Genomic DNA, 57,671 nt, shown 5'->3' on the forward strand with positions numbered 1-57,671 from the left:
GTCGCCGGTGAACCGGTAGTGCTCCCAGATCAGCGTGGCCAGCCACGCGCCGCCGGTCTGCCACATGCCCCACAGCGCGCCGTCGACCACCGAGGAGCCGCGCCACGCGTCGGTGTTGTGGTGGGTGACCCAGCCGCCGGCGTTGTACTGCGCCCGGGCGGTGCGGGCGCCGGTCACCGTCAGGTCTTCGATCATGGCGAAGACCGGCAGCATGCACTCGGCGAGGTTGGTGGTGCCGGCCGGCCAGTAGTTCATCGGCAGGTTCGCGTTCAGCGTGTACTTGGAGTCCCACGACGGCGCCAGCTGATCGTTCCAGATGCCCTGGAGGTTGGCCGGCTGGGTGCCCGGCCGCGACGAGCTGATCAGCAGGTACCGGCCGTACTGGAACAGCAGCGCGGCGAACTGCGGGTCGTCCTGGGTGGCGTGCCGGGCGATGCGCACGTCGGTGGTCTGGTCGGCCGCCGCGGTGCGGCCGAGGTCGATCGTGACGCGGCCGAACAGCGCCTGGTAGTCGGCCAGGTGCCGGGCGCGCAGCGCGTCGTGCCCGACGGTGCGGGCGGCGGCCAGGCGGTTGCGGGCGATGCCCTGGTAGTCACCGGTGACGGTGCGGTAGTCGACGTAGCTGGAGCCGATCGAGATCAGCAGCGTCACGGCCGTGGCGCCGGCGACGCGCAGCGTGCCGCCGGAGCTGGTGACGGTGCCGCCGTCGGCGATCGCGTGTGCCAGGGCGAGGAACCGGACGCTGCCGGCGATGCCCTCCATGCTGCCGGAGACACCGTCCAGCGCGATCGTCGCACCGTCCGGGCTGGCGACCGTGGTGCGCTGCGGGCTGTCGAAGCCGGCCGTGACGGTGAGTGCGTTCGCCCGGTCCGCGGTCAGGCGGACCACGATCACCTGGTCGGGCGCGCTGGCGAAGACCTCGCGCCGGTACCGCACGCCGCCCGCGGCGTAGGTCAGGGCGGCGGTGGCCGTGGTGAGGTCGAGGGTGCGGGAGTACTGCGTCACCGTCCCGGGCGACGGGAAGGTCAGCCGCAGGTTGCCCACCGGCTGGTAGGCCAGTTGCCCGCCCGGGCTGCCCATCATCGTCTGGTTGATCAGGTTCTGCGCCTGGCTCCACTGGTCGGCGAAGACCAGCCGCCGGATGTCGGCCAGCGCCGCCGCGCCGCGGGGGTTGCTGGAGTCGTACGGCCCGCCGGCCCAGACCGTGTCCTCGTTGAGCTGGAGCAGGTCGGCGTCGACGTTGCCGAACACCATGGCGCCGAGGCGGCCGTTGCCGATCGGCAGCGCGCGCAGCCAGTCGGTGCCGGCCGGGCCGTCGTAGCGCAGCACCAGGTCGTCGGCGGCCGCGGGCGCATCGGTGCCGTGGGCGGCGCTCCACCCGGCGGGCGTCAACGCGGCTCCGGCCCCGAGCCCGCCGGCGGCGAGCAGGTGCCGTCGTGTCACTGCGCTCATCACACTCTCCCCACCTATCGGTTTGTATCGATGTTAGCCCTCACATTTCCGCGTCGATGCGGCCCTGGAGGGCCGCGCGGACGTCGGCGAGGAACGCGACGACGGTGGCGCGGTCGTCGGGAGACAGCGCCCGCGCGACGTCGTCCACGGCCAGGATGGTGGGCAACCACGCCGCGGTGCTGCGGTCGCGGGCCGCGTCGAGGATGCGGACCAGCACCCGGCGGCGATCGGTGGGGTGGGTCTCACGGGCGATGTGCCCGGCGCCGGCGAGCCGGTCGATCAGTGCCGTGGTCGCGTTCGCACTGATGCCGAGCAGCCGCGACAGCTCCGCCGCGCCGAGCGGGCCACGGGTCTGCAGCAGGTAGAGGGCCTGCACGTCGGTGACGGTCAGGCCCAGGCGGCGGGCCTGCCGGGCGGCCAGGTCGTTCGAGGCGTTCACCAGCGCCTGGACGGCCGACGTCGCGGGATCGACGGATTCAAGAGTGCTGCCATGCTCAGTCATCGTTGTCCTTGTATAATCAAAGTGCTTGGAACGTCTTACACGGAACTATCGGCAGTGCAGTATGCCGCTTCAGCATCTCGTCCCCGCCGCCGCGCGCGGCGGCCCACCACACCGGCCACGCCCGGAGTTACCGGAGGACTCACCATGACCCGACACGCTCTCATCTCGGGCGCCAGCATCGCCGGCCCGGCCCTGGCCCATCAGCTCGCCGCGCGCGGATGGCGGACCACGGTGGTGGAGCGCGCCCCCGGACTGCGCGAGGAGGGCCAGAACATCGACGTCAAGGGCGCCGGGCGCGAGGTCGCCCGCCGGATGGGCATCGAGGAGGACATCCGCGCCGCCGGGACCACGGAGCTGGGCCTGCGCTTCGTCGACGAGCACGGCGCCGCGCTGGCCGAGTTCCCGGTCGGGGACGACCGCGTGGGTACGGCGAACCGGGAGATCCTGCGCGGCGAGCTGTCCCGCATCCTGCACGAGCACACCCGCTCCGGCACCGACTACCGCTTCGGCACGCAGATCACGGCGATCGACGACCACGGCGACGGCGTACGGGTCCGGCTCTCCAACGGTGAGATCGTCGACGCCGACGTGGTCGTCCTCGCCGAGGGACTGCGGTCGCGCACCCGCGCGATGGCGTTCCCCGAAGCCCGCGTCCATGAGCTCGGCATGTACTGCGCCTACCTCACCGTCCCCCGGCTCGCCGACGACGATCGGTGGTGGAACTGGCACCACGCGCTGGACACCCGCGCCGTCCACCTGCGCCCGGACAACCTCGGCACCACCCGGGCCGTGTTGTCGTTCCTGACTCCGCTGCGCGGCCTGGAGGAACTCGACCGCGCCCAGCAGGTGCTGGTGCTGCGCCGCACCTTCGCGGACGTGGGCTGGGCGGCACCGCGCATCCTCGACGTGATCCAGGAGGCGCCGTTCTACTTCGACGCCATCGGCCAGGCCCGCATGCCCCGCTGGAGCAACGGCCGGGTCGCGCTGCTCGGCGACGCCGCCTTCTGCGCGTCACCGATCGCCGGGATGAGCACCAGCCTGGCCCTGGTCGGCGCGTACGTCCTGGCCGGCGAGCTGGCGGCCGCGGACGACCCGCGTGCCGCGATGAGCCGCTACGAAACCATCGTGCGGCCGTACGTGGAACGGGCCCAGCGGCTCATGCCGGGCCTCCCCCGCTTCGGCAACCCCGGGACCCGGCGGGAGCGGGACATGCTGATCCGCTTCTTCCGGGTGGTGAACAGCCCGGTCGCCCGCCGGATGGGCGACCTGATCGGCAAGCGGTACGGCCCGCCCGCGGACGCCATCGACCTGCCGGCCTACCCGGAGGCCGCGACGGCGTGAGCCCGCTGCGTCGCGGAACGGCGCCGCGCCACCATCGACGTGGCCGCCAGCGTCAGCACCCCGGCCAACGCCAGCCAGGACGACACCTCGCCGGTGAACCGGTACGGCGTGCCGGGCGAGCGCACCGGCACCGTCGCGTACCAGATCCCGGAGTCCGTCGTGGTGTCCTGCGTGGACAGCACCCGGCCGGCCGCGTCGTACGCGGTGGACTGGCCGTTGAAGTCCTGCCGGACCAGCGAGTAGCCGTTCTCGATGCCGCGCAGGCTGGCCATGTCGGTGTGGGTCCGCCCCATCTCGGGCCAATCGCCGCCGGGCACGAGCATGATGTCGGCGTCGACGTGTGTGATCGCGGGGAAGTCGACGTCGTAGCAGATCATCGACGAGATCCGCCCGTACTCCGTGTCGATCACCGGTGCGCCGTGCCCGCCGGGCCGGTAGATCTCCAGGCCGGGGATCGGCCGGGCCTTGTCATAGTCCCAGCGCAGACGGCCGTCCGGGTCGAACAGGTGGGTCTGGTCGGTGCCGAACGGCGCGGCGGGAAGGTAGGTGAGCTCCGCGACGAGCAGGTAGACATCCTCCTCGTCGGCGACGCGGGCCGCGCGGTCGAGGTAGCTCTGCTTGTCGGCCGCCACGACCCGGGCCGCGTTCTCCGACCACATCACGATCTTCGCGCCACCCCGGGCCGCGGTACGGGTCTGGCCGAACAGGTCGTCCAGCAGGGCGGGGGCGGCGGCGCGCACGTCCTCGGGCCGCACGGTGCGCGGGTCGGTGACCGCGAGCCGCGAGGCGCCGTGCACGGCGGTCTCCGCGTCGATGGCGGCCTGGCTGGGGTTGATACCCGCCACCCGTACGGTGGGTTCGCCGGTGGCCACCCCGATCAGTCGTGCCTGGCCGCCGGCGATGACCAGGGCCAGCAGGGCCGCGTACCCGATCGCGACCCTGTCGAGCCGGCCGGTCTCCCACACCAGGTTGACGACCGTCGCGGCGGCACCGACGAGGAACGCGATCGCGTACGGGCCGGTGACCGCGGACAGCTGCACCAGCGGCGCCCAATCCTGCAGGATCGCGGCGTGCAGCCCGTACGCGGTGCCGAACGGACCGAACGTGCCGAGCAGGAACTGCGCCGACATCAGCGCCAGGGGGAACATCAGCAGCCGCGCGACCGGCGGGCCGTGGTGCACGATCAGCCGGTCGGCGGCGTACGGCAACCACAGCACGACGCCGAACCCGGCGATGCCGGCCAGCGTGAGCGCGGTGACCGGAACGGCGAGCTGCACCATCCACAGCAGCGCCGCCGCGATGGTCACCGCGGCGACCGCCGGCAACGCGGTCAGCGGGCCGGTACGCACGAACCTCAACAGCAACACGGGCGCGACCCATGCGGCGATCGACACGTCCCACCGGCCACCGGTGGACAGCAGCGCGGCGATCGCACCCAGCGCGAGACAGGCATATCGGGCCCTGGTCATCGCACCTCCCCGACGACCGAGGACTTGCCGGCGCGGCGGTTGATCCGGCCGGTGAGCCGGGCCACGGTCGCGCGGGTGCGCACCTCGTTCAGCGATGCGCCCATGTCGTCGGCGGATGTCAGATCCGCGGCGATCGTGGCCATCTCGACCCGGTGCTCACGGCGGATGTCGGCGGCCAGATCCTCCAGTGCCGGCGCGGGCCGGGCGATGAGTGTCAGGTGCGAACCGCGGCGAGCGAGTTCGTGTGCATACGCCGTCCCGAGCCCTTTGGAGGCGCCGGTGACAAGCGTCGTGGTGTCAGTGAGGTCCACAGCTCGTTCCACTCTGCGAGTAAACTTCGAGTCTCGAAGTAAATGAGACCATAACACCTTCGAGTCTCGAAATATAGTGTGGGAAGGTGCTTACAGTAGGGTGGCGAGATGCGCGAGACCGACCTGGAGACGGTGATCCGGGCCAACCACGAGCTGTTCATGATCACCAGCGTGCGCATGGAGGCGCTGCTGGCCGGCTTCGGGCTCACCTATGCGACCGCGCAGGCCCTCTGGTCCATCGATCCGGACGAGGCGCCGCCATCGATGAAGGTGATGAGTGAGCGACTGTTCTGCAACGCGCCCAATCTCAGCTTCATCGCGAATCAACTGGCGCAACGCGGATACGTCGAGCGGGCGACGGACCCGGCCGACCGGCGATCCCGGGTGCTGGTGCTCACCCCGGAGGGCCGCCGGGTGCGCGCGGAGGTCGTCGCCGGCGCGCTGACGTTGAGCCCCTTCACCGCGTACGACGACACGAAACTCCATGCGCTCGCCGCGCTGCTCACCGAGGTGCTCGCCCTCAACCCGCGCTGAAGCCGGGCCCTGATGCCGGCCTCCGCTCGCCGGCACGCACCGAGGCTCCGGCCCGGTCACCAGTTCGCAACCCTCAACTTGGCACCGGCGGGCGAGCAAACGCCCCCGGCAGCTCCGACGTTCTTGGCCCTTTTCCATCGGCACCGCCACCGCGACAGTGAGCACCCGGTCCGGATGCCGAAGCATTCAGGTGATGGTCACGGTGATGGTGTGCCAGCCGGTGGCGCCGTCGGGGAACGGGGTGGCGCGCTGTTCGGTCTGCCGGGCGCCGGTGGTGTCGGTGGCGCGGACGGCGATGGAGTGCGGTCCCGCGGTGGCGGTCCAGGGATAGCGCCACTGCACCCACGTATCGGTGGACGGCACCGGCAGCAGCTCGGCCTGGCTCCATTCGCCACCGTCCACGCTGATCTCGACGACGCCGATGCCGCGGCCCTGTGCCCACGCCACCCCGGCGATGGTCTGCGTGCCCGCGGTGAGCCGGGCGAACGGTTTCGGCCTGTCGATGCGCGACGCCGTTTTCACGGGTGCACGGGCGGCCCAGCCGCGTTCGACCCAGTAGGCGTCGACGTCCGCGAACGTGGTGACCCGCAGCTCGGTGAGCCACTTACAGGCGCCGGCGTAGCCGTACAGGCCGGGGGTCAGCATCCGCACCGGGAAGCCGTTGACCAGCGGCAGCGGTTCGCCGTTCATGCCGACCACCAGCATCGCGTCGCGTCCGTCGAGCAGCACGTCGATGGGGGTGCCGATGGTCATCCCCTCCGCCGACCGGGCGATCAGCTGGTCGGCGCCGGCACGCGGCCCGGCTTCGCGCAGCAGCGGCGCCAGGGGTACGCCGAGCCAGCGGGCGGTGCCGATGTAAGGGCCGCCGACCTCGTTGGAGACGCAGTTCAGGGTGATGTCACGTTCGATCAGCGGCCGGTCGAGCAGGGCGTCGAAGGACAGTTCGAATTCGTTGTCGACCATGCCGTGCAGGCGTAGCCGCCAGGTGCCGAGGTCGATGCGGGGAATGGTGAGGGCGGTGTCGACCCGGTAGAACTCGGTGTTCGCGGTGACGAACCCGGGTGCGGTCCCGGCGGGCAGCGGCCGGGCCGGGCTGGCCGGCGCCGGAAGCCGCAGCGCCTCCCGGGTGCTGGCGGCCGTACCGGCCCGGGCTCGGTTCAGCCACTGCGCGCTCCCGCCGGCTGTCACCGCGCCGCCGGCGACCAGAGCGGCGGAGCGCAGGAACACCCGGCGGTCGAATTCCCGCTGCGGTACATCCGTGGTCGCCGGACCCACCGCCGGAGCGCGGGCTGAGCCGGGATGCACGAGGGCGGGCTCCGACGCGGGCCGGCGCAGCAGCCACCAGAGGACGGCACCGGCGGTGGCGGCGCCGAACAGCGACGGAACCGGGTCGAAGACCTCGGTGGCGGGCCGTGACAGGGCCGCTGCCGCGCCGGCGGCGCCGAAGACGACGGCGCCGGCGACGACCGCGACACGGCGGCGTAGTCCCAGGATGCCGGTGACGGCGGTGAACAGCAGCAGCACCGCGACGATCGCGGCGAGCAGCACGGGTTTGTCGTACGTGCCGAGCGTGCGTACCGCGAATTCCTTGACGGCGGTGGGGGTGGCGTCGATGACCGCGCCGCCGACGGCTACCAGCGGCCCGGCCTGGGGCCGGGTCGCGGCCGCGAGTAGTTCCGCGGCCGCGACGCCGAAGCCCGCGGCGAGGACTCCGGAGGCCGCGCCCACCATGATGCGTCGCATCGACGACCTCCGAGTGTGGTGCGAGCTGGATCGGTACGGTGCGGGGCCGTGCGGGTCAGCTCTTCGGCATCAGGACGGTGTCGATGATGTAGACGTTGGCGTTGGCGGTCTGCACGTTGCCGCAGATCACCCCGGCCTTGCCGTCGACGGTGAACTGCTCGCCGCCACCGCTGACGGTCACCTCGCCGCCCTGCAACGTCTTGTGGGTCCCCGCCAGCTCGCCGGGCGTCAGCTTTCCGGAGACCACGTGATAGGTCAGGATGCTCGACAGCGTCGTCTTGTCGGCGAGCACCTTGTTCAGATCGGCCTCGGGGATCTTGCCGAAGGCGTCGTTGGTCGGTGCGAACACGGTGATTCCGTCGGCGGTGTTCAGCGAGTCGACCAGGTCGGCCTGCTTCACCGCGGACACCAGGGTCGACAGTAGGGGGTTGCCGGACGCGGCGGTGGCAACCGGCACCTGGGCCATGGCCTCGAAGCTGCCCTTGTTCGCCGGATCGGTCGGGACAGCGGCACAGCCCGGACCGAAGTTGACCATGTCCATCGCGGCCGGTGCGCTCGCCGCCATCGTCGGGGCCGCCGTCGTCATGGTCGGCGCGGCCGATCCGGCGGTGCTGTCATCGGCGTCGCCGCCACAGGCGGCCAGCGAGACCGAGAACAGCGCGACGGCGGTCACGGCGGTGAACTTGAATACGCGCATTTGGGATCTTCCTCCATCATCGGGGCTTACATCAACGATTCGTGACAGCCCCGACGGCGGATGGGTGAGAGCTCGAAGATCTTCCGCGGACACCGCGGGCCACCGCCCCGAGCCCGGCGGCACCCGGCACGTGCGAACCCGACTCCGCGGACCAGGCCGCCGCGGGCCGGTAATCAGCCGTCTTGAACTTTCGCGGTGCCCTGGTATTCCAGCGCACCGCCGACGAGGGCGTACCGGGCCACCCGGATCTTCGCCGGGTCCGGCGAGCCTTCCTCGGCGAACCGGTACCGGGACATCAGCACGCTGTCGTGCTCGGACTCGGCCACGTGGGTCAGCAGTTGCGCGCGGGTGCGGGCGCCGACGGCGATGCCGGACAGCAGGATGTTCGCGGCGTCGTAGGCGTATGCCTCGTAGGCGGTCGGCGCCGTGCCGTACGCCTGCCGGTACCGTTCCGGGAATCCGCCGGTCGCCTCCCCCGCCGGGATGTTGGGGCCGGTGACGATCGCCGGCGCGGCCTTGTCTCCGGCCTGCGCGCCGAACGTCGCGTCGATCAGCCCGTCCGTGCCGACGAACGTGCCGGTGAAACCGGCCGCGCGCAGCTGCCGCAGCAGTACCGAACCGTCGGGGTAGAAGCCGCCGAAGAAGACCGAGTCGGCCCCGGACGCCACGATCGCGGCCACGTCCGCGGCCGGCACCGTGCCGTCGCCCGCGATCCACCGCTCGCCGGCCACCGCCACCCCGGCGACATCCTTCACCGCCGTAACGGTGCTGCGGCCGTAGTCGTTGTCCTCCCCGACGAGGAACAACCGGCCCTGCGGCGATTCGCTGCGCAGGTAGACCACGGCGGCGCGGGCCTGCATCACCTCGTCCGCGGCGAGCTGGAACCGGCCGGTCCAGCCCTTCGCCCGCAGCGTGGAGTCGGAGGCCGACGGCGAGACGAACGGCAGCCCGCCGTCGTCGAGCACATCGCCGGTGCGGTGCGTGTCGGTGCTGAGGACCGGGCCGACCACGCCGAGGATCCGCGAATCCGCGACCAGCCGCTGCGCCGCCGCGGCCGCGCCGTCGCCCCGCTCACCGCCGTCGAACTCGGCCAGCTCCACCCGGCAGCCGGCACCGGACCGATTGTGCTCCTCGACGGCCAGCGCGGTGGCGTTGCGCATCGGCGCGGACAGACCAGACCCGCTGACCGTGGCGCTGCCGAAGAACGCGATCGTGGCCGTGCAGTCGGTCGGCGCGGGCGTCGAAGTGGGTGCGGGGGCGGCGCCCTCACCGCCCTCCTGCCACGGCGCGGTAGCGCCGAGCACGGCCAGCACCGACGCGACGACCACCACGACCCCGCCCAGCAGATTACGCCGGGCTCGCCGTCCCGGCGCCCGCACCGCCGGGTCCACCGCGGACGCCACCGCGGCAGGGACCGGCCGGGGCGGATCCGGAACGGCACAGCCCTCCGCCACCACGAGTTCCGGCTGCTCGCTGACCCGCGGCGCCGACCCGAGCCGCCGGTGCAACTGCGCCGCGACCAGCGGCATCCGGCTCGCGCCACCCACCAGGTGGACCCCGGCCAGGTCGCCCGGCCCGAGGCCGATCCCGGCGAGCAGCGCCTCCACCGCGTCGACCGTGCGCGCCACCAGCGGCGCGGCCAGTGACTCCAGCACATCACGGCCGAGCGGGGCCTCGACATCCAGCAGCGGCAGGTGCAGATGCGTCCCCGACGCCCTCGACAGCAGTTCCTTGGCCCGCCGCGCGTCCTCCCACAGCTGCCACCGGGCGCGCCGGTCCACCGCGTCCCGCGGCGCCGTCAGCCGCCGCCATGCCGCCGGGTCCCGCACCGCGTACAGCGCGCCCAGGTGCGCGACGACAGCGGCGTCCAGGTCCGCGCCGCCCACGTCCGGCAGACCGCCACTGGCCTCCACCACGAACCCGTCCCCGGTGCGGCGCACCACGCTCGCGTCGAACGTGCCGGCTCCGAAGTCGTAGACCAGCAGCCGCGCGCCGACCGGCAGGCCCGCCCCCTCGCCCACCCGCCGGGCAGCCGCCACCGGCTCCGGGATCAGCTCCGGCTCCGGCAGACCCGCCTCCGCGGCCGCGGCGCGCAGCACCCGCTGCCGCAGCGGACCCCACGCCGCCGGATAGGCCAGCGTCACCGCGTCCGGCGCGCGCCCGGCCACCCGCGTCGCCTCCGCCCACACCCGGCGCAGCACCGCCGCGATCAGCGCCGTCACCGGCACCTCGTGCGTGCCGAGCAGCACCGTGCCGTCGTCGACGCGCGCCTTCGGGGACGGCTCCAGAAGCTCCGGCCGTCCCCGCGCCCCGTACAGCGCGTCCGCGCCGGTCAGCGGGCCCTCGCCGGACCAGAGGACAGCGGACGGCAACGCCGGCGTGCCATCGAACATCAGCAAGGTCCGGTCGCCGCCCGCGCCCGCGAGCACAGCGACCGTGTTCGACGTGCCGAAGTCGATCCCGAGCCGCATGGACCGAGTCTAGAAACCGCGCTCCAGCCCACGAGGTAACCGTCCGCCGGGCTGAGGACCCCACGGCCGCCGCGGCGGGTTTCCCCACCGTTCGATAGATGCAGATGAAGGGATGCGATCCACCCCTCGTTCTATCGGTATGAGATCTCGCCTCAAGACCTTCGTGGCCGCAGCACTGACCGCCGTCGGCCTCACGAGCCGATGTTCTTCGACCTGGAGAACGTGATCGCCCGCGCCTGACGGTTCCCCGGTCCGGGGTCGGCGCCATCGTCCCGGACCCTGGTCCATCGACAGCCGTTGCGGTCTGATGGAAGGCATCAGCACATTCGGCCCATGAGCGGAGCCATCGTGGACGACAGCGGCATTCTCACGAATCCACATCCGATCTACGCCGCATGGCGTGCCGAAGGACCGGTTCGGCGCGTGCGGCTTCCGTCCGGCGAGCAGGTGTGGATGGTGACCGGGTACCAGGTGGCGCGCGCGGCCCTGACCGACGGCCGGTTGTCCAAGGCGCCCCGCGACCCGGACTCGTACTCCGACGCCGACAACGCGATCAACCGGCACATGCTGTCCAGCGACCCACCCGACCACACCCGGTTGCGCCGGCTGGTGGCGGCGGCCTTCACCACCCGGCGTGTCGAGGAGCTACGACCGCGGATCGAGCGGATCGCGGACACCCTGCTCGACGAGATGCGCGGATCCGATCGGGTGGATCTGATCAGCGCGTACGCGTTCCCGCTGCCGTTGCAGGTCATCTGCCTGCTGCTGGGCGTTCCGGTACGGGAACGCGACACCTTCCGCGCCTGGTCCACCACCATCGCCTCGGGAATCGACGCCACCGGCGGGGCCACCGGCGAGGACCTGCGGACCACCGTCGCGGAACCCACCGCGTACCTGCGGAATCTGGTCGCCCACCGCCACGATCATCCAGGCGACGACCTGCTCTCCGCCCTGGTCAGCGCGCGCGACGACGAGGACCGCCTCTCCGGGGACGAGCTGACCTCGATGGCGTTCCTGCTGCTGGTCGCCGGCCACGAGACCACCATGAGCCTGATCGGCAACGGCACCTACCTGCTGCTGCGCGACCGGCGGCGGTGGGACCGGCTGCGCGCGGACCGTACGCTGCTGCCCGCCGCGATCGAGGAGTTCCTCCGCTACGAGAGCCCGGTCGAGCTGTCCACCGGCCGGGTCGCCACCGAGGACTTCACGCTCGGCGGTCAGCGGATCGAGGCCGGCGACATCGTCATGGTCAACCTGCTCGCCGCCAACCGGGACCCCGCGCACTTCGAGTCCCCCGACGAGCTGATCGTCGATCGTCCCCGCAACCCGCACCTCGCCTTCGGCCACGGCATTCACCACTGCCTGGGCGCACCGCTGGCGCGGGTGGAGGCGCTGGTCGCCTTCGACAAGCTGCTCACCGCCGCCCCCGACCTGACCCTGGCGGTCGACCCCGACGAGTTGTCCTGGCGCCCGACGACTCTCATGCGCAGTCTGCGCAGCCTGCCCGTCCGTATCTGAGGCGAGGTGTGCACCCCGCCCCCGGCAGGACCCTCGCCGGGCCCTGCCGGGGTTCGCCCCACGATCATTCCGGGCGGTTTCGCTCAGCGCCGAGCGCGGCGACCTCGCGTACGGCCTCGGCGATGACCGGGAAGTCCTTCCTGAGCAGCGCACCGTGGTTGCTGGCGACCTTCGCGTGGATGCGGATGTTCGGGTTGCGGACGGTAACCGCATCCAGGCCGGCCCGGATCCGTTCCTGCTCGTCACCGCGGCTACCGAGCGACGTCCCCGAGGCGACCACGTAACGGGTGGGGACGGTGATGGCGTCGAGCACCGGTCCCAGCTCGCGCTCGCGGGACAGCTTGCCGAGCTCGATGTTGCTGTCGGCCTGCTCCGCGGCGGTCATCCGCGGCGCCAGCCCCGTGGGGCGCAGCAGCGGCAGCCACCAGCTCATCCGCCGGAACATCGTCCGAATCCGTTGCTCCATGGCCTCGTCGAGCCAGTCGTGCGGGAAGGCGCCGTCGACCATGACCGCGCCTATCGTGCGGTCCGGGTGCCGGTGGGCCCGGTGCGCGGCGACCACCGCTCCGTAGGACCAGCCCACCAGCAGCGCCCGGTGCACCCCGCGGGCCGACAGGACGGCGTCGACGTCCCGCACGGCGGCCTCGAAGGAGTAGTCCGCCGAGCGCCTCGATCTGCCGCGGGCCCGCTCGTCATAGGTGATGTGCCGCCACCCGGCACCCAACTCGGCGATGACCCGCCGCCAATAGCCCTGGGTGGCGAACTGTCCATTGAGGTAGACGACGGGGACGCCGGCACCCCCGGTGTCGGTGACGGCCAGGGCCGTGTCGTCGACGGCCACCATGCCGGACCACGTCGTGCTGTTCGTCGTCATGCGTACCACCTGCTCCTGTCGGATTGCGCCGGATCTCATCGCCGCTGGTGAACTCGGTTGGGTGCGGCCGGACCCTCGCCTGGCGGAGCCGGACGCGCCGAGGGTCCGGATCGCCGCCGCGAACCCCGTCGATCGAACGTTTCTGACAACGGAAAAGCTACGTTGCCTTTACCGAGTAGGCAACTCACTCGTTGCGCACATGAGCCATTATTCCTAGTAAACGTCCGGCAATCATTGCAATGGCAATGAGTGCAATGCAACGAGGGGTGATCAAACGTTGCAATGGAAGAAGGGTGAACGCCGCCGGTGCCAGGCGTCAGACTCCATCGATCAGGACCGCCGGCAGGTCGCGCTCGGACCGCCGACGCGGAGATCGGGGCGTGGAAGGAGGCCGGTCGTCTCGCCGTGCGAGACGGCGGCAGCCGCTGCCGTACAGCTACGGCGATTCGTGGCGGGTCAGGCCCGTTTCGTGGGCCCAGACAGCGATCTCCACCCGGTTGCGGGTCGACAGCCGGGTGTGGATGCCGGCGAGGTGACCCTTGACCGTGCCCACGGAGATGTGCAGGTCGGCGGCGATCTCGGCGTTGGATCGGCCGGTGGCGACCAGCCGGGCGACGTCGCGTTCGCGTTCGGTGAGCAGGTGCGGGCCGGGCCGGTCCGGCGTGGCGAATGTCCGGGCGCCGAGGTGTCTCAGTAGGCGCACGGTCACCTGGGGACTGATCAGGGTGTCGCCGGCCACGGCGGCCCGGATCGCCTCGACCATGAGGTTCGGGCCGGACCGCTTGAGCAGGAACCCGGACGCGCCGTGGCGCAGCGCGGCGTACACGTACTCGTCGAGGTCGAACGTGGTGACCACGACGACCCGGATCGGGTCGGCGACGCCGGGGCCGGCGAGTTCGCGGGTGAGGTGAAGGCCGTCCAGGCCGGGCATGCGCACGTCGGCGAGGACAACGTCGGGGCGCAGGTGGCGGGCGAACTCCAGCGCGGTGGTGCCGTCGGCCGCCTCGGCGATCACGGTCATGTCGGGCTGGGCGTCGAGGATCAGGCGGAACGCGACCCGAATGCTCTCCTGGTCGTCGGCGAGCAGAATCCTGATCGGCGTCACCGCGGGCCCTTTCCGTGTGCCAGGGGCAGGACGGCGCGCAACCGCCAGCGGTCGCCGTGCAAACCCGCGTCGACCCGTCCGCCCACCGCCGCCGCGGCCGCGGCGAGTCCCGGCAGCCCGCGCCCACCGGCCGCGGCGAGTCCCGGCAGCCCGCGCCCACCGGTCGTGCCGCGGGCCGGAGCGGCGGGGGCAACCGGCAGGTCGTTGCTCACGGTGACCGTGAGCGTGTCGGCCGCGGTGCGGGTCACCGCGACCCGCACCGCGGTGGCGGCGGGTGCGTGCCGGCGGACATTGGTCAGCGCCTCGGCCACGGTGCGGTAGGCGAGCGCCGAGACGTCGTCCGGAACGGACTCCGCCGGTAGCGGGTCCAGGCTCAGACCCGCGCGCACCGGACCGGCGGCGTCGAAGCCCGCGACCAACGCGGGCAGGTCGTCCAGGCGTGGCGGCCGCTCACCGAGCATGTGGACGGTCCGGTCGAGTGCCGCCAGCGCGTGCTGGCCGGCCTGCTCGATGCGCCGGAACAGCGACGCCGCCGTGTCCGGATCGCCGCCCACGACCAGCCCGGCCTGCGCTGCGGCGAGCATCTCGCTGACATCATGGGCGACGTAGTCGTGCAGATCCCGCGCGAGCCCCTGCCGCTGCGCCCGGCGCGCTCCCGCGGCGGCTTGTTCCCGCCGCTGATCCTCACGACGCAGGTACAGCCCGACGAGGACCGCTCCCACGGCGGTCAGCCCCCACAAGCCGCACGCCCCGACCACCGCGAGCCACGACGGTGGCCCGGTGAGCCGCAGGACCAGCAGGGCGAGGGCCGACCCGGCCGCACCCGCCGCCGGCACCGCCACGCGCGGCGGAGCCCGGTGCGTCACCCGGACGACCATCATGGTCAGCGCGGAGAACTCGGCGAGCAACGGCACCAGCGCCGGCCCCCACGTCGGAGGCGAACCGCCGGGGCTCCGCTCGACCGCGGTCACCGCGACCGACACCGCGGCCGCGACAACCGCGGCCACGCCCACCACAGCGCCCCTGCCCCGGGCGACCACCACGGCAGCGAGGACCGTCAGCACCGCCGAGGCCATCGTCATCACGGCTCCACCCTAATGAGCCGTCCGCCCGGGCATCCCCGCCGAACGGCCGGGCGTCACGGCGTAGGACGGCCTGGTTGCGGCCGTTCGGCAGGTGCGACGGCGACGGCGCCACGCCGACGCTGGTCCCCATGGACGAACGAACTGTACGAGCCGCGACCGGCGCGTGGTCGGCCGCGACCGCGATGGCCGGCCTGATCTGGGCGGCCGGCGGGCCCGGCTTCCCCTTCGACGACCGCGAGCGGGCCACCCGGATGGGCGCAGTCCTCGCCGGCCTCGACCCGCTGCCCACCGGCCTCGTCATCGCCGCGCTAGGCGTGGCCGGCACGGTCCTGGTGGCGCTGCTGTCGCGACGCCCTCGATTGCGGCTGGCCGGCTGGCCGGCCGCCGTCGTTCTTCTCCTGATGCTGCCGGACGGTCGCCTGCTGCTCGCGGCCGGGGAGTTGCTGATGCTGCGCGGCGACCGGGTGGAAGCGGCCGCGGTGGCGCAGGCGTGGTTCGCGGCGGGCGGCGTGTGCTGGGCGGCGATCGCACACCGTGGCAGACCCGCCACCGCACCAGCGTGGGGCCGGCCGGTGACCCTTCTCGCCGCGGCGCTTCCCCTCGGGTACGCGGTACCCCGCGCCTTGTGGGCCGCCGGCCACCCGTTCGGCCTCGACGCGGCGACCACCGCCATGGTGTCATCTCCGGCCGGACGCACGCGTGAACTGGTCTTCGCCTGCGCCGCCGCCGGCGGCGGCCTGCTCACGCTGGGACTCATCCAACGCTGGGGCGTACGGATGCTCGGCCTGCCGGTACCGCGGCTACTGGCCGTCGTACCGGCCGCAGCCGTAGCGGTGATCCTCACGGCCGCGGGCGTCACGATGTGGCGGTCACTCGCGCAGTTCGACCCGGCCAACTGGGCGGCCTGGGCCGGAAACCTGGTGTGGCTGCCCTGGGGCGTAACACTGGGCCTGGCCACCTGGGCCTACCACCAGCGCAGAACGGTCGCAGCGCCCGATCAGGTTTGATCATCACTCGCGCGGCCGAATCCTCCCGCGGCACCATGGATACGGCCGGTTCCCCGCACCGGCACGTGTCGCCCGCGAAACGACCGGGCGCTCCCACCGCGACGAACCCGTCAGTCCACCAGCGCGCCGCCGAGTTTCCAGTAGCCGAGGAAGGAGATCCGGTCCTTGGCGATGCCGTGGCCGCGGGTGAGGTGCTGCCGGATCCGGGTCACGGCGCCGGATTCGCCGGCGAGCCAGGCGTAGAAGCCGTCGCCGAGCAAGCGGGCGCCCTCCGCCTCGCGGTCCGCCCAGGCGCGGGCCGCGGACTCCAGCGCGTGGCCGTGCACTCCGGTACGTACCAGCGCGTGGATCGTGTGGTCGTCGCCGGCCACATCGGACACCAGATCGTCGGCGGGCTCGGCGGTTTCGAGGAGGACGGTGGCGTGGACGTCGCCGGGCAGGGTGGTGAGGATGTTGCGGATGGCCGGGAATGCGGTCTCGTCGCCGATGAGGAGCGTCCGGCGGGCCTCGCCGGGCGTCCAGCGGATGCCGTAGCCGGTGTACCCGGCGCGCGCGTCCGGGCCGGTGATGACGAGTTCGTCGCCGGGCCGGGCGGTCAGCGCCCACCTGGAGGCCGGGCCGGGCGGCTGGTGGATGACGAGGTCGACGTCGATCTCACCGTCGTGCGCGCGGATCGCCGCCGGTGTGTAGGTGCGCAGCACGTTGCGTTCCGCCTCGGGCAGGGCGCGCCAGCGGGCGTACCAGTGCGAGGGGTGCGGTGTCGGCTCGTCGAGCAGGCCGAAGTCGGCGGTGCCGCCGCCGGGCAGCGGGAGCACCAGCTTGATCCGCTGGTCGACGCCCCAGGGGGCGAAGTGCCGCAGCGCGTCGCCGGTGAGCGTGACCCGGACGAAGCCGGGACTCAGCCGCACGATCGCGCCGACGCGTACGGGGAAGGCGCTGTACGCCCAGGGCCGGTCGGTCATCGAGTCTCCTTCAGGCATACCGGCGGATCTCCCGGATGATCATGGTGACCAGGTACGCGCCGCCGACCGACACGGTCACCACCCCGACCGGCAGGGTGACCGGCAGCACGTGCTGCGCGATCAGGTCGGAGGCCAGCAGCAGCGCGCCGCCGACGAGCGCCGACAGGCCCAGGGACAGATGGGGGGTACGGGCGGCGCGCCGGGCGATCTGCGGCGCGGCGAGCGCGATGAACGCCACCGGGCCGATCACCGCGGTCGCGACCGAGACCAGCGCGACCGCGACGGCGAGCGCGCCCCGGCGTACCCCGGCGGGTCGTGCTCCGGTCGCGGTGGCGACGTCGTCGCCGAGGTCGAGCTGGCGCAGCCGCGGACCGAGCGTGGCCAGCACGGCCAGCAGCGGGATCGCGCAGACGGCCGCGCCGCGCACGGCGGTGGCGGTGACGCCGTTGAGCGAGCCGGCGCCCCACGCGGAGGCGAACATCGCGGTCTCCAGCTCCACCTGCAGCAGCAGCCAGGTGTTCGTGGACGACAGCAGCGCGGAGACGCCGATCCCGACGATGATGAGGCGGAAGCCGGTGATGCCCTGCCGGTGGGCCAGCAGCCAGATCAGCGCCGCGGCCGTGGTGCCGCCGAGGACCGCGCCGAGCGTGAGCAGCGTCCAGTCGCCGGTGCCGGTGGCCACGACCAGCAGCATCCCGGTGAACGCGCCGTTGGCGAGGCCGAGCACGTCCGGGCCGGCCAGCGGGTTGCGGGTGACGGTCTGGAACAACGCGCCGGCGACGCCGAGGACCGCGCCGAGCAGCACCGCCGCGAGCGTGCGAGGCAACCGCCACTGCAGCACCACGGTACGGTCGAGCGCGCCGCCCTGCCCGGCCAGCGCCAGGATCACCTGCCGCGGGGACAGCGGGTACGTGCCGAGGCCGAGCGACAGCACGGCCAGCGCGGCGAGCACGGCGGCCAGCAGCGCGGCGGTGATCAGGCTCCGCCGCCGGACCGGCAGCGAGACCGCGCCGATCCGCAGCAGCAGCCGGTGGTATCCGACGTCCATCATGGGCCCGCCGTCCTGCGGCGGCGGGCGAGCACGATCAGCAGCGGCGCGCCGACGAACGCGGTCACGATCCCGACCGGCATCTCCGCGGGCGCGATGAGGACCCGGCCGAGGACGTCGGCGAGCAGGATCAGCGTGGGCGCCAGCAGCACCGACACGGCGAGGATCACGCGGTGGTCGACGCCGAACAGCCACCGGGCGGCGTGCGGCACCATCAGGCCGACGAACGAGATCGGCCCGGCCAGCGCGGTGGCGGTCCCGGCGAGCAGCGTCACCGCGACGATCACCCCGGCCCGGATCACCCGGACGTTCGCGCCCTGGGCGCGGGCGACGTCGTCGCCGAGCGCGAGCGCGTTGAGGCCGGGCCCGAGCAGGAACGCGATCACGATGCCGGCCGCCAGGAACGGGGTGACCGGCAGCAGCACGTCGAGGTCGCGGCCGAGCAGCGAGCCGGCGTTCCAGCTGCGCATGGTGTCGAACGCGTCCGGGTCGCTGAGCGCCATGCCGGTGGTGACACCGGAGAAGACCGCGCCGAGCGCCACCCCGGCGAGCGTGAGCCGGATCGGGTCGGCGGCGCCGCGGCCGGACGAGCCGATCACGTAGACGGCGAGCGTGACCGCGAGCGCGCCGAGGAAGGCCAGCCACACCAGGGCGGAGATGTCCCGCAGGCCGAGGAACGTCACCCCGGCCGCGACGGCGAACGCCGCGCCCGCGTTGACGCCGAGGATGCCGGGGTCGGCGAGCGGGTTGCGGGTGAACGCCTGGATGAGCGTGCCGGCCAGGCCGAGCGCGACACCGGCGGCGATGCCGGTGACGGTCCGCGGGACGCGCAGCTCGGTCACGACGTACCGGGACTGGTCGTCACCGCCGCCGGCCAGCACGTCGAGCACGGCCGCGGGCGAGAGCGGGTTCGCACCCACGGCGACGGAGAGCACGAGCGCGCCGGCCAGCGCGGCGAGGACGACGGCGGCGCCGGCCCCTCGCCGCGGCACCAGGTGTGTCATCGGGCGGTCGTCGCGAGGAACCGCTCGATGTCGTCGAGGACCTTCTGCGCGCCCTTCGGGCCGACGCCGGACACCCACCAGGACGTGTCGACCAGCGTCACCGACGGGAACTCCCGCTGGTTGTCGCGGATCGCGGCCGGGATCGTCGAGGTGTCGGTGACGTCCTTGGTGGTGACGAAGACGTGGTCGGCCTTGGCCTTGACGATGTTCTCCGGGGAGATGTCGGCCTGCAGCCCGTCCGCCCACTCCTGCGGCGGGATGGTGAACCCGACGCACTCCAGCGTGCTGCCGGCGAACGACACCGGCCCGTACAGGCTGAGCGTCGTCTCGTCGCGGGGCCGGACCAGCTGCGCGGTCCTGCCGCCGACCGCGTAGGTGTCCTTGATGGTGGCGCACCGTTGCCGGTAGTCGTCGAGCAGCGTGCGGACCTGGTCGGCCTTGTTGAGCGCCTCGCCGATCAGCAGCGCGTTGTCCTGCCACGGGTCGGCCTGGGTCTTGATGAAGACGGTCGGCGCGACCGAGGCGAGCTGGTCGTAGAGCTTCGCGTGCCGGGCGTCGGTGCCGAGGATCAGGTCCGGCTTGAGCGAGGCGATCGCCTCGAGGTCCGGCTCCGGCACGGTGCCGACCGGGGTGATGCCGTCGACGCCGAGGTACGACGGGATGCCGGACACGTTGCTGGCAACGGCGGCGCCGACCGGGTTGATGCCGAGCGCGACGGCGGTGTCGAGTTCCAGCGGCTCCAGCACCACCACCCGCTGTGGAGCGTCCGGGACCTGCGTGGTGCCGCGGGCGTGCGTGATGTCGCGCGCGCCGCCCGCGTCCGCGTTCGCGTCGGGCGCGGACGCGCAGCCGGCGAGGGTGACGGCGGCGGCCAGCGCGGCTGCCGCGATTCTCGTGAGACGCATGGGAGGGAGACCTTTCGGCGCGAGGACCACAAGATCATATTAGGTTAGCCTAAGCTATTCGGCGAAGGGCTGGGGACGGTGGAACCGCCGTGGGCGCCTCGCACGGCGACCAGCGGCTGCGCCCGATGGCGGCTCACGGGTCGGTGGACATCCTCGAACGCGCACGACCGGGCGGAGGCGACGCTGAACGCCGACCGCCACCTCTACCACCTGGAACGGGCACCCCCGGCCACCGGGAACCGGTATTGCTTTCGGCCGAGGCGGGACGGTCCACATTCTCCCAAATAGGGGATGTGATCGATTTGCGCGCAGGACACGCTGTATCGCATGAAAAAGCCTCCTGACGCCACCCCGCGCAGGTCTCGACAGACGCGTAGGCGGGTAACCACCGTCGCTGCCGTGGCCGTGGCGATCGCCGGGCTGGGCACGGCCGCTCAGCCGTCGGCCGCGGCGGAGACGGGTGCCGGCGCGATGCTCGACCCGACCGTTGCGGCGCTGCCCGCACACCTTCTCGAGCAACAGCTCACCTGGGGACGATGCTCGCCCGACGATCCCCAGGAACTGCGGTGCACCACCATCACGGCGCCCCTCGACTATCGGCAGCCCCACGGCGACACCATCACGCTCGCGGTGTCGCGCATCAGGACCAGCACCCCGGACCGGCGACGCGGCATCCTGACGTTCAACCCGGGTGGCCCCGGCACGGACGGGCTTTATCAGCCGCTCTCCATGCTTGACGCGCTGGACCCCGCCGTACGCGAGCAGTATGACCTCGTCGGCTTCGATCCCCGGGGCGTCGGCGGTTCCAGCCCCGTGCGGTGTGGCATGACGCCCGAGGACGCCGACAGTCTATTGGGGACCCCTTACACGCCGGAGACCTTCGACGCGCACGTCGCCCGGCAACGCGGCATCGCGGACAGGTGCGCGGCGGCTGAGCCGCGGATCGCTCACATCACCACCCGCAACACCGCGCGCGACATGGACCTGATCCGAACAGTGCTCGGGGCGCGAAAGCTGTCGTTCATCGGGGCGTCGTACGGCACGTACCTCGGTGCGGTCTACATGCAGATGTTCGCGGCGAACGCCGACCGCATCGTCCTGGACAGCGCCGTCGATCCCGGCCAGGTGTGGCGGGGGGTCTTCCAGGCCCAGTCGGTCGGCACCAGGCCGGCGTACGAGCGGTGGACCCGCTGGGCGGCCGAGCGCGACGCGGAGTACGGCCTGGGCGCCTCCCCGGAACAGGTCGACGCCACGTTCTGGGAGATAGTCGCCGCGGCCGACCGGGCTCCGATCGAGCTGGACGGCAGACGGATCAGCGGCGACGAGATCCGGCACTGGATGCGCAAGAGGGTCTTCAAGGTTTACACCGGCAGCCGGTACGTCGCCGATCTGAAGGAGGCGTTGGCGAACTCACCCGAGCCGGCGCGGCACGAACGGCCCGCCCCACCGGCGCCTCAGGTCTCGTCCGGCGAAGAGGACCCGCCGTACGACGACAACAGCTCCTCGGCGCTGCTCGCCATCCTGTGCAACGAGGGCACCGACTGGCCGCGCGACACGACCGTCTACGCCAGAGACTCGGTTCGCGACAAGCGGCTCTACCCGTTGAGCGGGGACGTCACGTCGAACATGCTCACCTGCGCGGCCTGGACGCCACAACGCGTCGAGCCCACGACACGCGTGCGCAACACGGTACCGGCGCTGATCGTGCAGAACGAGTGGGACTCTCAGACGCCGCTGCACGGCGCGCGAGGCATGCACCGGGTGTTGGAAGGGTCACGGCTGCTGGTGGTCAAGGACAACGAGGGCCACGGCGCCTTCAACGCGGACAACGCCTGCGCGGATGATGCGGTCAACACCTACCTGAGCACGGGCGAGATGCCGCAGCGGAACGTCACCTGCCAGGGTGCGCCGAAACCACCGCTTCCGCCGGTCGACAACCCCGAGCTCCCGGAGGTCTGAGAGCTCACGCCGATCGGCGGCGGCCCGGCCGATGGTGCGCCGGGCCGCCCTCCGCGACGCGCACGGAGCCGCGACACGGCCCTACGGGCATCGACTCATGACGGGACACGAACGAAGTGGGCTTCCAGATCATCGGCTCGGAATCGCAGCTCCGAGTCGCTGACCAGCACATTCGGCTCGGAGAGCATCACGTACATGAGCCAGCCTTCGGAACGGATCGGAGACGGGCATCGTACGGGATTGAAGCCCCCGCCCGAGAGGAACGTGAGCATCAGCCGATGATCGGCCGTCAATTCGCCTCTGATCTCGGAGGAAGCGCATCCGGCGGTCCATTGGATCGTGCCGTCCTCCTCGGCGGTCAACGTGAGCGGGTGGAGGGGTGAATTCGCCGACGGGTCGCTGAGCACGGTGGAAACGTACTGGCCGACCGCCGGTGGCCACGTCGAGGTGGCCACCGACTCGGGTGCCGCGTGAGCGGCCGCCGACGTCAGCATGACCGATCCGGCCACGGCCACAATCGCGACCAGGGCCACGGTGGCGATCTTGCGTACTGGGTTCCGCATGGATGCGGGCTCCGTCCTGTCGATGATCGCGCGTCGGATCGCGCGGCGTACCCAGGTGACGGAGACACGCGTCCCCAGGTTTCAGAATTTCGCATTTTCTGTCGCAGGCATCCGGCCCTGTGACGGACATCCGTACCAACGAAGTCCGATATGGAGGAACCGTTCCTGTGTGGACACGGGCAATCAAACTCGCATTATCCGGGATCGTCGTCACCGCGTCGCTGCCGCTCCTCGGCGCGACCGCCGCTGCCGCACCGGCCCACGACCGGACCAGCGCCGTCGAGTCGAGACGGGTCGATCGGGTGCCGACTCCCCGCCTCGACTGGCGTTCCTGCTGGGAGGTCGCGGAATGCGCGACCGTCCAGTTGCCGCTCGACTACGACGAGCCGGACGGTGCGGTCACCACGGTCGGCGTTCTGCGGATCAAGGCCAAGGACCAGGCGAACAAGATCGGTAGCCTGTTCGTGAACCCGGGCGGTCCCGGTGGATCGGCCATGAGTTTCGCGCGGAGGGCGCCGTCGGTACTGAGCGAGGCACTGCTGCAGCGTTTCGACATCGTCGGCGTCGAACCGCGAGGGCTGGGCTGGAGCACGCAGGTCAGATGCTTCACGTCGAGCGAGGAAGTGGCGACTGTGCTGGACCCGATGTATGAGCACCACGCCCCGTTCGGTGAAGACCAGGAACAGGAGTACGTGCAGGCGTCGAAATCGTTCGGCGAGGCGTGTTCGACGACGGGTCTGCCGCTGTCGGCGAGCATGTCCACGGCCGAGGTCGCCCGGGACATGGACGTCATCCGGCGCGCCCTGGGCGAGGAGAAACTCAACTTCTTCGGCCAGAGCTACGGCACGCTGCTCGGGCAGTACTACGCGAACATGTTCCCGGACCGGTTCCGCGCGATGGTCGTGGACGGAGTGGTCGACCCGCGGGCGTGGGTCGGCGACACCCATCAGATCCTCGACGCGCGCATGCGGTCGGCCGAGGCCGCTCAGCGGGCGCTGTACGAACTTCTCGGCCGCTGCCGCGAGGCCGGCCCGCAGCGCTGTGCGTTCGCGGACGGCGACCCGGTGCGGAAGTTCGAGGAGATCGCCGAGACCCTCAAGAACGAGCCGGTCGTCCTCGACCGCCCCGGCGGCCCGGTGACGGCGACCTACGACGACATCCTCGCCACCGTCGCCGGCTCTCTCGGCGCACGGCATCCGGCCGATCTCATCGTCCCCCTGCTACAGGAGGTATGGGCGGCGCTGCACGGCACGCCACCCCCGCCCGTCTCCCCCACCGGCACGAAAGCCCTGGCAGGCCAGGGCGTCGAGCCCGGCACACCGGACGCCGACTGGGACAACAACTGGGAGATGAGGTACTCGGTCAGATGCTCGGAGATCCTCCAGCCCGCGGACGTATCGCTGTGGCCGGCCGCCGTCGCACAGCGTGAACGCGACGTGCCGCACTTCGGCCGGCTCTACGGCTGGCTGGCCAGCCCGTGTGCCAGCAACACCTGGACGGCCCGCGACGAGGACGCGTACCTGGGCCCGTTCGGCAAACGCACCGCGGCGCCGCTGCTCTACGTGGGCAGCCGCTGGGACTCGATCACCAGTTACGACGCCGCGGTCGCGGCGAGCCGGACGCACCCGGGCGCCCGGCTGGTGACCAGCAACAACTGGGGCCACACCGGATACGGCTGGAGCGCCTGCACGACCGCCGCGGTCGATGACTACCTGCTGTCCCTGACGCTGCCCTCGACGGCGGCGGAATGCCTCGACGGCGACCAGCCGTTCGAGGAACCGGCCGGCGGGCCCCAGCGTCAACCGGAGCCGCGGACGCTCCTGACCCCGGGCAGCTGACGCCACTCCACTGGCCCCCTCCCGCACCACCTGCCGGGCGGGAGGGGACCGGATGGCGTCTCGCGATGTACTCGCGCCCGGGATGCCGATCGGCGAGCGCGGCCGGGCCGGCGGACCGCCGTCGAGGACGCGACCGGTTCCCGCATGACGTTGCGACGCGACCGCGAATCACCTCGTACCTGCCAGCCGCACGGCCGCGGCGCGGTAGGACGGCTCGCGCAGGAACGGAATCTCCAGGACGGCCCGGTCAGGCGCCCGGCACGGCGACACGGATGGCGATCAGCCGGCCCTCGGTGGCGGCCTTGCGGGCGCCGTCGTGGAAGTCCGGCGCGGCGCAGGCGAAGAGCGTGCGGCCGTCGGCGCCGCCGAGCGCGCAGGCGTACACCGGCGTTCCCGGCCGGATCTCGTCGGTGATCGCGCCGCCCTCGACCACCCGGATCAGCCGGTCGCCGGTGGCGTCGGCGATCCAGAAGCCGCCCTCCGCGTCCAGGCAGGCGCCGTCCGGTGCGACGGCGAGCGCCGGCAACGCCTTGTCCAGTGAGCGGTCGTCGGGCAGCGGCCCGAACTCGGCCCACACCCGGTGGTTGGTGAGCCGTCCGTCGTCGGTCAGGTCGAAGGCGCTGACCCGGTTGCCGAACGTCTCCGCCACCAGGAACACGTTGTCCGGCGTGATCGCGCTGCCGTTGGGGAACCAGAGCCCGTCGGCGACCTCGGTGACCGTGCCGTCCGGGTCGACACGGTGCAACGCGGTCGGCGCGATCGGGGCACCGCCCATCAGGTCGAAACCGAAATTGCCGACGTAGGCCCGGCCGTGCGCGTCCACGCTCATGTCGTTGGCGAGCCCGGCGGCGTGCCCGGACAGGTCGCCGTGAGTGACCAGCGTCCCGTCCCTCTCGCGGCGCAGCACCGCGCGCTCGGTCATCGACACCACCAGCAGGCGACCGTCCGGCAGCCAGCCCAGCCCGGACGGCTGGCCCGGCACCTCCGCCTCGACCCGCAGATCGGAGCCGTCCTCGTTCGCCGACGAGACGCGGTAACCGTAGAAGTCGGAGAACCAGATCCGGCCGTCGTGCCAGCGCGGCGCCTCCAGGAAGTGCGCGTCCGACACGACGGTGACCGGCGTTTCACGCATGTCGTACTCCTTCACGGTGCGAGTCGCCGTCGACCGGGCGGCGGCCCCGGGCGATGACACCGGACCTCGACTCCGCCACGGCACGGACGCGCGGGGCTCCATTGTGGCACGTGGCACGGCCGGCGGCGCTCAGCGCCACACATCGATACCTCGGAGGTACGGCGTGCTGGTCAGGACCCGGCCAGGGCCGCCGTCGGTGCCATCCGGGCGGCGCGGACCGACGGATAGAGGCCGGCGAGCACGCCGATGACCAGGGCGCCGCCGAGGCCGGCGGCCACGGACGAGGCCGGGATGACGATCGGCCAGGCCTGATAGGTGGCGTACCCGATGGTGGCCAGCACGCCGAAGAGCACACCGGCGAGGCCACCGAGTCCGGCCAGGACGGTGGACTCGGTGATGAACTGGCCGCGGATCTGGCCACGGCTGGCGCCGAGCGCACGGCGCAGGCCGATCTCGGCGCGGCGCTCCAGCACGGAGACGACCATCGTGTTGGCCACGCCGATCCCGCCGACCAGCAGCGCGACCGCGGCCAGGCCGAGGAACAGCGACGAGAACGTGGAGTCGGCCGCGCGTTTGGCCGTCAGCGCGTCGGACGGGCGGGTGACCTGCACCTCGCCCGGCGCTTCCGGGTTGATAGTGGCGGGCAGTACGCCCCGGACCGCCTCGACGGCGTCCTCGCGCACCTCGACGTAGAGGACGGTGGGGTGGCCGTCGAAGTCCAGGTAGGTGCGGGCGGCGGGCCAGCCGACCAGCACGGACCGGTCGAGATCGGGTGAGTTGCGGATCGGGGCCAGGATGCCGACGACCGTGAAGAACCGATCGCCGATCATGATCTGGGGTGCCCGGCCGCCGATGGTGATGCCGGTGATGCCGAGCCGGGTAGCGGCGACCGCACCGAGCACGACCGTGGGGAACGGCTCGGTGGCGGGCGTCAGCCAGGCCCCGTGCGCGACGGTCGCGTCGAGCACCGGCAGCAGGTCCGGCCGGCCGGCGAGCACGGTCAGACCGGATCCGTCGGTCTCGTCGACGGCGTCGGAGCGACGGGCCGTGATGTGCAGGTTCGCGACCGCGCTGACCTGGGTGACCGGCCCGATCCGGGCGACCATGGCCACCGACTCCTCGGGCAGCGCGTGCTGGTCCGGGTCGCGGGGCGCGGCCTGCAGCATGTTCGTGCCGAGCTTGGCCAGCTCGTCGGCGAGCGCGCGCTGGCTGGACGCGGGGATGCCGGTGACCACGATGACGGTCGCGATGCCGATCGAGATGCCGAGCGCGGAGAGGGCGGCCCGCATCGCACGCGTGCGGATGCCGACCAGCCCGAGGCTGAGCACGTCCAGCGGGGACAGCCGGGTCACCGAATCCGCTCCAGTACGACGGTGGACGCGGACGTGTCGGCGACCAGGCGGCCGTCGAGGATCTCGACGCGGCGCGGCAGGCGGGCCGCGATGTCCCGGTCGTGGGTGATGACGGCGATGGTGGTCCCCTCCGCGTTGAGGCGGTAGAGCAGCTCGAGCACGGCCTGCCCGTTGCGGGTGTCGAGCGCACCGGTCGGCTCGTCGGCCAGCACCAGCGCCGGACCGTTGACCAGCGCGCGGGCGATAGCGACGCGCTGTTTCTCGCCACCGGACAGCTCGTGGGCGCGGTGCCCGGTGCGGTGGCCGAGCCCGACGCGTTCCAGCGCCTCGATCGCGAGCCGGCGGCGGTCGCGCCGCGGCACGCCCGCGTAGAGCAGACCGGTGGCGACGTTCTCGGCCGCGGTCAGGCCGCCGGTGAGATGGCACTGCTGAAAGACGAAGCCGAGGGTACGTCCGCGCAGCGCGGACAGCCGCCGGTCGTTGAGCGACGCGACGTCCTGCCCGTTGATGTGGACGCTGCCGGACGAGGGGCGATCGAGCGTACCTATGATGTTGAGCAGTGTGGATTTGCCGGATCCGGAGGGTCCGACGATCGCGACCAGTTCGCCGGCGCGGATGGTGAGTGACACGCCGGCGAGCGCGGTGACGCCGCCGGGGTAGGACCGGCCCGCGTCGCGGACCTCGATCACCGGGGTCATGAGGTGGTTACCACGACCTGGCCCTCGGCCAGTCCCTCGCCGGTGACCTCGACCAGGCCCTTGGCGAACATGCCGGTGGTGACCGCGACGAGCGTGCCGTCCGGAAGCTGCACCGCGTACCCACCCTCGGACAGGGCCAACAGCGATCCCACGGGTACGGCGAGCACGCCCTGCCTGGTGGCGGTCGTGATCACCACGCTGACCTCGGCGGTGTCGAACGCGGTCAGCTTCTGCGGGTCGTCGGCGGTGACGGTGACCGTGAACGTCCGCGGTCCCTCCTGGTCGTTCGCGTCCGTGCGCAGGGCGGTCCCGACCGTGCCGACCCGGCCCGCGATCGCGCTGCCGTCCGGCATGGTGATCGTGACCGCGGTGCCGGTCTTCGTGGCGGAGACGTCACCGAGCTCGACCTCAGCGGTGATCACCTTCCGGGTCGGGGTCACCGTCATCAGCGGCGCGGCGGCGTCGTCGCCGGTCTGCGCGGTGAGGGAGTCGACGCGCACCTCGCCGGCCAGCACGATCACGTCGTTCATGGTGACCGCGCCGCTGTCGGCCCGGCCGGTGTCCTTCTGCCACCTCTTCACCGCCCCGATCAGTGTCTCGGTGTACCGGGGCGCGTCCCGGTTCCCGCCGAGGCTGCCGACCTCGTATCCGAGCGCCCGCAGGTTGTCCGCGACGACCGCGACGTCCCTGCCGGTGGCGCGCGGGTGGTTGAGGTCCCGGTAGAGCGGCAGATCGCCGTAGAACAGCGTCACCGGGCGGTCGTCGACGCGGAGGAGTTGCTCGCCCCGCTTGATCGTGGCACCGGTGGCGGGCAGCCAGGTGACGGTCCCGCCGTGGCCCTTGACCTGCCGCGCGGCGCCGTACCCGAGCGAACCGCGCAATGTCCTGGTGTCGCTCAGGTCCGTGCGGACGACCTCGGCGGTGGCGACCGCGGCACTGTTCGCCGCGGCCGGCCCAGGCGTCCCTTCCCGCCCGCTGACCAGCCAGAACGACGCGGCGGCCACGACCACGGCCACGACGGAGGCAGTGATTACGATACGAGCTTTCATCGGCTCGATCGTCGGTCCGAGTCGTCAGGAACCTGTTAGGCCGCGGCAACGATCCGCACGGCGAAATCGGCGGCCCGCTCTGCCTATAGTGCGCCGCGTGGGTTCATACGTGCTGGTCGCCGAGGACGACGAACGCCAGGCCGAGGTGCTCCGGCAGTACCTGGAGGCCGACGGGCACCGCGCGGTCGTGGTGCACGACGGGCAGGCCGCGCTCGACCACGCGCTGCGCCACCCGCCCGACCTGATCGTGCTGGACGTGATGCTGCCGCTGGTCAGCGGGCTGCAGGTGTGCCGGCGGCTACGGCAGGAGTCGTCGGTGCCGGTGCTGATGCTCACCGCCCGCACCGAGGAGGAGGACCAGCTCGTCGGCTTGGAGCTGGGCGCGGACGACTACCTGACGAAGCCGTACAGCCCGCGGGTGCTGATGGCCCGCATCCGGGGCCTGCTGCGGCGCGCCGCGACCGGCCCGGACACCACCGGGGTCCGGCGGATCGGGCCGCTGACCGTGGACCCGGGGCGGCACGAGGTGAGCGTGGGCGGGCGACGGGTGGAGTGCACCCGCGCCGAGTTCGCGATCCTCGAGGCGATGAGCGCGCAGCCGGACCGGGTGTTCACCCGGAACCAGCTGCTGGACGTGGCGAGCGGGCTGGACCGGGCCGCCACCCGCCGCGCGATCGACGTGCACGTGCTCAACCTGCGCCGCAAGATCGAGGGCGATCCGCGGCGGCCGGTACTGCTGGTCACCGTCTACGGCATCGGCTACAAGCTCACCGCGGGTGCCTGATGGTGCCGGTGCGCCGCAGCATCCTGGTCCGGCTGCTGACCACGTCGATCCTGGTGGTGATCTGCGCGATCACCGGCACCGCCTGGCTGGCCGTGACCACCACCACCGCGGCGGTACGCCAGGCGCAGAACCGGACGATCGCCGACGACCGGGCCGTCTACGACGCGGTCCTCGAGTACGCCGCCACCCACCGGGACTGGTCCGGCGTCGGCGGGCTGCTCGGCGAGCTGTCCCGCCGCACCGGGCACCGGGTCACGCTGCTCGGCGAGGATCGGCGGCCGATCGCCGACTCGGGGCCGGGGCCCGCCCTGGACCGGACGCGTCCGATCGCGACCGTGGACGCGCTGCGGGTCGACGGCGAACAGCGGATCGATCCGCGGGTGACCGGGCCGTACCTGCTGCCGGAGAGCGAGCGCGCCGCCCTGCGCGAGAAGGCTGAGGCGATGGCGCAGTGCATGTCCGCCTACGGCGTGGCCGGCGAGATCGTGGAGGGACCGACCGGGCGACCGGCGATCCGGCTGGACACCCCCGACTACGGGGGCGCGACCATCGTGTGCCGGGCCTTCCTCGAGGAGCCCACCGCCACCGAACGGGCCCCGCTGCGCGAGCTGGCCGTGCGGGTGCGGGAGTGCCTCGGCCTCGATCCGGACGCGGCGGAGCTGACCCTCCGCCCGGACTTCACGATTCAGCTGGGAAAACGGTATGCGCTCACCCACGACGAGGCCACCTGCCTGGCGAACGCCCGGGAGGCGCAACTGCGGCCCTGGGCGGCGCCACCCGCCCTGCTGTTCATCACCGACCCGGCCGCCGGTGCCCGGCCGGAGGTCTTCAGCCTGTCCCGGGACAATCTCGTGCGGATCGCGCTGGTCACCACCGCCGTGCTGGCCGTGACCGTGGCGTTCACGGTCGTCGCCGGGCTGCGACTGGTCCGGCCGCTGCGCGCGCTGACGGTCGCGGCCGGCGCGCCCGCCGGCGCGCGGATGCCGATCGCCGGCCGGGACGAGATCGGCCACCTGGCCCGCGTGCTCAACGACCTGTCCGCGCGCCGGGAGCGCGCGGAGTCGCAGCGCAAGGAGATGATCAGCGACATCGCGCACGAGTTGCGCAACCCGATGACGAACATCCGCAGCTGGCTGGAGGCGGCCGAGGACGGCGTCACCGCCACCGACGCACGGCTGCTGGCTCTGCTGCTCGACGAGACGTCGCAGCTGTCCCGGATTCTCGACGATCTACGGGATCTGGCCGCCGCGGACGCGGGCACGCTGCGCATCCACCCGGAACCGATCCGGCTCGGCGACGCCCTCGGCCCGGCCGCGGACGCCCATCGCGGCGCGGCGGAGACCGGCGGCGTACGGCTGCGCACGTCCTTCGACCCGCGGCTGCCGATCGTCGCGGACCCGGTGCGGCTGCGGCAGATCGTCGGTAATCTGCTGTCGAACGCGGTCCGGCACACCCCGCCCGGCGGCACGGTCGCGCTGGCCGCGGATCTGGTGCGGGACGAGTTGGTCGTCACGGTGACCGACACCGGCACCGGCATCGCGCCGGAGGATCTGCCGCACGTGTTCGACCGGTTCTGGCGGGCCGACGACTCCCGCCGGCGCAGCACCGGCGGGAGTGGTCTGGGACTGGCGATCGTGCGGGACCTCGCGGCCGCGCACGGCGGCGGCGTGGAGGCCGTCAGCGCGCTCGGCGCCGGCACCACCGTCACCGTGCGTCTGCCGGCTAACGGTAGGTCTTGATCCGCTCGGCGAACGCCTCGTTGGTGCACACAATCTCGTCGTCGCCGGCGGCCATGAACTCCTCCGTGCTGTCGTAGCTGATCCGCCAGTCCGGATCCTGCACGACGCGGGCGTTGTAGCCCTTCCCCTTCAGGCATTCGGCCGCGTCCCGCAGCAGATCGGCGAACTCCGGGTTGGTGCGCCGCTCCACGTCGAGCCAGCTCTCCGGGATGGTGTTCCGGCACGCCTCCTCGGCGGCCTTCCGCACCGCCTCGTCGACCGGCGGACCGCCGCCCTGCTTGACGGCATACCTACCGTCGGGCTGTCTGACCTGCGGCACACCGTTCTGCTCCATGCAGGCCGGGAATGCCTGCTCGAGTTCCTCGATGTCCTCGGAGGTGGCGTCCGGGCGGATGATCGGACGCCCGGCCGGGGTCGGCGACGCGGACGCCACCGGCGTGCCGGTCCGCAGCGTCACGACATCCGGCGCCGTCGAGCCCGACTCCGGCTGCGACGCGGTGCCGCACGCCGCGACGGACATCACCACGGCCAGGGCCACCACGATTCTCTTGACTGACATGCGACCACGCTCGCAACGACATGTCAGCAACCGGTTAGCGTTGCATCCCGACCACGACGTTCCGGGAGAGTCCGCACCGGCCGCCCGTCGAGCCGGCGGCCTCATATCGCGGTCAGTCGATCAGGGGCGGCGCGGGTGGTACCGCCGACGGTGCGCGCTGCGTACCGGATGACCGGTCACCCGGCTGATAACATCCCCGGCGCATATCAGCATGATCGACGGGACCTGTTGTGGAGCGAGACGTGAGCCGGTCAGGGCCGCTGCTGGAGGGGGACCCGGCTCGCGTCGGCGGCTACGAGATCGTCGGGCGGCTCGGTGCCGGCGGCATGGGCGTGGTCTACCTGGCGCGCGACGCCTCCGGGCAGCCGGTCGCGGTGAAGCTGGTGCACGCGGAGGTGGCCGGTGACCCGGAGTTCCGGCGCCGGTTCCGGGACGAGGTGGCCCGCGCCCGGCAGGTGCCGCCGTTCTGCACCGCCGAGGTCCTGGACGCCGACCCGGACGCGGCCCGGCCGTACCTGGTCGTCGAGTACGTCGAGGGACCGACGCTGGACGAGGAGGTCCGGCAGCGCGGGCCGCTGAATCCGTCCCACCTGCACGGGCTGGCGATCGGCGTGGCGACGGCGCTGACCGCGATCCACGGCGCCGGGGTGATCCACCGCGACCTGAAGCCGGGCAACGTGCTGCTCGCGCCGGGCAGCCCCAAAGTGATCGACTTCGGTATCGCGCACGCGCTGGAGGCGGCGCAGGAGCGGCTCACCGCGACCGGCGTCTACCTGGGCACCGTCAACTACATGGCGCCGGAACGCTTCGCGGACGAGCCCGGCCCGCTCACGGCCGCGGCGGACGTGTTCGCCTGGGGGTGCGTGGTGGTGTTCGCCGGGACCGGGCGGGCGCCGTTCGACGGGGGCACGGCCATCGCCACCATCGCGCGGATCATCAGCCGGCCGCCGCGACTGGACGGGCTGCCGGAGGGACCGCTGCGCCGGCTCGCCGAGCGCGCGCTGGCCCCCGATCCGGCGAGCCGGCCGACCGCGCGCGAACTGCTCGACCTGCTGCTCGGCAACGCACCGGCCGGTGCGCTCGACGACCGGCCGGAGCTGCGCTCGGCCTCGGCGGAAGCGTCGGTCGCGGCACGGACCACGACCGGCGCGCCCGCCGAGACCGTAGCCGTGGCCGCAGCCGGGAGCCCGGCCGCAGAGCCGGTCACCTTGCCGCACCGGGCGGGGCCGGCACCGCGCCGGCGTACCGTGGTGGTTCTCGCGGCGGCCGTCGCCGTCCTGGCCCTGGCCCTGCTCGGCGGCACCGGTTTCGTCCTCCAGCAGAGCAGCCTCGCCGGTGAGCGGCCGCTCGGCCCGGCTCCCGCGGCGCAGCCGTCGACGGCGCCGCCGCCGGCCGCGCCCTCCGCCGGCGAGTCCGCGGCGCCGTCGCCCTCCCCGTCCGCCACACCGTCACCCGTGCCCGAGGCCACCCGTCCCACCCAGGCCCCGGCGTCGCCGAAACCCTCGGCGGCCGTGCCGACGAACGACGTGCAGCCTCCGGTCGCGGCCGCACCCGGCACCCGGTCGGGGTACGGCCCGTACCTCATCCACAACCTGCGCACCGGGCTGTGCGCCGACCTGGACGGCACCGCCGGCGGCGGGCCCAAGCAGCCGGCCCTGCAGGACGTCTGCCGGCCGACCACCGAGGACAACCAGGAGTTCGCGTTCGTGCCACGCGGCACCGACGGCTCCGGACGCCAGCTCTACTGGATCCGCAACACCGACGACGACCTCTGCCTGGACGTCGAGGGCACCGGCTCGGTCCCGCGCGCCACGCCGGTCGTCGAGCTGGAGTGCTACGGCCAGGACAACCAGGACTACCGGCTGGAGCCGAGGCTCACCTCCGGCGGCCGCCAGTACTACTGGCTCGTCAATGCCGCCTCCGGCCTGTGCCTGGACGTCTACGGCAAGGGCGACGGCGGCAGCGCCACCCCCCTCACCCTGGTCACCCGCGTGTCCGGCGACGACCACGAATGGGCCCTGGTCCGCCGCGCGGACTGGTGACAGGTCCCAGCGGCGGGTAGGGTCCGTCGGTCCGGATATGCCGCCTGCCCGAACCGTGGCTGAGAGCAGCCTCTGAACTCTGACCTAGCCGGGTCCGGTGCGTGACCGGCGCGCGACATCCGGCCGGCCCCGGCCGGGATGGCCGCACCGGCGACTCCGCGATCACCCGGAGATGTTCCGCGCTGTGTACGCGGACGTGTTCACCGGCGACCCGCGCTGGCAGGCGATGGATGCGCCGGCCGCGAGGGCGGCGTCACCCGCCACCGGAGGGCGCTCATGCTGCCCGCCGCCCAATTCTCCCCCGCCCCGCCGCCGACGCCGGGCGGGTTCGCTGCGGCATCTGGCCGAAGTGATCCGTACTCACCGGATGGCACCCGGCATGGCGGTCGATAAGGACGTTGTCGCGGGCGTGCTCGCCGGCGACCTGCGGTATCTGACCGATCCCGTGCCGGTTGTCGCGGTCGCACGGGCCTCGCATCACATCGTCAACCTGCCGTTCGGCGACGACGATGTCCAGCGCCTCACCGTCGCCGTCGCGCACCTCAAGGCCCTCCTCGCGGCCGCGCACGAATCGGATCGTCGAGCCCCGTACCTGCTACCCGTACCGCGCCCGGCGTCCGCGCTCGTCGAGCGGGACGCCGGCCTCTCGCACGCCGCGCCGGCCGACCAGATCCAGCTCGCCTGGACCCCGATCGTGCCAACCGCGGACACGCCGCCGCGGCGCGCCTCGACGTGGCTTCGCCCGGCGGCCTGGGTCGCACTGCTGGCGATCTTCGCCGTCGGCGTGCTGGTCGGCGCGGCCGGGTCCCGGCTCGCCAGCTCCCGGCCCATCGCCGACCCGACCCGGCCCGTCGCCGAGGCACCGGCACGTAACGCCCGCTCGGCGTGTCAGTCGCCCGGTCCCTCCCGGCCAGCCGGCCCAGTCATCATGGGAGCACCCGGCACGCCGTCGGGCGAGTCGATCAAGCCCAACTGGTGGGCCAACGTCCTGCCGGTAGAGCTACGCCACACACCCACCGGATTCTCGGCCACCGTGCCCACCGGATCCACCCTGCCACAGGAGTTCCTCGTGGCCCGCAGCGGCATCACGATGATCACCGGTCATCGGTACCGGTTCGACTTCACCGTCACCAGCGACCGGCCGCTGGACATCCTGCTCCGCATCCAGGACAAGACCCCGCCGCATTACCGTCCCTCGCTCGTCGAAAGCGTACCCATCGGCCGTACGGCCTGCCGGTACAGCTTCACGTTCACGGCCGCCGTGACCAGCCACACGACCGGCGAGGTCACCTTCCAGCTCGGCGGGCAGGGTGCCTACACCGTCAGGGTCGACGACGCCGTCCTCGTCGAGATCGACTCCTGAGCGGCGACGCCGAGGCCGGCCACTTCTCCCGGCTACCCGAGTTCCGGCCGGGCGAGGGTGTGTGCACGCATCGCGAACGCGAGCTCTTGAGTTCGCCCGAAGCCCCGCACTCGCCACGATTCCCCCTGGCCACCACGTCCCGCGTGGTGTCGCGGCAGTGCGCGGAGCTGACGCACCCGCCGATCGATCACCGCACGGCGGCACCGGCGCCCGCTCGCACGAGATCAATCACGGTGTCCGCGCCAGGGCCTATGACCGACGTCGGTGCTGCGGGCGACGGTAGCCACGGTGTGCGACACCTAGGCTAAAGGTGGCCTTCATATCCCGGAACTGCGCTGCGAAGCTGTATGCGGACAGCAGGAAGGGAGGTCGAATGGACGACAGAGCACTCGGCGAGTTCCTCCGCCACCGGCGGGAACAGTTGCGGCCCGAAGACGTGGGCCTGCCCGGTGGCGGGCGGCGCCGCACCCCCGGTCTGCGCCGTGAGGAAGTGGCGGGCCTGGCGGCGCTGTCGCCGGACTACTACTCGCGGCTCGAGCAGGGCCGGGTGCGTACTCCGTCGGCCGCGGCACTGGCCAGCCTGGCCCGGGCGATCCGGCTGACCGGTGACGAGCAGGACTACCTGTTCCGGCTGGCCGGGCAGCAGCCGCCGGAGCCGCGCTCGCCCCTCGCGCACGTCGACCCGGCGATGATCTATCTGCTGGACGCGCTGGGGCACACGCCGGCCCAGGTGACCGACGGCCTGCTCACCGTCGTGGCGCAGAACCCGGCGGCGGAAAACCTGCTGGGCGTGTGGACCGGGCTGCCCGGGTACGAGTCCAACGTCACGTGGCGCTGGTTCGCCGACCCGGCGTCGCGCGACAGTAACGATCCGGCCGAGTACGAGCGCATCGGCCGAGCGTACGCGTCGGATCTGCGCGCCGGGATCGCCCAGCGCCCCTCCGGCGACCGGTTCGCCCACGGGCTGGTGACCGATCTGCTCGAGCGCAGCACCGAGTTCGCCGAGCTGTGGGCGCAGCAGCACGTCGCCGCGCTCACCTCGGCACCGAAACTGATCCGGCATCCGCTGGTCGGCGAACTCGACCTGCAATGCGACGTCGTCCTGAGCCCCGCCACGGGCCATCGGCTGATTCTTTTCCGGCCCCGGCCCGGGTCGAATTCCCGCGAGCAACTCGAGTTCCTCGACGTACTCGGCAATCAGAAGTTCGCCTGACCCTCTTCTTACGTCTTTCCGCACAAGCGGGCGCGCTTCCGTGCGCCCTAAAATCGTTCGGCGAAGGAATCCCGTGAAGATCACCGGTAACACTGTTTTCATTCCCGGCGCGACGTCCGGCATCGGTCTCGGGTTGGCCCTGCGCCTGCAGGCCAAGGGCAACACCGTTATCGTCGGCGGGCGGCGCACCGAACTGCTGGAGCGGATCGCGGCGGAGCGCCCCGGCATCGGCACCGTCACCGTCGACACCACCGACCCGGCGTCGATCACCGCGGCCCGCGACGAACTCGCCGGCCGCTACCCGGCCCTCGACACGCTGATCACCATGGCCGGCATCATGGAGCCCGAGGACCTGCGCGTCCCGGCGTCCCTCGACGTCGCCGAGCGTACCGTCGAGGTGAACCTGCTCGGCCCGATCCGGCTGATCAACGCCTTCCTGCCCGGCCTGCTCGGCCGGCCGGCCGCCACGATCATGACGGTCACCTCCGGCCTGGCGTACGTGCCCCTGGCCGCTACGCCGACCTACAACGCCACCAAGGCCGCCATCCACTCGTACACCGAGAGCCTGCGGGTGCAGTTGACCGGCAGCGACGTACAGGTGATCGAGCTCGTTCCGCCGGCCACCCGCACCACGCTGATGAACCAGCAGAACTCCGACGTGGCGATGCCGCTGGAGGACTTCCTCGACGAGGTGATGAGCCTGCTCGAGGCCGACCCCGAGGCCGAGCAGATCCTCGTCGAGCGGGTGAAGTGGCAGCGCAACGCCGAGGCCGAGGGCCGCTACGCCGACGTGCTCGGCGTGCTCAGCGGCCGCTACCGCTCGTGACCCTCTGACCCTGAAGGAACTCCTATGCGTCGTTCCCTCCGACGATCGGTGCTCGGCACCGGCCTCACCGCGATGCTGACCCTGTCCGCGTGCACCTCCTCCGCTGATGAACCCGTGCGGGGCGGCCCCATCGCCACCCTGGGCGAGCCCACCGAGATCACCACCGGTCTGTCCTTCCCGTGAGGGCTCGCCTTCCTGCCGGACGGCTCCGCGCTGGTCAGCGAGCGCGACTCGGCCCTGATCAAGCGGGTGCCCGCTGAGGGCGGCGCCGCCCAGACGGTCGGCGAGGTGCCCGGGGTGGTGCCGAAGGCCGAGGGTGGCCTGATGGGCATCGTCGCCTCACCCGACTTCACCACCGACCGTACGGTCTACGCGTCGGTCACCGGCGCCGACGAGAACTCGATCGTCGCGCTGCACATCGCCGAGGACTACCGGTCACTGCGCCGGGATCGGGTGCTGCTCGACGGCATCCGGACCGCCGATCGCCACCACGGCGGCCGGCTCGCCATCGGCCCGGACGGATACCTGTGGATCACCACGGGCGACGCCTTCGAGCCGGCCAACGCGGCCGACGACACCTCGCTCAACGGCAAGATCCTGCGCATCCGTACGGACGGCACGTCACCTGACGACGACCCCATCTACTCGTCGGGCCACCGCAACGTCCAGGGCATCGCGTTCGGCCCGGACGGCACCGCGTACGTCTCCGAGCTCGGCCACCGCACCTGGGACGAGGTCAACGTCCTGCGCGAAGGCGCCGACTACGGCTGGCCCGAGACCGAGGGCGTGGAAGGCGGCACCGGCACGGCTCCGATATGGACCGTGCACCCGGACGACGCGTCTCCGTCGGGGATGGCGTACGCGCGAGGGTCTTTGTGGATCGGCGCCCTGGGCGGGCAGCGGCTGTGGCAGCTTCCCGTCGAGGCGGGCCGGGTGACCGGCGAGGCGATCGAGCACTACCCCGGCGAGTACGGCCGCATCCGCACCGTCGAGCTCGCCCCGGACGGCGCCCTTTGGCTGGTCACCTCCAACACCGACCAGTCCACCTGGGGAGGCGTCGCCCCGAGACCCGGCGACGACCGCATCCTCCGCGTCGACGTCAATCAGTAGAACAGGACTCCCTCGCGTCCGTCGTCCTCACCATCGGCATCGGCGACCTCACTGCCCGGCACCTGGCCGACGCGGGACCCCGCGGGCCGCAACGCCGAATCGGCCGCCCCCTCGGCCACGCAGCCGCACGTTTGACGTCTCGCCCGGCACTACTTAGGCTAGCCTAACTCGACGGTCGTCGACGTCGTGCGGGGCTTCCCACGGTGGCACGTGCCGGTGCCGGAGACATTCAGGAGGCGGCGTGCGCCGGGGTCGGTCGTCAGGTGTCGCGCTGCTGCGCCGGGTCGTCCGCGATCAGGCTCGCCGGGTCGGCCTCAGCGCGGTCCTGAGCGCCGCTCATCAGAGCGGCGAGGCACTCGTGCCGATCCTCATCGGAGTCGTCCTCGATCAGGCGGTCGGCGGCGGAACGCTCACCGGCCTGATCGTCTGGATCACGGTGCTGGGCGCGGCCTTCGCGGTGCTCTCGGCCAGCTTCACGGCCGGCACCCGCACCGGGGAGTACGCGGTCGAACGCGCCGCGCACGCCCTGCGGCTCGAGGTGACGGCCCGCATCCTGCACCCGCGCGGCGCGGCCGGCGCCGGTCAGCTCCCCGGCGCCCTGGTGAACGTGGCGACCGGAGACGCACAGCGCGTCGGCATGATCAATCTCGCGCTCCCGCTGGGCGTCGCGGCCTGCTTCGGCATCGTGACCGGGGCCGTCGCCCTGCTGCGGATGTCCGTACCGCTGGGCCTGGTGGTGTTGATCGGCGCACCGATCCTGCTGTTCGCCGCGCATCGGCTCGGCAAGCCCCTGCAACGGCGCAGCGAGCGCCAGCAGGACCGGGCGGCGCGCGCGGCCGGAGTGGCCGCCGACCTGGTGGCGGGGGTGCGGGTGCTCAAGGGCATCGGCGCCGACCGGTCCGCGGCCGACCGGTACCGCGCGATCAGCCACGAATCGCTCGACGCCACGCTGCGCGCCGCCGAGGCGCGCAGCTGGCACGACAGTGCACTGCTCGGGCTGACCGGCGTGTTCCTCGCCGCCGTGGCACTCATCGGCGGCAGGCTGGCCGCCGCACACCAGATCACGGTCGGCGAGTTGGTCGCGGCGGTGGGCCTGGCACAGTTCCTGCTCGGCCCGCTCGCCCTGATCGCCTGGGCGAACGGCGAGTTCGCGCAGGCGCGCGCGTCCGCCACCCGGATCGCCGACGTGCTGGCCACCCCGCCGCGCACCGCGGGCGGTGACGAGACCCTGCCCGATCGGGTCACCGGGCACCTGAGCCTCACCGCGGTGGACGCCGGCCCGTTGCGCGGCCTCGACCTGGACGTGGCCCCCGGTGAGCTGGTCGGCATCGTCACCGCGGACCAGGTGGCGGCGAGCACCCTCACCGCGCTGCTCGGCAGGTTCCAGGACCCGGAGGCCGGTGTCGTCGCGCTGGACCACCGCCCGCTGCACACCCTCGATCCGGAGTCGGTGCGCGCCGCCGTCCTGGTCGCCGACCACGACGCCGACCTCTTCGAGGGAACCCTGATCGGCAACGTCGCCCTGGACCGCGCGACGGACGGAGCCGTCGAGGCCGCGTTGGCGGCGTCGACCGTGGACGAGGTCGCCGGCACGATGCCGGACGGCACGAACGGCGCGGTCGCCGAGCGCGGCCGCTCCCTCTCCGGCGGTCAACGGCAACGGGTGGCGCTGGCCCGGGCGCTGGCCGCGGACGCGCCGGTGCTGGTGCTGCACGATCCGACCACGGCCGTCGACGCCGTCACCGAGCAGCGGATCGCCGCCGGCATCCGGCACCTGCGCCGCGGGCGGACCACCGTCCTGGTGACGACCAGCCCGGGCCTGCTCGCGGTGACCGACCGCGTCGTCTTCCTGGCCGACGGCACGGTGCGGGCCACCGGTACCCATGCCGTCCTGGCCCGCACCGACGACCGGTACCGGTCGGCCGTACTCGCCTGACCGACCGCGACGAGATTGAGGTACCGACGTTGAGCGACATGACCGCCGGGCGTGCGCTGCTGCCCACCGCGACCGGCGCGCAGGCGTGGACGGCGGTGCGCCGGCTGCTGCGGCCCCGGTGGCGGTCCGCGGCCCTGGCCGTGGCCACGCTCGCCGCGGGAACCGCGATCGGGCTGGTCACCGTCCGGCTGCTCGGTCACATCGTCGACCTGGTCGCCGCCGGCCGGCCGGCCGGCGCGATCACCGCGCCGGTCGCCGCGCTCGTACTGATCGCCGCCGGCCAGACCCTGGCCGCCGGCTGGGGCCTGACCATGGTCGCCCGGCTCGGCGAGGGCATGCTCGCCGAGCTGCGGGAACAGTTCATGGACCGAGTGCTCGCGCTGCCGCAGGACCGCATCGAGCAGGCCGGAACCGGCGATCTGACCTCCCGGGTCACCAACGACGTCACCGCGATCGCCGACGCGGTCCGCACCGCGCTGCCCGAGCTGGTCCGCTCGGTGCTCGCCATCGCGCTCACCGCGCTCGGCCTGGCGGTCCTCGACTGGCGGTTCCTCGCCGCCGCGCTGCTGGCCGTGCCGATCCAGGCCTGGACCGTGCGGTGGTACGCGGGCCGGGCCCTGCCGATCTACGCCGCGCAGCGGGTGTCGGTCGGCGCGTTGCAGCACCAGTTGCAGGAGACCGTCGCCGGGGCCGATACGGTCCGGGCGCTGCGGTTGCAGGACCGGCACCGGGAACTGGTCCGCGGCCGCTCACGCGACTCCGTCGACGCGACGATGCGCGGGGTGCGGGTGCTGACCCGGTTCTACGCCCGCCTGAACCTGGCCGAGTTCGTCGGGCTGGGCGCGATCCTGGTCACCGGCTTCCTGTCGGTCCGCGCCGGAACCGCGACGATCGGCACGGCCACCGCCGCGGCACTGTACTTCCACAGCCTCTTCGTGCCGATCAACACCGCGCTCGGCCTGGTCGACGACGCGCAGGCCGCGGCGGCCAGTCTGGTGCGGCTGGTCGGCGTGACCACGCTCCCGGCGCGCCCGGAACCGGCCGGGCGGGCGAGCACGGCGGCCACCGTCACCGTGGAGACGGTCGACCACGCGTACCGGCCGGACCGGCCCGTGCTGTGCCAGGTCAGTCTCGAGGTGGCCGCGGCGGAGCGGGTGGCGCTGGTCGGGTCGAGCGGCGCCGGCAAGACCACCCTGGCCGGGCTGATCGCCGGGGTGCGCCGGCCGACGGCCGGCGTGGTCCGGCTGGGCGGCGTCGACGTGGCGGACCTCGATCCGGCCGAGGTACGGCGCTCGGTCGTCATCGTCACCCAGGAGGTGCACGTGTTCGCCGGCCCGCTCGCCGACGATCTCCGGCTGGCCCGGCCCGCCGCCACCGACGACGACCTGCGGGCGGCACTGCTGCGGGTCGGCGCCCGGGACTGGCTCGACGCGCTGCCGGACGGGCTGGCCACGGTGGTCGGCGAGGGCGGCCACCGGCTCACCGTCACCCAGGCACAGCAGTTGGCGCTGGCCCGGCTGGTGCTGGCCGACCCGCCGATCGCCGTCCTCGACGAGGCGACCGCCGAGGCCGGCAGCGCCGGGGCCCGCCTGCTCGAGGAGGCCGTCGCGCGGGCCCTGGACGGGCGCACCGGCATCGTGGTCGCGCACCGGCTCACCCAGGCCGCAACGGCCGACCGGATCGTGCTGCTGGACTCCGGGCGGGTGCTGGAGACCGGCACCCACACCGAGCTGTCGAAGCGTCCGGACGGCCACTATGCCGCGCTCTGGCGCGCCTGGTCGGACCACCGGGCCGAGGACTAGGGTCCTGAGTCTTTCTAGCGCCGGCAGCCATGCCCGTCGCGCTGCCCGGTCGCGGTCCGGCCAGTCCGCACCTCTCTGCAGTTGCCCACCGAGGCAGGGATGGCGGGTGGATGCGCGCTCATGCCGAAGAGCGCGCACGCGATCTTGCTAATAGGCCGATATGGCCTGGCCCGTTAGAGACTTGTATTCCGGGTGCGGTCCTGTTTCAGTGATTGCGCGTGTCGATGCCGATCAGCGCGGTCTGTGGTGGTGGAGGTCCGCGCTGGATCTACCGGATAATGGTCATGTCCGCGATTTGTCGTGGACTCCGCCTGGGGCATGTGTGGATCTAAGTATCGGCTGGTGGGGCGATTTGCTGTGACCGCTGGCGGCGCGGTCAGACTTATTCGACGTCGACTCATGTCGGTGATCTGACATGTGAATTGATGGGTTTCGGCGTGGCGGGTGCGGTTTGGGTGGGCAGTCGAGAGTCCAATTTGGCGCCGGGTGTCGATGGACGTAGCGGTTTCCTATTGATCTTTTGGTGGTGTGGGGGTTCGGTGGCGCAGACGGTTCCGGTGCGTGTGGGTGCGGTCGAGGTCCTGCTGGAGGCGGTTTCGGTGCCGGGTTCGCAGCAGACGTCGGCAGGGGGCCGGGTGGCGGATTACGCCGCGGGTGCGTTCGAGCGGGCTCAGGTGGTGTTGGAGGAGGTCGCGGTGTCGATGGGGCGGATCGTGGGCCGGGTCGGTAGCCCTGAGTTGGTGAAGGAAGAGTTCGGGGTGAAGGAGTCGGTGCCGGCTGTGGGGCGGGTGGAGGCGGCTTCGTGACCGATGATGTGACGGTGTCCGGCCTGGGTTTTCTTGGCTGGGTGGCCGACGCTGATGACACGGCGGTGGGGACCTGTTTCCAGGTGGAGGCGGGTGTCTTGGTCACGGCGCGTCACGTGCTGGCCGATGCCGGTGCGGCTGGGGTGGGTGATGCCGTCCGGGTGGCGCCGATCGGTGGTGGCCCGGGGCGGGAAGCCGTGGTGGTGCGGGTGGACGAGGTTCATGATCTCGCGGTGCTGACGACCGGAATCCCGTTGCCCGACTCGTGTGTGCGGCTGATCGTGTCGGATGCGGTGCGTGATGACGAGCCGGTGTCTATTGCCGGGTATCCCACGGTGGAGGACGCGGGCATCTCGTACGAGTTGTTGACGTCGGGTGGCCGGTGGCGGGGTGCGGTGCTGCGGGACAGGGTGTTGTGGTCGCGGTTGCAGGCCGATGCGGTGATGCCGGGTATGAGTGGTGCACCGGTGCTGCGGGCCGCTGATCGGGCGGTGGTGGGTGTGGTGTCCGGCCGGTACAACTCGGTGGACGGGTGGCTGGCCGGCGCGGTGTGGGTGGCGCGGGTGGAGGATCTGCGGCCGCTGCTGGACGGCGTGGCTCGTGTGGAGATTGAGGACGACCTGCCGCCGGGGGCGCGGCTGGATGTGGTGCTGGAGGTGTCGGACTCGCGGGTGCGGCTGTCCGGGGCCGGTGAGGATGTGACCGCCGCGCATCGGGGGGTGTCGCCGGGTCTGGTGAATGCGCTGCATGATGTCCGGCGGGAACGCGGGCGTCCTCGTGCGGTGGTGCGGGACGACCTCGGCGTGGTGCAGAGTGCGCCGGGTGTGGTGTCGCTGCGCCGTGCGGGTGAGCTGCTCGCGGAGTCGTTTCTGCCGGTTGCGGTGGCGCAGGCTCTGGCCCGGCTGCTGCACCGGGCGCAGCGGGCGCATGTTCCCGTGCGGGTGGGTGTGGAGGCGCCAGGGCGTTGGGCGTTGCCGTGGGAGGCGCTGCCGGATCCGGTGACCGGTCGCCCGTTGGTGCTTCATGATCTGGTGTCGGTGTATCGGCGGGTGCCGGCGGCGGGTTCCCGGTCGGCGCCGGTGGCGGGTCCGTTGCGGATCGTGGTGGCCATCGCGTCGCCGGAGATCGGTGGCGGACCGTTGCTGGATTATGAGCGGGAGCTGGGCGCGGTGCTGGACGCCGTGCATTCGGCGCATCGCAGCCGGGCGGTGGTGCGGATCGTGCCGTTCGCGACGACCACGGCGATTCGTGCGGTGCTGTCCGAGGACACCACTCATGTGCTGCACCTGTCGGCGCACGGGGCTCCTGGGCTGTTGCATCTGGAGGATGAGCAGGGCAGCGCGCGGGGGGTCGACGCGGCCACGTTCGTGCGGGAGGCGGTCCCGGAGGGCCGGATGCCGCGGGTGATCTCTCTGGCCGCCTGCTACACCGACGCCGAGGGTGAGGACGGCGCGCAGTCCTTCGCCGCGCAACTGGCCCAGCACGGTGCCGGGGCGGTGATCGCGACACAGACGTCGGTGACGGATGTGTATGCCACCCGCCTGTTCGCCCGGGTGTATGCGGAACTTGCCGGGTCCGGGTCGCCGGATGTCGTCGCCGCCGTCGCGCAGGCCCGCCGGGCGGTGCAGCATGGCTTCGCCACCGGCGCGGACGCCGTGGCGCAGGCGGTGGCGGGGATGGACGAGTGGAGTGTGGTCAGCGTGCTGGCCGGCGCCCCCACGGTGAGCGTGGTGGACGGTACGGCTTCTGCTGTCCGGCGGGTGGAGACGGTTCCGGATCTGAAAGGTCTGCTGGCGCGGCCGGTGGGCCAGTTCGTCGGCCGCCGGCACGCCCAGCGGATGCTGCCGGGCCTGCTGCGTGGTGACGGCGCAGCGGGGGTGTTGCTGTATGGGATCGGTGGGATCGGGAAGACCACTCTGGCCGCGGAGCTGATCCGCCGACTGCTGGACACGACGCAAGACTGGCAGTTGGTCACCGTGACCGGGCCGGTCACGGTGGACGGTGTGCTAACCGCGGTGGCCGGCGCGGCGCGCCGGGACCTGCTGCGCCGCGAGGAGCTGTTCGGGGCCGCGGTGGTCGCGGTGCAGGCGGCGAGCCGGGCGGACCTGCCGTGGCAGGACCGCCTCGGCCTGCTCCGGGAGGACGTGCTGTCCGACACGGCGATCCTGCTGGTGCTGGACAACTTCGAGGACAACCTGGCCCCCGGCACCGGGCGGGACTGGTCGATCACGGACCCGAACCTGGAAGGGCTGCTGACCGCGTGGCTTGGCAGCCCCGGCCGCAGCCGGCTGCTGATCACCAGCCGGCACCCGTTTGCTCCCGATGCCGCGGCTACCGGCCGGCTGCACGCCTATCAGGTGCCGCCGCTGAGCCTGGCCGAGACCCGGAAGCTGATGTGGTCGCTGCCCCGCCTCGACCGGCACGCCACAGACCCGCCCGCCCGGGAACGGGTCTGGCGCACCGTCGGCGGGCACCCCCGGGCGCTGGAGTACCTGGACGCGCTGCTGCCCGGCGAACAACCCGCCACGGCGGGTCAGGCGCGTTTCGCCGACATCACCCAACGGCTGCACAACGCGGTCCAGGACCGTCTCGGCCCTACCGAGTCCACCACGTGGCTACAGCAGAAGCGGACCCTCGACGCCGCGCTCGCCGATACCGTCACCCTCGCCGCCGACGACGTCCTGCTCACCGAACACCTGACCCGGCTCACCCCCATCGAAGACGCCGTCACCACCCTGGCCGCGCTCAGCGTCTACCGCGAGCCCGTCGACACCAGCGCACTGCTGTTCCACATCGGTGTCCCCGACCCGGAACGGGCCGACACACCCGACCGCGCCGAGACCATGGCGCAGGTGCGTGACCTGCTCTCCCGCTACCGGCTCGACCTCAACCAGATCGACGAAGCAGCAGGTCCGGACAGCCCGTTGACACCGCAGGACCGCACGCTGCTGGCCCGGCTCGCCGATGAGGCCTCCCGGCCGCCTCATCCGCCGTTCACCGCCCCGGCCGGACTCGGCGGCCTGATCCGGCAACTGTCCGCGACCAGCCTGATCACCACCCTCGACGACGGCCGGGTGGTGATGCACCGGTGGACCGCCACCGAACTGCACCACCGCTGGAACAGCCCAGCCGGGCACCACCACCAACCGGCACTCGTCACGACCGCCCACCACGCAGCCGCCGCCTACTGGCGATGGCGCGTGAACGCCTGGCCGCAAGACCGCGCCGTCGACCTCCACGACCTCGAGGAGGCCCGCCACCACCTGCTCGCCGCCGGAGACCCGGACACCGCCGGCACCATCACCGAGTACATCTGCTCCCAGCTCCACGACTGGGGCGCATGGGACCACGAGACCAGCCTCATCCACGACACGCTCCGCTGGCTCCCCGCCGACTCACCCCGCCGCCCCGCCTGGTACCACCAGCTCGGCATCCTCGCCCAGGACCGGGGCGACTACCCCGAAGCCGAACGCCGCTACCAGCAATCCCTCACCATCGACGAGGAACTCGGCAACCGGGCCGACATGGCCACCAGCTACCACCAGCTCGGCATCCTCGCCCAGGACCGGGGCGACTACCCCGAAGCCGAACGCCGCTACCAGCAATCCCTCACCATCAAGGAGGAACTCGGCAACCGAGCCGGCGCCGCCACCAGCTACCACCAGCTCGGCATCCTCGCCCAGGACCGGGGCGACTACCCCGAAGCCGAACGCCGCTACCAGCAATCCCTCACCATCTTCGAGGAGCTCGGCAACCGGGCCGGCGCCGCCACCAGCTACCACCAACTCGGCAACCTCGCCTACCTCGCCGGTGACTACCCGGAAGCCGAACGCCGCTACCAGCAATCCCTCACCGTCAAAGAGGAACTCGGCAACCGAGCCGGCGCCGCCAACAGCTACCACCAGCTCGGCATCCTCGCCCAGGACCGGGGCGACTACCCCGAAGCCGAACGCCGCTACCAGCAATCCCTCACCATCTTCGAGGAGCTCGGCAACCGGGCCGGCGCCGCCAACAGCTACCACCAGCTCGGCATCCTCGCCCAGGCCCGGGGCGACTACCCCGAAGCCGAACGCCGCTACCAGCAATCCCTCACCATCTTCGAGGAACTCGGCAACCGGGCCGGCATGGCCGGCAGCTACCACCAGCTCGGCATCCTCGCCCAGGCCCGGGGCGACTACCCCGAAGCCGAACGCCGCTACCAGCAATCCCTCACCCTCTTCGAGGAACTCGGCAACCAGCCCAGTATTGCCACCACGATCAGCCAACTCGGGAATCTACGAGCCGACATGAACGACCTCGCCGGAGCGGTACCACTTCACTGCCAAGCACTGGCGATACGGCTGTCCATCGGCGTACCGCAAGCCGAAAACAACATCGCCCGCCTCCGAGACCTCCGCACGAAGCTTGGCGACACAAATTTCTCCGTAGCGGCCAGGACCGTCTTCGACGAACGGTCCTTTATGACCTTGATCGCCATACTCGACCAAACAGGCTAGTCCCAATAAGGATGGGCATAGCACACGCCTTATCGGCGAAGCGGTCGGGAGGCCTCGCATTCCGCTTCAGTTCCCATACTCCACGGCAAAATGGGCAGAAAAACAGACAAGCCCGTGTAGTACGTAAACGCCAAGATCACGTATCCGCTCATGCCGCAGAGAACGCGCGATCTGCCCTGAGCCAGCCGTCACCATGCGTGATGAGTCCACCACAAGCGAGCGAGAAGTCCCGGAGGGACCGGTGTGCGCTTCTCCCTATGAGCGCCTACCAAGTGTGGCTCTTTCGATGTGAGTACAAGCAGGTCAGGCCACCGAGTCCGGTGTGAAGGGTGTCAGGCAGAACGGATGGCCGGCCGGATCAAGCAGTACCCGCCACCGGGGGTCGGGCTGATCCGGCAGCGTGGCCCCGAGCGCTACCGCTCGCTCCACAGCCGTCCCGAGATCGTCTGCGGTGAGGTCGAGGTGCACGATCGCCGTTCCCGGCCAGACAGGAGGGGCGTAACAGTCGACTTGTTGCGCTACCAGCACAGCCCCGTGCACCTCGATTCCGACACTGGTTTCCTTCGCCCACAACTGGCGACCTCCAAGCAGCGCCCGGTAGAAGTCGGCGAGCTGCTGCGGGTCGGGACAGTCCAAGGAGATGGCTACAAGCCTTATCGGGCGGAGCTCGGTCACAGTGGCACCCTACGGCCTCTGACGCATGTGCTGGCCCTCGGACATCCGGATCTGCCGCTGCGCAGGCACGGCGCCCGCCGCCGCCGTCGTCACGCGCGGTATCTCTACTCGTCGACCCGGGCGACAGCCACGTGGCGTAGTCCATTTCGGCTTGTCCGCGTGAGGGTGGTAGGTGCTCGTCGCGGTTAGAACGTGGCGGCCGTAGCGTTGAGCCACCCGGTAGGTGTGCTTGCCCGACCAGGCGACCACGGGCTGGTCGCACCGGGACGCGTCGCGCACGTAGTCGACGATCGTGGCCGGGTTGATGGCGAACGGTATGGCGCACGGTGTCACCGCCCGGCCGTTGAAGATGAACACCTCATCGCGGAAGAGGTCGACGTACCAGAGCCGGTTCTCGGCCCGTTGCACGAGTAGTCGGGTTGCCGGGTGGCGTTGCGCGGTGACCCAGGCAACGAGGGCGACTTCACGCTCGCCGAGATCGGTGGCCGGTCCGTAGTGGTCCTCGGGGTGACTCGGCGACGGAGATGGAAACTATTCGACGCAGCCGGAGAATACCGTCACGCAATGTCTCCTCCGCACCGCCCGCGGTGCACTCTGATGCCGCAGATGATGCGCAGCCGCCCCCTCGTCCGGCAGGCCCTCAACCCGGACGGCCGCGAAGCGATTACGGCAGCTTGTCACCGCGGGAAGCGATACCCCGGCAGGCCGGCGATCTGGCCGTCGGCCTGCCCGGGATCCGCCACGCACGCCGACACGGTCGGCGACCACAACTGCAGACGATGGGGAATGAAGACGTACGACCCTAGGAGGCCATGCGCTCCCGCAGTGACCGGGGGCGCAGGTCGGTCCAGGTGCGCTCCACGTAGTCGAGGCAGGCGGCCCGTGACTCCTCGCCGAAGGCGACCGTCCAGCCGGCGGGCACGTCGACGAAGGAGGGCCACAGCGAGTGCTGGTCCTCGTCGTTGACCAGCACCAGGTACCGGCCGTCGGGGTCCTCGAAGGGGTTGGTCGTCATCAGTTGGTCCTTTCCGCGTCGGTGAACAGGTCGGTCAGGGTGCGGCCGGGGTCGGCCACGGCCGCCGCGAGCAGCCGCTGGAACGTCTCGGCGAGCGCGACCATCCGGTCGTGGTCGAACCGGTCCACGGCGTACTCCAGGTCGCAGTGGATCGGCCGGTCGCCGGCCGGCTCGTAGAAGCTCAGGGTCAGCTCGGCGCGCAGCGCCCCGGTGGGCAGCGTCTCCAGGGCGAAGCCGCCGACCTCGGCCAGCCGGGCCTCCTCGTGGTGCACGATCATCACCTGCGGCGGTGGCACACCGTCGGCCCGCAGCGCGTCGAACGGCAGGTCCTGCAGGTCGAGCGCGCCGAGGTCGGTCTCCCGGATCCGGGCCAGCAGCGCGGCGAACGTGGGGTTCCCGCCGGTGTCGGTGCGCAGCACCACCGTGTTGAGGAAGCAGCCGACCAGGTCGGCCAGGCCCGGCTCGGAGCGGCCGGCGACCAGCGCGCCGATCGGCAGGTCGGTTCCGGCGCCGGCGCCGGTCAGCAGCGCGGCCGTCACGGCGTGGAAGATCATGAACATGCTGGTGCCGGTACGCCGGGCGAGCTCGTCGACGGCGCGGTGCACGGTCTCGTCCAGCACGATCGGCACCAGCCCGCTGCGGCCGGAGGTGTTCGACGAGGCCTGGGCACCGGGCAGCGTCAGGCGGGGCGCGCCGGCCAGCAGCGACCGCCACCGGCCGAGCTGGCGGGCGTGCAGCGAGGCCGGGTCGTCCGGGTCGCCGAGCAGCGCGTACTGCCAGCGGGTGTAGTCGGCGTAGTCGACCGGCAGCGGCGTCAGCGCACGGCCCTGGTAGGCGGTGGCCAGGTCGCGGATCAGCGGCACCGCCGACCATTCGTCCACGCCCAGATGGTGCACGGTGAGCAGGATCGCCTCGTCGCCGAGCATCCGGGCCCGCAGTGGCGCCCGGCCGATCGGGTCGACCGGTTCCCGGCTGAGCCGGGCCAGTTGCGCGTCCAGCGGTTCGCCGGTCCTGTCCACCCGTTCCAGCACGGGCCGGTCGGTCTCGACCCGCCACAGCTCGCCCGCGGCCCAGCGGTAGCCGGTGCGCAGCGGCGCGTGGCGGGTGACCACGGCGTCGAGCGCCGCGGCGAAGGTGTCGCCGTCCAGGCCGTGGAAGGCGAAGGCCAGGTCCCAGCCGCCGGCCGGCGCGTGGGCCAGGTGCCGCTGCACCGGTGCGGCCCGGCCGTCGGGCTCCTCCCCGGCCGGGCGGGCGGTGAGCGCCGGCCGGGCGGTGGCCGTGGGCCGGTCGATGAGCCGGGCCAGCCCGGCCACGGTCGGCGAGTCGAAGACGTCCCGGACCCGCAGGTCGGCGCCGAACGCGGTGCGGACCGCGCCGATCAGCCGCATGCAGGACATCGAGTGCCCGCCGAGGGCGAAGAAGTCGTCGTCCACGCCCACCCGGGGCAGGCCGAGGATCTCCGCGAACAGCGCGGCCAGCCGGGTCTGCGCCTCGGTGACCGGTGCGGCGTCCCCGGCCAGCGCCGCCCAGTCCGGGGCGGGCAGCCGACGCCGGTCGACCTTGCCGTTCGGGGTGCGTGGCAGGTCGCCGTCGACCGCGACGATCAGCGCCGGCACCAGGTAGCTGGGCAACCGGGCGGCCAGGTCGGCGCGGACCACCGCGGGGTCGACGTGCCCGGCCGCGGCGACGACGTAGCCGATCAGCCGGGTGGTGTCGCCGGTGCCGTCGACGACGACGACCGCCTGCGCGACGTCCGGGTGGGCGGTGAGGGCCGTCTCCACCTCGGCGGGCTCGATCCGATGTCCGCGGATCTTGACCTGGTCGTCGACCCGGCCGAGGAAGTCGATCAGTCCGTCGGCGCGCCACCGGGCCCGGTCACCGGTGCGGTACATCCGGGCGCCGGGCGGCCCGTACGGGTCGGCGACGAACCGGGCGGCGGTCAGGCCCGGCTGCCCGAGGTAGCCGCGGGCCAGTCCCCGCCCGCCGATGTAGAGCTCGCCGACCGCGCCGGGCGGCACCGGTTGCAGGCGGCGGTCGAGCACGTAGGCGACGGTGTTCGGGTCGGGAACGCCGATCGGCACCGCGTCCGTCCAGCCCGGCACGGCCCGCCAGAGCGTCGAGTTGACCGTCGCCTCGGTCAGTCCGTACGCGACGAACAACCGCAGCGTGGCGGCCCAGCGGGAGATCACCTGGGGTGGCACCTGCTCGGTGCCGACCAGCACGGTGAGCCCGGCCGGCAATTCGCTGCCCGGCGGGAGCGCGGCCACCAGCGACGGCGGCAGGATCGCGTGGCTGACCTGGTAGCGGGTCAGCAGCCGGGTGAGCGCCGGCCCGGGAGCACGCGCGTCGTCGGGGGCGATGATCAGCCGGGCGCCGGTGGCCAGCGCCATCGACACCTCGAAGGCGAACACGTCGAAGCCGATCGAGGCGAACTGCAGGATGCCGCTGGCGGCGGTCACGCCCATCGGGTCGATCGCGGTCTCGACCAGGCTGCCGATGCCCTCGTGCGTGACGGCGACGCCCTTGGGCCGGCCCGTCGATCCGGAGGTGTAGATGACGTACGCGGCGTGGTCGATCCCGGCCGGCGGCGCCGGCAGCACCGTGGCGACCGGCCCGTCCGCGTCGACCGGCACCCGCGCGACGCCGTCCACGCCGGGCAGCGTGCAGGCGACCGCGTCGTTGGTGATCACGTGCCGGGTCCCGGAGTCGGTCAGCATGAGGGCCAGCCGGTCGGCCGGGTGCTGCAGGTCCAGCGGCAGGAACGCGGCGCCGAGTTCGAGCACGCCGAGCACGGCCACGATGGTCTCCAGCGAGCGCGGCAGCGCCACGGCGACCACGTCCTCCGGCCGTACCCCCCGATCGGCCAGGACCCCGGCCAGGCGGTGGGCGCGCGCCGCGAGCGCGGCATAGGTCAGTGTGCGGTCGCCGTCGACGACCGCCACCGCGTCCGGCCGCTCAGCCGCCCGGGCCGCGAAGGCATCGAAAAGGCTCAGTTCCTCCACGGTACGGGCGGTGCGGTTGAACGTGCGCAGCACGCGCTCGCGTTCGTCGTCGACCAGCACGTCCAGCCCGATCAGCGGCGTGTGCGGGCCGGCCACCGCGGCGGTCGCCAGCGCGACGAGCCGCCGGGCCAGCAGCCGGACCGTCGCCCGGTCGAACAGCGCGGTGCGGTAGATCAACCGGCAGGTCATCGCGTCGCCGCCGTGCTCGGCCAGCTCCACGACGAGGTCGAACCGGGCCGTACCGGTGTGCAGTGGCTCGTCCTCGACCTCGATCCCGGCCAGGGTGAACGTGTCCGGCGTGTGGTGCCGGTGCACCACCATCACCTGGAACAGCGGGTGCCGCGACGCCGACCGGGGCGGGTTGACCGTCTCGACGACCGCCTCGAACGGCACGTCCTGGTGGGCGAAGGCGGCCAGGTCACCGTCGCGGACCCGGGCCAGCAGGGTGGCGAAGCTGGGCTCCCCGCGCAGATCGGTGCGCAGCACGAGCGTGTTGACGAAGAATCCGACGAGGTCGTGCAGGGCCTCCTCGGTGCGGCCGGCGATCGGCGCGCCGAGGGGGATGTCGTCGCCGGCGCCGACGCGGTGCAGCAGGGCCGCGGTCAGCGCGTGCGCCACCATGAACGGGCTGGCGCCGGCGTCGGCCGCCAGCCGGCGCAGGCCACGGACCACGTCGGCGGGCAGCTCGACGCTCACCTCGTCGCCGTCCGCGCTCGCCTCGGCCGGGCGGGGGCGGTCCAGCGGCAGCGGGATCTCCTCCGGGGCGCCGTCGAGGGTGGTGCGCCAGAACGCGTACTGCTCCTCGGCGACCCGGGCGAGCAGTTCCCGCTGCCACTGGGCGTAGTCGGCGTACTGCACGGGCAGCGGCGCGAGCTCCCGCCCCTCGTAGGCGGCGGCGAGGTCGGCCAGGAACGGCCCGTCGGACCACTCGTCGGTCACGATGTGGTGCAGCAGCAGCACGAGCACGTGCTCGCCGGGGCCGCGGCGGATGAGCGTGGCCCGCAGCGGCAGCTCGGCGGCCAGGTCGAACGGCCGGGCGGCGAGCTCGGCCACGTCGGCGTCGTCGACGACCTCGAGCGGCGGGCGGGCCGCGTCGACCGGCAGAATCCGCTGGTACGGCTCGCCGTCCTCGGCGTCGATGACGGTCCGCAGGATCTCGTGCTTCGCGGCCACCGCGTGCAGCGCGTCGTGCAGCGCGCCGACGTCCAGCGGGCCGCGCAGGCGCAGGGTCAGCGGGAAGTTGTAGGCCGCCGACGGGCCCTGCATGCGGTCGAGGAACCACAGGCGGCGCTGCGCGAACGACAGCGGCAGCCGTTCGGGGCGGTCCATCGGCCGCAGCACCGGCCGGTCGGTCGCGCCGCCTCCGGTCCGCGCGGCCAGCTCTGCCACGGTCGGCGCCTCGAACAGGTCGCGGATGGACAGTTCCGCGCCGAGCGCCGTCCGGGCCCGGCTGACCAGGCGGATCGCGAGCAGCGAGTGCCCACCCAGGTCGAAGAAGCTGTCGTCGACGCCGACCCCGGGAACGCCGAGCAGGTCGGCGTAGATCTCGCACAGCGCGGTCTCGGCCGGCGTCGACGGTGGCCGGGTCGCGGCCGAGGTCTGCACGGTGGCGGCGGGCAGGGCCCGGACGTCGAGCTTGCCGTTGACGGTCAGCGGCAGCCGGTCGACCGCGACCATCGCGGCCGGGACCATGTAGTCGGGCAGCCGCTCCTTCAGCAGTGTGCGCACGTCACGCAGCACGTCGTCGTCGGCGGAGGTCCACTCCGGACCGCGGACGAGGTAGGCGGCCAGCCGCTTGGCGCCGTCCGCGCCCGCGGACTGCGCCACCACCGCCGCATGGCCGACGATCGGGTGCGCGGCGATCGCGGACTCGATCTCGCCCAGTTCCACCCGGTAGCCGCGGATCTTCACCTGGTCGTCGGTGCGGCCGAGGAAGTCGAGGTTGCCGTCCGGGCGCCGCCGCACGAGGTCACCGGTGCGGTACATCCGCTCCCCCGGCGCGCCGTAGGGGTCGGCGACGAACCGCTCGGCGGTCAGCCCGGCCTGCCGGTGGTAGCCGCGGGCCAGGCCGATCCCGGCGATGTAGAGCTCGCCGGGGGCGCCGGGCGCGGCCGGGCGCAGGAACGCGTCGAGGATGTAGGCGCGGGTGTTCCAGATGGCCCGGCCGACGGTCGGGGTGTCGCTGTCCTCGGTGCCGCCGCCGAGCGTGTTGATCGTGTACTCGGTCGGGCCGTACAGGTTGTAGCCGGTCACCCCGTCGGTGTCGCGCAGCCTGCTCCACACGGTGTCGGGTACCGCCTCGCCGCCGAGCAGCACCAGCGGGGGCCGGTGCCGGCCGTCGCCGTCGTCGAGCAGGCCCTGCTCGATCAGGTGGTGGGCGTAGGTCGGGGTCACGTTGACGACGTCGATGCGGTGCGCGTCGCAGTAGGCGACCAGTCCCGCGGCGTCCCGGCGCAGCTGTTCGTCGCAGACGTGCACCTCGTGGCCCTCGACGAGCCAGAGCAGTTCCTCCCACGACATGTCGAACGCGAACGAGACGGTGTGCGCGATCCGCAGCCGCCGTCCGGCCGCGGCCACCACCGGGCCGAAGATCGCCTCCCGGTGGTTGAGCTGCATGTTGGTCAGCCCCCGGTACGGCGTGACGACGCCCTTGGGCCGGCCGGTCGACCCGGACGTGTAGATGATGTACGCCGGGTGCTCCAGCCGGTCCGCATCGCCGCGCACGAACCGCGGGGTCTCCTCGGCGGTCAGCGGGTGGCCGGGCAGGTCGAGTTCGCCCAGCACCACCACCGGCACCGTCGTCGCGGGCAGCAGCGCGGCCACCGACTCGGCGGTGAGCACGCACATCGGCGCGGTGTCGGCCAGCAGCAGCCCGAGCCGTTCGGACGGCAGGTCCAGCTCCAGCGGCAGGTAGGCGGCGCCGGTCCGGAGCACCGCGAACAGCGCGGCCACCATGTCGGGGGTCCGCGGCAGGGCCAGCGCGACGACCTGCTCCGGCCCGGCCCCGCGGGCCAGCAGCAGCCGGGCGATCCGGTTGACCCGGGCGTCGAGCTCCGCGTAGGTGAGCCGGTGCGCGCCGGCGACCAGCGCGACCGCGTCCGGTGTCCGGGCCGCCTGGTCGGCGAGCAGGTCGGCCACGGTGTCGGCGCTGACCGGGTTGCGGGTGCGGTCCCAGTCGCCGTGCAGCGTCCGCCGGTCGTCGGCGGTGAGCAGCTCCAGCGCGCCGACCGGCCGGCCGGGGTCGGTGACGATCCGGTCGAGCACGTCGGTCAGCCGGTCCAGCAGCGTCCGGGCGGCCGGGCCGTCGACGACCTCGGGCCGGTGGTCGAGCGCGATCCGGAACCGCGCGGCCGGGGTGACGACCAGGGTCAGCGGGTAGTGGGTGGCGTCCACGCTGCCGACGGCCTCGATGCCGTGCCGGCGTTGCAGGTCGGCCGCCTCGCCCTCGTCGACGAAGTTCTGCATCACGTAGAGCGTGTCGAACAACTGGCCGTGCCCGGCCGCGCGCTGGATGTCGGCCAGGCCCACGTGGTCGTAGTCCATCAGCGTGAGGCGCTGGTCCTGTACGCGCCGCAGCAGGTCGCGCACGGACTCGCGCGGGTCGGGCGCCACCCGTACCGGGACGGTGTTCAGGAACAGCCCGATGATGGTGTCGACGAGCGGCACGTCGCCGTGCCGGCCCGCCACCGTCATGCCGAACACGACGTCGCTGCGCCCGGCGAAGCCGCCCAGCACCAGGCCCCAGGCGGTGCTGAACACGGTGTTGAGGGTCAGGCCGTGGGTACGGGCGGCGTCCCGCAGCCGCGCGGACAGCTCCGCCGGCAGCTCGACCGCGTGCCGGTCGGGCAGCGCCGGTGGCAGGCTCCGGTCGGCCGGCCCGATCATCGTCGGCTCGGCCAGGCCGGTCAGCGCGTCCCGCCAGTGCGCGAGCGCGGCCGCGGTGTCCTGCCCGGCGAGCCAGGCCAGGTGATCGCGGTAGGAGCCGGCGGCGGGCAGGCCGCCGGCGTCGCCGTCCCGCTCGTACAGGGTGAACAGCTGCTCGACGAAGAGCTCCTCGGACCAGCCGTCCCACAGGATCAGATGGTGGCTGACCACGAGCCGGTCCCGGCCGCCCGGCAGCCGGATCAGCGTGAGCCGGCACAGCGGCGGGTCGGCGAGGTCGAACTGGCGGGCCCGGTCCGCGGCCATCACCTCGGCGACGGCCGCGGCGCGGTCCGGGCCGTCGAGGTCGCTCAGGTCCACCTCGTCGATCGGCAACGCCAGTCCGTCCGGGACGAACTGCACCGGCCGGCTCAGCCCGTGGCTGGCGAACCCGGCGCGCATGCCGTCGTTGCGGGCCAGCAGTGCCGCTCCGGCCCGGCGCAGCCGCGGCAGGTCGACGCGGTAGCCGAGGTCGAACGCGTCCTGTCCGGTGTAGACGTCCAGGGCACCGGCGTCGTAGCTGGCGTGGAAGTACAGGCCCTCCTGCAACGGTGACAGCGGCCAGACGTCACCGACGGGCGCGGTGCTGAGCTGCCGTACCCGGGTCAGTTCGTCCTCGGTGAGGGCGAGCAGGGTCGTCCCGCCGGCGAGCGTGCGCAGGGCCGCGGCCCAGCCGTCGGCCAGCGCGGTGACGTCGTCCTGGCGCAGTGGCCCGTCGGCCCAGGTCCAGGTCGCGGCGAGCCGCGGGCCGGCGCCGGTCTCCTCGCACACGACGTCGACCTGGAGCAGGTGGGCCAGGTCCAGGCCGCCGTTGACCTCGGTGGGCAGGGGCTCGGCGGCCGGGGTCCACGGTGCCCCGGTGCCGGCCGGGAACCGGCCGTAGTAGTTGAACAGCACCTGCGGTACGGCCATCCGGGCCAGGATGGGCGCGGTCTGTGCGTTGAGGTAGCGCAGCATGCCGTAGCCGATGCCGCCGTCGGGGGCGGCGCGCAGCGCCTCCCCGGTGCGGGCGACCAGGGCGCGCAGGTCGCCGCCGCCCCCGTCGAGACGCACCGGTTGGACCGCGGTGAGCCAGCCGACGGTACGGGCGAGGTCCAGGCCCGGCTCGAGCTGCTCGCGGCCGTGCCGCTCGACCTCGACCAGCAGGTCCGTGCCGGGCGTGCCGCGCCAGGCGCCGATGCCGTGGTGCAGGGCGGCGAGCAGCACGTCGGTGATCTCGGCCGACGGCATGGCCGGTACGGCGGCCAGCAGCGCCCGGGTCTCGGCGACGGTCAGCCGGGTGGTGTGCCGCCGGGCCTCGGCGCCGGGCCGCACGACGGCACCGGGCAGCAGGTCGGCCCCGGGCGCGAGCACCCGGACCCAGTGCTCCAGTTCGTCCAGTCGTTTCGGCGCCTGGGCCTGGGTCTGCACGGCCTGGGCGTAGCGGCGCAGTGAGGTGCCGGCCGGCGGCAGCGGCGCTCCGGCGGCGGCGGTGGCGAGGTCGTCGAGCAGGATTCGCCAGGACACGCCGTCCACGACGAGGTGATGGGCCATCAGCAGCAGGTGGCCCGGGCGGTCGCCGGCGTCGAACCAGACCGCCTGCAGCATCCGGCCCTCGTCGGGGTCGAGCCGGTCGGTGGCGGCGGTGGTCTCCGCGGCGATCAGGTCGGTGAGCGCGGCCGGGGGCAGCGCGGCGACGTCCACCCGGCGGATCAGCGCGCTCGCGTCGGCGGCCGGTGCGGTCTCGGTCGTCCACAGCACCGAGGCGACGCGGCGCAGTCGCA

General features: G+C 72.5%; 42 protein-coding genes (2 of these 42 only partly in view). 18 read left to right on the plus strand and 24 right to left on the minus strand.

Annotated elements, in window-relative coordinates:
- Both J2S41_RS19640 and J2S41_RS19645 read right to left on the minus strand, forming a co-directional pair.
- Positions 1–1,452: the 5' portion of a glycoside hydrolase family 95 protein gene (locus J2S41_RS19640; protein ID WP_310369354.1), read on the minus strand. Its footprint begins 954 nt before the window's first position; the window shows 1,452 of its 2,406 coding nt (coding positions 1–1,452); the start codon lies at positions 1,450–1,452; its stop codon lies beyond the left edge, outside the window.
- Between the two features lie 40 nt (positions 1,453–1,492).
- Positions 1,493–1,954 (minus strand): MarR family winged helix-turn-helix transcriptional regulator, encoded by a 462-nt coding sequence (locus tag J2S41_RS19645; protein WP_310369355.1) that lies wholly within the window; start codon positions 1,952–1,954, stop codon positions 1,493–1,495.
- A gap of 144 nt (positions 1,955–2,098) precedes the next feature.
- On the opposite strand from J2S41_RS19645, the gene J2S41_RS19650 reads away from it, so the two are divergent.
- A complete protein-coding gene (locus J2S41_RS19650) occupies positions 2,099–3,295 on the plus strand; it encodes an FAD-dependent monooxygenase (protein WP_310369356.1) in 1,197 nt (398 codons plus the stop codon).
- Here J2S41_RS19650 and J2S41_RS19655 read toward each other — a convergent pair.
- The gene (locus J2S41_RS19655) at positions 3,271–4,764 is read right to left on the minus strand and encodes a nitrilase-related carbon-nitrogen hydrolase (RefSeq protein ID WP_310369357.1); all 1,494 of its coding nucleotides are present in this window, start codon (positions 4,762–4,764) and stop codon (positions 3,271–3,273) included. The genes J2S41_RS19650 and J2S41_RS19655 overlap by 25 nt on opposite strands.
- Entirely contained in the window at positions 4,761–5,075 is a 315-nt protein-coding gene (locus J2S41_RS19660; protein ID WP_310369358.1) for an SDR family NAD(P)-dependent oxidoreductase, read from the minus strand. Before J2S41_RS19660 ends, J2S41_RS19655 begins: the two co-directional genes overlap by 4 nt.
- A 108-nt stretch (positions 5,076–5,183) precedes the next feature.
- Here J2S41_RS19660 and J2S41_RS19665 point away from each other — a divergent pair, with 108 nt between their 5' ends.
- A complete protein-coding gene (locus J2S41_RS19665; protein ID WP_310369359.1) occupies positions 5,184–5,609 on the plus strand; it encodes a MarR family winged helix-turn-helix transcriptional regulator in 426 nt (141 codons plus the stop codon).
- A gap of 186 nt (positions 5,610–5,795) precedes the next feature.
- Here J2S41_RS19665 and J2S41_RS19670 read toward each other — a convergent pair whose 3' ends face one another.
- From J2S41_RS19670 to J2S41_RS19680, 3 genes are all read right to left on the minus strand, one after another.
- Positions 5,796–7,352 carry a molybdopterin-dependent oxidoreductase gene (locus J2S41_RS19670; RefSeq protein WP_310369360.1) on the minus strand — a complete coding sequence of 519 codons (1,557 nt, stop codon included), beginning with the start codon at positions 7,350–7,352 and terminating at the stop codon, positions 5,796–5,798.
- A 55-nt stretch (positions 7,353–7,407) separates the two neighbouring features.
- Entirely contained in the window at positions 7,408–8,049 is a 642-nt protein-coding gene (locus J2S41_RS19675; RefSeq protein WP_310369361.1) for a fasciclin domain-containing protein, read from the minus strand.
- 173 nt (positions 8,050–8,222) lie between these two features.
- The gene (locus tag J2S41_RS19680; RefSeq protein WP_310369362.1) at positions 8,223–10,520 is read right to left on the minus strand and encodes an ABC transporter substrate-binding protein; all 2,298 of its coding nucleotides are present in this window, start codon (positions 10,518–10,520) and stop codon (positions 8,223–8,225) included.
- 333 nt (positions 10,521–10,853) lie between these two features.
- On the opposite strand from J2S41_RS19680, the gene J2S41_RS19685 reads away from it, so the two are divergent.
- Positions 10,854–12,038, plus strand: a complete 1,185-nt coding sequence (locus J2S41_RS19685) for a cytochrome P450 family protein (protein ID WP_310369363.1) — start codon at positions 10,854–10,856, stop codon at positions 12,036–12,038.
- Positions 12,039–12,102: 64 nt separating this feature from the next.
- On the opposite strand, the gene J2S41_RS19690 is transcribed toward J2S41_RS19685, so the two are convergent.
- From J2S41_RS19690 to J2S41_RS19700, 3 genes are all read right to left on the minus strand, one after another.
- Entirely contained in the window at positions 12,103–12,912 is an 810-nt protein-coding gene (locus J2S41_RS19690) for an alpha/beta fold hydrolase (protein ID WP_310369364.1), read from the minus strand.
- Between the two features lie 436 nt (positions 12,913–13,348).
- Positions 13,349–14,017, minus strand: coding sequence for a response regulator (locus J2S41_RS19695; RefSeq protein WP_310369365.1), 669 nt, complete (start codon positions 14,015–14,017; stop codon positions 13,349–13,351).
- On the minus strand, positions 14,014–15,099 hold the full coding sequence (locus J2S41_RS19700) for a sensor histidine kinase (protein ID WP_310369366.1): 1,086 nt from the start codon (positions 15,097–15,099) through the stop codon (positions 14,014–14,016). The genes J2S41_RS19695 and J2S41_RS19700 overlap by 4 nt, the downstream gene beginning before the upstream one ends.
- 131 nt (positions 15,100–15,230) lie before the next feature.
- Here J2S41_RS19700 and J2S41_RS19705 point away from each other — a divergent pair, with 131 nt between their 5' ends.
- Complete coding sequence (locus tag J2S41_RS19705) at positions 15,231–16,109, plus strand: hypothetical protein (protein ID WP_310369367.1); 879 nt, start codon at positions 15,231–15,233, stop codon at positions 16,107–16,109.
- Positions 16,110–16,219: 110 nt separating this feature from the next.
- On the opposite strand, the gene J2S41_RS19710 is transcribed toward J2S41_RS19705, so the two are convergent.
- Genes J2S41_RS19710 through J2S41_RS19725 form a run of 4 tightly spaced genes read right to left on the minus strand, consistent with a single transcriptional unit; the run spans position 16,220 to position 20,028 of the window.
- A complete protein-coding gene (locus J2S41_RS19710; RefSeq protein ID WP_310369368.1) occupies positions 16,220–17,071 on the minus strand; it encodes a siderophore-interacting protein in 852 nt (283 codons plus the stop codon).
- 10 nt (positions 17,072–17,081) lie between these two features.
- Positions 17,082–18,122, minus strand: coding sequence for a FecCD family ABC transporter permease (locus J2S41_RS19715; protein WP_310369369.1), 1,041 nt, complete (start codon positions 18,120–18,122; stop codon positions 17,082–17,084).
- Positions 18,119–19,123 carry a FecCD family ABC transporter permease gene (locus tag J2S41_RS19720; protein ID WP_310369370.1) on the minus strand — a complete coding sequence of 335 codons (1,005 nt, stop codon included), beginning with the start codon at positions 19,121–19,123 and terminating at the stop codon, positions 18,119–18,121. Before J2S41_RS19720 ends, J2S41_RS19715 begins: the two co-directional genes overlap by 4 nt.
- Positions 19,120–20,028 (minus strand): ABC transporter substrate-binding protein, encoded by a 909-nt coding sequence (locus J2S41_RS19725; protein ID WP_310369371.1) that lies wholly within the window; start codon positions 20,026–20,028, stop codon positions 19,120–19,122. Before J2S41_RS19725 ends, J2S41_RS19720 begins: the two co-directional genes overlap by 4 nt.
- A 399-nt stretch (positions 20,029–20,427) precedes the next feature.
- On the opposite strand from J2S41_RS19725, the gene J2S41_RS19730 reads away from it, so the two are divergent.
- The gene (locus tag J2S41_RS19730; RefSeq protein WP_310369372.1) at positions 20,428–21,987 is read left to right on the plus strand and encodes an alpha/beta hydrolase; all 1,560 of its coding nucleotides are present in this window, start codon (positions 20,428–20,430) and stop codon (positions 21,985–21,987) included.
- A 95-nt stretch (positions 21,988–22,082) separates the two neighbouring features.
- Here the strand turns inward: J2S41_RS19730 and J2S41_RS19735 are convergent, their stop codons facing one another.
- Complete coding sequence (locus J2S41_RS19735; protein ID WP_310369373.1) at positions 22,083–22,520, minus strand: hypothetical protein; 438 nt, start codon at positions 22,518–22,520, stop codon at positions 22,083–22,085.
- Positions 22,521–22,717: 197 nt separating this feature from the next.
- On the opposite strand from J2S41_RS19735, the gene J2S41_RS19740 reads away from it, so the two are divergent.
- Complete coding sequence (locus tag J2S41_RS19740; protein ID WP_310369374.1) at positions 22,718–24,388, plus strand: alpha/beta fold hydrolase; 1,671 nt, start codon at positions 22,718–22,720, stop codon at positions 24,386–24,388.
- A gap of 247 nt (positions 24,389–24,635) precedes the next feature.
- Here J2S41_RS19740 and J2S41_RS19745 read toward each other — a convergent pair whose 3' ends face one another.
- From J2S41_RS19745 to J2S41_RS19760, 4 genes are all read right to left on the minus strand, one after another.
- Positions 24,636–25,520 carry an SMP-30/gluconolactonase/LRE family protein gene (locus J2S41_RS19745; RefSeq protein WP_310369375.1) on the minus strand — a complete coding sequence of 295 codons (885 nt, stop codon included), beginning with the start codon at positions 25,518–25,520 and terminating at the stop codon, positions 24,636–24,638.
- A 170-nt stretch (positions 25,521–25,690) separates the two neighbouring features.
- The gene (locus J2S41_RS19750) at positions 25,691–26,872 is read right to left on the minus strand and encodes an ABC transporter permease (RefSeq protein WP_310369376.1); all 1,182 of its coding nucleotides are present in this window, start codon (positions 26,870–26,872) and stop codon (positions 25,691–25,693) included.
- A complete protein-coding gene (locus tag J2S41_RS19755; RefSeq protein WP_310369377.1) occupies positions 26,869–27,570 on the minus strand; it encodes an ABC transporter ATP-binding protein in 702 nt (233 codons plus the stop codon). Before J2S41_RS19755 ends, J2S41_RS19750 begins: the two co-directional genes overlap by 4 nt.
- Positions 27,567–28,619 carry an efflux RND transporter periplasmic adaptor subunit gene (locus J2S41_RS19760; protein WP_310369378.1) on the minus strand — a complete coding sequence of 351 codons (1,053 nt, stop codon included), beginning with the start codon at positions 28,617–28,619 and terminating at the stop codon, positions 27,567–27,569. Before J2S41_RS19760 ends, J2S41_RS19755 begins: the two co-directional genes overlap by 4 nt.
- A gap of 97 nt (positions 28,620–28,716) precedes the next feature.
- Here J2S41_RS19760 and J2S41_RS19765 point away from each other — a divergent pair, with 97 nt between their 5' ends.
- Both J2S41_RS19765 and J2S41_RS19770 read left to right on the plus strand, forming a co-directional pair.
- Positions 28,717–29,403: a response regulator transcription factor gene (locus tag J2S41_RS19765; protein WP_310369379.1), complete on the plus strand. Its 687-nt coding sequence runs from the start codon at positions 28,717–28,719 to the stop codon at positions 29,401–29,403.
- Positions 29,404–29,411: 8 nt separating this feature from the next.
- The gene (locus J2S41_RS19770) at positions 29,412–31,142 is read left to right on the plus strand and encodes a sensor histidine kinase (protein WP_445343927.1); all 1,731 of its coding nucleotides are present in this window, start codon (positions 29,412–29,414) and stop codon (positions 31,140–31,142) included.
- On the opposite strand, the gene J2S41_RS19775 is transcribed toward J2S41_RS19770, so the two are convergent.
- Positions 31,126–31,701 carry a hypothetical protein gene (locus tag J2S41_RS19775; RefSeq protein ID WP_310369381.1) on the minus strand — a complete coding sequence of 192 codons (576 nt, stop codon included), beginning with the start codon at positions 31,699–31,701 and terminating at the stop codon, positions 31,126–31,128. The two genes, J2S41_RS19770 and J2S41_RS19775, sit on opposite strands and share 17 nt — an antisense overlap.
- A 242-nt stretch (positions 31,702–31,943) precedes the next feature.
- On the opposite strand from J2S41_RS19775, the gene J2S41_RS19780 reads away from it, so the two are divergent.
- From J2S41_RS19780 to J2S41_RS19825, 10 genes are all read left to right on the plus strand, one after another.
- The gene (locus J2S41_RS19780) at positions 31,944–33,743 is read left to right on the plus strand and encodes a serine/threonine protein kinase (protein ID WP_310369382.1); all 1,800 of its coding nucleotides are present in this window, start codon (positions 31,944–31,946) and stop codon (positions 33,741–33,743) included.
- Positions 33,744–33,927: 184 nt separating this feature from the next.
- The gene (locus J2S41_RS19785) at positions 33,928–35,106 is read left to right on the plus strand and encodes a hypothetical protein (protein WP_310369383.1); all 1,179 of its coding nucleotides are present in this window, start codon (positions 33,928–33,930) and stop codon (positions 35,104–35,106) included.
- Between the two features lie 373 nt (positions 35,107–35,479).
- Positions 35,480–36,319: a helix-turn-helix transcriptional regulator gene (locus J2S41_RS19790; RefSeq protein ID WP_310369384.1), complete on the plus strand. Its 840-nt coding sequence runs from the start codon at positions 35,480–35,482 to the stop codon at positions 36,317–36,319.
- 73 nt (positions 36,320–36,392) lie between these two features.
- Positions 36,393–37,145 carry an SDR family oxidoreductase gene (locus J2S41_RS19795; protein ID WP_310369385.1) on the plus strand — a complete coding sequence of 251 codons (753 nt, stop codon included), beginning with the start codon at positions 36,393–36,395 and terminating at the stop codon, positions 37,143–37,145.
- Between the two features lie 24 nt (positions 37,146–37,169).
- The gene (locus tag J2S41_RS19800; RefSeq protein ID WP_310369386.1) at positions 37,170–37,328 is read left to right on the plus strand and encodes a hypothetical protein; all 159 of its coding nucleotides are present in this window, start codon (positions 37,170–37,172) and stop codon (positions 37,326–37,328) included.
- A 12-nt stretch (positions 37,329–37,340) separates the two neighbouring features.
- Positions 37,341–38,255 (plus strand): PQQ-dependent sugar dehydrogenase, encoded by a 915-nt coding sequence (locus tag J2S41_RS19805; protein ID WP_310376421.1) that lies wholly within the window; start codon positions 37,341–37,343, stop codon positions 38,253–38,255.
- A gap of 241 nt (positions 38,256–38,496) precedes the next feature.
- Entirely contained in the window at positions 38,497–40,191 is a 1,695-nt protein-coding gene (locus J2S41_RS19810; RefSeq protein WP_310369387.1) for an ABC transporter ATP-binding protein, read from the plus strand.
- Positions 40,192–40,229: 38 nt separating this feature from the next.
- Complete coding sequence (locus tag J2S41_RS19815) at positions 40,230–41,993, plus strand: ABC transporter ATP-binding protein (protein ID WP_310369388.1); 1,764 nt, start codon at positions 40,230–40,232, stop codon at positions 41,991–41,993.
- A 539-nt stretch (positions 41,994–42,532) separates the two neighbouring features.
- Entirely contained in the window at positions 42,533–42,799 is a 267-nt protein-coding gene (locus J2S41_RS19820; protein WP_310369389.1) for a hypothetical protein, read from the plus strand.
- Positions 42,796–47,295, plus strand: a complete 4,500-nt coding sequence (locus J2S41_RS19825) for a tetratricopeptide repeat protein (protein WP_310369390.1) — start codon at positions 42,796–42,798, stop codon at positions 47,293–47,295. Before J2S41_RS19820 ends, J2S41_RS19825 begins: the two co-directional genes overlap by 4 nt.
- 303 nt (positions 47,296–47,598) lie before the next feature.
- Here the strand turns inward: J2S41_RS19825 and J2S41_RS19830 are convergent, their stop codons facing one another.
- The 4 genes from J2S41_RS19830 to J2S41_RS19845 all read right to left on the minus strand — a co-directional run.
- Positions 47,599–47,970, minus strand: a complete 372-nt coding sequence (locus tag J2S41_RS19830) for a VOC family protein (protein ID WP_310369391.1) — start codon at positions 47,968–47,970, stop codon at positions 47,599–47,601.
- A gap of 9 nt (positions 47,971–47,979) precedes the next feature.
- On the minus strand, positions 47,980–48,378 hold the full coding sequence (locus tag J2S41_RS19835) for a hypothetical protein (protein WP_310369392.1): 399 nt from the start codon (positions 48,376–48,378) through the stop codon (positions 47,980–47,982).
- A gap of 394 nt (positions 48,379–48,772) precedes the next feature.
- Complete coding sequence (locus J2S41_RS19840; RefSeq protein ID WP_310369393.1) at positions 48,773–48,985, minus strand: MbtH family protein; 213 nt, start codon at positions 48,983–48,985, stop codon at positions 48,773–48,775.
- On the minus strand, positions 48,985–57,671 hold the 3' portion of the coding sequence (locus tag J2S41_RS19845; protein ID WP_310369394.1) for a non-ribosomal peptide synthetase. Its footprint extends 7,648 nt past the window's final position; the window shows 8,687 of its 16,335 coding nt (coding positions 7,649–16,335); its start codon lies beyond the right edge, outside the window; the stop codon is at positions 48,985–48,987. The genes J2S41_RS19840 and J2S41_RS19845 overlap by 1 nt, the downstream gene beginning before the upstream one ends.

The organism is Catenuloplanes atrovinosus (assembly GCF_031458235.1).
In the GTDB taxonomy this organism is placed as follows: Bacteria; Actinomycetota; Actinomycetes; order Mycobacteriales; family Micromonosporaceae; genus Catenuloplanes; species Catenuloplanes atrovinosus.

What these genes read in the sequence shown, in the direction of transcription:
- J2S41_RS19655 (WP_310369357.1), bottom strand. Translation starts at nt 4,764, where the DNA reads ATGACCAGGGCCCGATATGCCTGTCTCGCGCTGGGTGCGATCGCCGCG.
- J2S41_RS19745 (WP_310369375.1), bottom strand. Translation starts at nt 25,520, where the DNA reads ATGCGTGAAACGCCGGTCACCGTCGTGTCGGACGCGCACTTCCTGGAG.
- J2S41_RS19700 (WP_310369366.1), bottom strand. Translation starts at nt 15,099, where the DNA reads ATGACGATGGCCTCGGCGGTGCTGACGGTCCTCGCTGCCGTGGTGGTC.
- J2S41_RS19755 (WP_310369377.1), bottom strand. Translation starts at nt 27,570, where the DNA reads ATGACCCCGGTGATCGAGGTCCGCGACGCGGGCCGGTCCTACCCCGGC.
- J2S41_RS19840 (WP_310369393.1), bottom strand. Translation starts at nt 48,985, where the DNA reads ATGACGACCAACCCCTTCGAGGACCCCGACGGCCGGTACCTGGTGCTG.
- J2S41_RS19715 (WP_310369369.1), bottom strand. Translation starts at nt 18,122, where the DNA reads ATGATGGACGTCGGATACCACCGGCTGCTGCTGCGGATCGGCGCGGTC.
- J2S41_RS19645 (WP_310369355.1), bottom strand. Translation starts at nt 1,954, where the DNA reads ATGACTGAGCATGGCAGCACTCTTGAATCCGTCGATCCCGCGACGTCG.
- J2S41_RS19670 (WP_310369360.1), bottom strand. Translation starts at nt 7,352, where the DNA reads ATGCGACGCATCATGGTGGGCGCGGCCTCCGGAGTCCTCGCCGCGGGC.
- J2S41_RS19665 (WP_310369359.1), top strand. Translation starts at nt 5,184, where the DNA reads ATGCGCGAGACCGACCTGGAGACGGTGATCCGGGCCAACCACGAGCTG.
- J2S41_RS19650 (WP_310369356.1), top strand. Translation starts at nt 2,099, where the DNA reads ATGACCCGACACGCTCTCATCTCGGGCGCCAGCATCGCCGGCCCGGCC.
- J2S41_RS19710 (WP_310369368.1), bottom strand. Translation starts at nt 17,071, where the DNA reads ATGACCGACCGGCCCTGGGCGTACAGCGCCTTCCCCGTACGCGTCGGC.
- J2S41_RS19685 (WP_310369363.1), top strand. Translation starts at nt 10,854, where the DNA reads ATGAGCGGAGCCATCGTGGACGACAGCGGCATTCTCACGAATCCACAT.
- J2S41_RS19760 (WP_310369378.1), bottom strand. Translation starts at nt 28,619, where the DNA reads ATGAAAGCTCGTATCGTAATCACTGCCTCCGTCGTGGCCGTGGTCGTG.
- J2S41_RS19815 (WP_310369388.1), top strand. Translation starts at nt 40,230, where the DNA reads ATGACCGCCGGGCGTGCGCTGCTGCCCACCGCGACCGGCGCGCAGGCG.
- J2S41_RS19680 (WP_310369362.1), bottom strand. Translation starts at nt 10,520, where the DNA reads ATGCGGCTCGGGATCGACTTCGGCACGTCGAACACGGTCGCTGTGCTC.
- J2S41_RS19690 (WP_310369364.1), bottom strand. Translation starts at nt 12,912, where the DNA reads ATGACGACGAACAGCACGACGTGGTCCGGCATGGTGGCCGTCGACGAC.
- J2S41_RS19800 (WP_310369386.1), top strand. Translation starts at nt 37,170, where the DNA reads ATGCGTCGTTCCCTCCGACGATCGGTGCTCGGCACCGGCCTCACCGCG.
- J2S41_RS19725 (WP_310369371.1), bottom strand. Translation starts at nt 20,028, where the DNA reads ATGCGTCTCACGAGAATCGCGGCAGCCGCGCTGGCCGCCGCCGTCACC.
- J2S41_RS19675 (WP_310369361.1), bottom strand. Translation starts at nt 8,049, where the DNA reads ATGCGCGTATTCAAGTTCACCGCCGTGACCGCCGTCGCGCTGTTCTCG.
- J2S41_RS19790 (WP_310369384.1), top strand. Translation starts at nt 35,480, where the DNA reads ATGGACGACAGAGCACTCGGCGAGTTCCTCCGCCACCGGCGGGAACAG.
- J2S41_RS19720 (WP_310369370.1), bottom strand. Translation starts at nt 19,123, where the DNA reads ATGACACACCTGGTGCCGCGGCGAGGGGCCGGCGCCGCCGTCGTCCTC.
- J2S41_RS19705 (WP_310369367.1), top strand. Translation starts at nt 15,231, where the DNA reads ATGGACGAACGAACTGTACGAGCCGCGACCGGCGCGTGGTCGGCCGCG.
- J2S41_RS19775 (WP_310369381.1), bottom strand. Translation starts at nt 31,701, where the DNA reads ATGTCAGTCAAGAGAATCGTGGTGGCCCTGGCCGTGGTGATGTCCGTC.